The 46,146-nt window shown below is 66.5% G+C and carries 41 protein-coding genes; 28 read left to right on the top strand and 13 right to left on the bottom strand.

Annotated elements, in window-relative coordinates; translation table 11 throughout:
• Nucleotide 1 precedes the first annotated feature (1 nt).
• From LL06_RS11625 to truB, 18 genes are all read left to right on the top strand, one after another.
• Nucleotides 2–439, top strand: coding sequence for a GNAT family N-acetyltransferase (locus LL06_RS11625; RefSeq protein ID WP_035526550.1), 438 nt, complete (start codon nt 2–4; stop codon nt 437–439).
• Between the two features lie 66 nt (nt 440–505).
• Nucleotides 506–931 (top strand): Fur family transcriptional regulator, encoded by a 426-nt coding sequence (locus tag LL06_RS11620; protein WP_035526547.1) that lies wholly within the window; start codon nt 506–508, stop codon nt 929–931.
• Nucleotides 932–978: 47 nt separating this feature from the next.
• Nucleotides 979–1,776: a lysophospholipid acyltransferase family protein gene (locus tag LL06_RS11615; protein ID WP_035526544.1), complete on the top strand. Its 798-nt coding sequence runs from the start codon at nt 979–981 to the stop codon at nt 1,774–1,776.
• A 42-nt stretch (nt 1,777–1,818) separates the two neighbouring features.
• Nucleotides 1,819–3,252 (top strand): tRNA (N6-isopentenyl adenosine(37)-C2)-methylthiotransferase MiaB, encoded by a 1,434-nt coding sequence (gene miaB / locus LL06_RS11610; RefSeq protein WP_052161450.1) that lies wholly within the window; start codon nt 1,819–1,821, stop codon nt 3,250–3,252.
• Nucleotides 3,253–3,282: 30 nt separating this feature from the next.
• Nucleotides 3,283–4,329 (top strand): PhoH family protein, encoded by a 1,047-nt coding sequence (locus LL06_RS11605; protein ID WP_152599576.1) that lies wholly within the window; start codon nt 3,283–3,285, stop codon nt 4,327–4,329.
• Nucleotides 4,326–4,841: an rRNA maturation RNase YbeY gene (gene ybeY, locus LL06_RS11600; protein ID WP_035526541.1), complete on the top strand. Its 516-nt coding sequence runs from the start codon at nt 4,326–4,328 to the stop codon at nt 4,839–4,841. The genes LL06_RS11605 and ybeY overlap by 4 nt, the downstream gene beginning before the upstream one ends.
• A gap of 13 nt (nt 4,842–4,854) precedes the next feature.
• Nucleotides 4,855–5,997 (top strand): hemolysin family protein, encoded by a 1,143-nt coding sequence (locus tag LL06_RS11595; RefSeq protein ID WP_035526538.1) that lies wholly within the window; start codon nt 4,855–4,857, stop codon nt 5,995–5,997.
• A gap of 253 nt (nt 5,998–6,250) precedes the next feature.
• On the top strand, nt 6,251–7,846 hold the full coding sequence (gene lnt / locus LL06_RS11590; protein WP_035526535.1) for an apolipoprotein N-acyltransferase: 1,596 nt from the start codon (nt 6,251–6,253) through the stop codon (nt 7,844–7,846).
• A gap of 153 nt (nt 7,847–7,999) precedes the next feature.
• Nucleotides 8,000–8,419: a helix-turn-helix domain-containing protein gene (locus LL06_RS11585; protein WP_035526533.1), complete on the top strand. Its 420-nt coding sequence runs from the start codon at nt 8,000–8,002 to the stop codon at nt 8,417–8,419.
• Between the two features lie 254 nt (nt 8,420–8,673).
• Nucleotides 8,674–9,915, top strand: a complete 1,242-nt coding sequence (metK, locus tag LL06_RS11580; protein WP_035526531.1) for a methionine adenosyltransferase — start codon at nt 8,674–8,676, stop codon at nt 9,913–9,915.
• A 61-nt stretch (nt 9,916–9,976) separates the two neighbouring features.
• Entirely contained in the window at nt 9,977–10,681 is a 705-nt protein-coding gene (gene trmB / locus LL06_RS11575) for a tRNA (guanosine(46)-N7)-methyltransferase TrmB (RefSeq protein WP_035526567.1), read from the top strand.
• Nucleotides 10,682–10,909: 228 nt separating this feature from the next.
• Nucleotides 10,910–11,512: a ribosome maturation factor RimP gene (gene rimP / locus LL06_RS11570; protein ID WP_244447106.1), complete on the top strand. Its 603-nt coding sequence runs from the start codon at nt 10,910–10,912 to the stop codon at nt 11,510–11,512.
• Between the two features lie 160 nt (nt 11,513–11,672).
• Nucleotides 11,673–13,292, top strand: a complete 1,620-nt coding sequence (nusA, locus tag LL06_RS11565) for a transcription termination factor NusA (protein ID WP_035526525.1) — start codon at nt 11,673–11,675, stop codon at nt 13,290–13,292.
• Between the two features lie 47 nt (nt 13,293–13,339).
• Nucleotides 13,340–13,945, top strand: a complete 606-nt coding sequence (locus LL06_RS11560; protein ID WP_280114110.1) for an RNA-binding protein — start codon at nt 13,340–13,342, stop codon at nt 13,943–13,945.
• A 92-nt stretch (nt 13,946–14,037) separates the two neighbouring features.
• Nucleotides 14,038–16,626, top strand: a complete 2,589-nt coding sequence (gene infB, locus LL06_RS11555; protein ID WP_035526520.1) for a translation initiation factor IF-2 — start codon at nt 14,038–14,040, stop codon at nt 16,624–16,626.
• Between the two features lie 90 nt (nt 16,627–16,716).
• Nucleotides 16,717–17,151, top strand: a complete 435-nt coding sequence (gene rbfA / locus LL06_RS11550) for a 30S ribosome-binding factor RbfA (RefSeq protein WP_035526517.1) — start codon at nt 16,717–16,719, stop codon at nt 17,149–17,151.
• A gap of 1 nt (nt 17,152) precedes the next feature.
• A complete protein-coding gene (locus LL06_RS11545) occupies nt 17,153–17,611 on the top strand; it encodes a hypothetical protein (protein WP_035526513.1) in 459 nt (152 codons plus the stop codon).
• Nucleotide 17,612: 1 nt separating this feature from the next.
• Complete coding sequence (gene truB, locus LL06_RS11540) at nt 17,613–18,548, top strand: tRNA pseudouridine(55) synthase TruB (protein WP_035526511.1); 936 nt, start codon at nt 17,613–17,615, stop codon at nt 18,546–18,548.
• Here the strand turns inward: truB and LL06_RS11535 are convergent, their stop codons facing one another.
• Nucleotides 18,549–19,274: a gamma-glutamylcyclotransferase gene (locus LL06_RS11535; protein ID WP_035526509.1), complete on the bottom strand. Its 726-nt coding sequence runs from the start codon at nt 19,272–19,274 to the stop codon at nt 18,549–18,551. It lies immediately after the preceding gene.
• Between the two features lie 198 nt (nt 19,275–19,472).
• Here LL06_RS11535 and LL06_RS11530 point away from each other — a divergent pair, with 198 nt between their 5' ends.
• The 6 genes from LL06_RS11530 to LL06_RS11505 all read left to right on the top strand — a co-directional run bounded on the left by LL06_RS11530 (nt 19,473) and on the right by LL06_RS11505 (nt 27,450).
• On the top strand, nt 19,473–19,826 hold the full coding sequence (locus LL06_RS11530; RefSeq protein WP_035526506.1) for a hypothetical protein: 354 nt from the start codon (nt 19,473–19,475) through the stop codon (nt 19,824–19,826).
• A 210-nt stretch (nt 19,827–20,036) separates the two neighbouring features.
• Nucleotides 20,037–20,306, top strand: coding sequence for a 30S ribosomal protein S15 (gene rpsO, locus LL06_RS11525; protein WP_035526503.1), 270 nt, complete (start codon nt 20,037–20,039; stop codon nt 20,304–20,306).
• 337 nt (nt 20,307–20,643) lie between these two features.
• Nucleotides 20,644–22,764 carry a polyribonucleotide nucleotidyltransferase gene (gene pnp, locus LL06_RS11520; RefSeq protein ID WP_035526501.1) on the top strand — a complete coding sequence of 707 codons (2,121 nt, stop codon included), beginning with the start codon at nt 20,644–20,646 and terminating at the stop codon, nt 22,762–22,764.
• A 322-nt stretch (nt 22,765–23,086) separates the two neighbouring features.
• Nucleotides 23,087–24,598 (top strand): ATPase domain-containing protein, encoded by a 1,512-nt coding sequence (locus tag LL06_RS11515; RefSeq protein ID WP_035526498.1) that lies wholly within the window; start codon nt 23,087–23,089, stop codon nt 24,596–24,598.
• A complete protein-coding gene (locus tag LL06_RS11510) occupies nt 24,585–26,690 on the top strand; it encodes a hybrid sensor histidine kinase/response regulator (protein ID WP_052161449.1) in 2,106 nt (701 codons plus the stop codon). The genes LL06_RS11515 and LL06_RS11510 overlap by 14 nt, the downstream gene beginning before the upstream one ends.
• Before the next feature lie 94 nt (nt 26,691–26,784).
• The gene (locus LL06_RS11505) at nt 26,785–27,450 is read left to right on the top strand and encodes a flavodoxin reductase (RefSeq protein ID WP_035526495.1); all 666 of its coding nucleotides are present in this window, start codon (nt 26,785–26,787) and stop codon (nt 27,448–27,450) included.
• Nucleotides 27,451–27,615: 165 nt separating this feature from the next.
• Here the strand turns inward: LL06_RS11505 and fabI are convergent, their stop codons facing one another.
• The 3 genes from fabI to fabA all read right to left on the bottom strand — a co-directional run bounded on the left by fabI (nt 27,616) and on the right by fabA (nt 30,272).
• Nucleotides 27,616–28,425, bottom strand: a complete 810-nt coding sequence (fabI, locus tag LL06_RS11500; RefSeq protein WP_035526492.1) for an enoyl-ACP reductase FabI — start codon at nt 28,423–28,425, stop codon at nt 27,616–27,618.
• 35 nt (nt 28,426–28,460) lie between these two features.
• On the bottom strand, nt 28,461–29,681 hold the full coding sequence (gene fabB, locus LL06_RS11495) for a beta-ketoacyl-ACP synthase I (protein ID WP_035526489.1): 1,221 nt from the start codon (nt 29,679–29,681) through the stop codon (nt 28,461–28,463).
• Nucleotides 29,682–29,756: 75 nt separating this feature from the next.
• Nucleotides 29,757–30,272: a 3-hydroxyacyl-[acyl-carrier-protein] dehydratase FabA gene (gene fabA / locus LL06_RS11490; RefSeq protein WP_035526562.1), complete on the bottom strand. Its 516-nt coding sequence runs from the start codon at nt 30,270–30,272 to the stop codon at nt 29,757–29,759.
• Nucleotides 30,273–30,510: 238 nt separating this feature from the next.
• Between fabA and irrA the strand changes: the two genes are divergently transcribed.
• Both irrA and ilvD read left to right on the top strand, forming a co-directional pair.
• Nucleotides 30,511–30,942, top strand: a complete 432-nt coding sequence (irrA, locus tag LL06_RS11485; RefSeq protein ID WP_052161448.1) for an iron response transcriptional regulator IrrA — start codon at nt 30,511–30,513, stop codon at nt 30,940–30,942.
• Between the two features lie 222 nt (nt 30,943–31,164).
• Nucleotides 31,165–32,997: a dihydroxy-acid dehydratase gene (gene ilvD, locus LL06_RS11480; protein WP_035526486.1), complete on the top strand. Its 1,833-nt coding sequence runs from the start codon at nt 31,165–31,167 to the stop codon at nt 32,995–32,997.
• A gap of 75 nt (nt 32,998–33,072) precedes the next feature.
• Here the strand turns inward: ilvD and LL06_RS11475 are convergent, their stop codons facing one another.
• Together LL06_RS11475 and LL06_RS11470 are read right to left on the bottom strand one after the other, a co-directional pair.
• The gene (locus tag LL06_RS11475; protein ID WP_052161447.1) at nt 33,073–35,016 is read right to left on the bottom strand and encodes a 5'-nucleotidase C-terminal domain-containing protein; all 1,944 of its coding nucleotides are present in this window, start codon (nt 35,014–35,016) and stop codon (nt 33,073–33,075) included.
• Nucleotides 35,017–35,247: 231 nt separating this feature from the next.
• Nucleotides 35,248–35,748 carry an SH3 domain-containing protein gene (locus LL06_RS11470; RefSeq protein WP_052161451.1) on the bottom strand — a complete coding sequence of 167 codons (501 nt, stop codon included), beginning with the start codon at nt 35,746–35,748 and terminating at the stop codon, nt 35,248–35,250.
• Nucleotides 35,749–36,089: 341 nt separating this feature from the next.
• Here LL06_RS11470 and LL06_RS11465 point away from each other — a divergent pair, with 341 nt between their 5' ends.
• Entirely contained in the window at nt 36,090–37,094 is a 1,005-nt protein-coding gene (locus LL06_RS11465) for a D-glycerate dehydrogenase (protein WP_035526480.1), read from the top strand.
• Between the two features lie 99 nt (nt 37,095–37,193).
• Here LL06_RS11465 and LL06_RS11460 read toward each other — a convergent pair whose 3' ends face one another.
• From LL06_RS11460 to mutM, 7 genes are all read right to left on the bottom strand, one after another.
• Nucleotides 37,194–37,949 (bottom strand): molybdopterin-synthase adenylyltransferase MoeB, encoded by a 756-nt coding sequence (locus tag LL06_RS11460; protein WP_035526477.1) that lies wholly within the window; start codon nt 37,947–37,949, stop codon nt 37,194–37,196.
• A complete protein-coding gene (gene recF, locus LL06_RS11455; protein WP_035526474.1) occupies nt 37,942–39,093 on the bottom strand; it encodes a DNA replication/repair protein RecF in 1,152 nt (383 codons plus the stop codon). Before recF ends, LL06_RS11460 begins: the two co-directional genes overlap by 8 nt.
• Before the next feature lie 61 nt (nt 39,094–39,154).
• Nucleotides 39,155–40,273: a DNA polymerase III subunit beta gene (gene dnaN, locus LL06_RS11450; RefSeq protein WP_035526471.1), complete on the bottom strand. Its 1,119-nt coding sequence runs from the start codon at nt 40,271–40,273 to the stop codon at nt 39,155–39,157.
• A gap of 217 nt (nt 40,274–40,490) precedes the next feature.
• On the bottom strand, nt 40,491–41,942 hold the full coding sequence (dnaA, locus tag LL06_RS11445) for a chromosomal replication initiator protein DnaA (protein ID WP_035526469.1): 1,452 nt from the start codon (nt 41,940–41,942) through the stop codon (nt 40,491–40,493).
• 873 nt (nt 41,943–42,815) lie between these two features.
• A complete protein-coding gene (gene rpsT, locus LL06_RS11440; protein WP_035526466.1) occupies nt 42,816–43,082 on the bottom strand; it encodes a 30S ribosomal protein S20 in 267 nt (88 codons plus the stop codon).
• A gap of 194 nt (nt 43,083–43,276) precedes the next feature.
• On the bottom strand, nt 43,277–44,050 hold the full coding sequence (locus tag LL06_RS11435) for an enoyl-CoA hydratase (protein ID WP_035526464.1): 774 nt from the start codon (nt 44,048–44,050) through the stop codon (nt 43,277–43,279).
• 63 nt (nt 44,051–44,113) lie between these two features.
• On the bottom strand, nt 44,114–45,010 hold the full coding sequence (gene mutM, locus LL06_RS11430) for a bifunctional DNA-formamidopyrimidine glycosylase/DNA-(apurinic or apyrimidinic site) lyase (protein WP_035526462.1): 897 nt from the start codon (nt 45,008–45,010) through the stop codon (nt 44,114–44,116).
• A gap of 220 nt (nt 45,011–45,230) precedes the next feature.
• Here mutM and ubiE point away from each other — a divergent pair, with 220 nt between their 5' ends.
• Nucleotides 45,231–46,007 carry a bifunctional demethylmenaquinone methyltransferase/2-methoxy-6-polyprenyl-1,4-benzoquinol methylase UbiE gene (ubiE, locus tag LL06_RS11425; RefSeq protein ID WP_035526554.1) on the top strand — a complete coding sequence of 259 codons (777 nt, stop codon included), beginning with the start codon at nt 45,231–45,233 and terminating at the stop codon, nt 46,005–46,007.
• Nucleotides 46,008–46,146 lie beyond the last annotated feature (139 nt).

Raw genomic sequence — 46,146 nt, 5'->3', positions numbered from 1 at the left:
GATGAAGGACGCGCGCACGGCGTCGCGCATCCATGGCGAGGCCTTTTCCCGCGCCTGGGGGGACGGGGAGTTCGAAAGCCTCATCAGCCAGCAGTCGGTGTTCGGGTTCCTGGCCTGCCCGGAAGGCCGCTCCCGCGATGCGGCGGCGGGCTTCGTGCTGTGCCGCGAGGCTGCCGGCGAGGCCGAGATCCTGTCGATCGGCATCTCGCCCAAGCAGCGGCGCGCCGGGCTCGGCTGGCGGCTGATGCGCAGCGCCATGCAGGAGGCCAGGCGCCGCGGCGCCGAGGAAATGTTCCTCGAGGTCGACGAGACCAATCTGGCCGCCGTCCAGATGTACCGAAGGCTGGATTTCGTCCAGGTCGGAGAGCGGCGCGCCTATTATGCCCGCGAGGGCGCGCCGAGCACGACGGCGCTTGTCATGCGGCGCGATCTTCGCTAGTCCCGGGGGGATCGCCGGCGACGGATTCGCCGGCATTTCCGCTCCACGTATCCGGCTGGGCAGGCGATGGAAGAACCAAGACCCCTCGAAGACAGATGCGCCGAGCGCGGCATGCGCATGACCGAGCAGCGCCGCATCATCGCGAGGGTCCTCGATGGCGCCGACGACCATCCCGATGTCGAGGAATTGCACCGCCGCTCCGTGGTGGTCGATCCGCGCATCTCCATCTCCACAGTCTACCGCACGGTCAAGCTGTTCGAGGACATCGGCATCATCGAGCGGCATGATTTCCGCGATGGCCGCTCGCGCTACGAGACCGTGCCCGAGGAGCACCACGATCACCTCATCGACCTCAGGAACGGCCAGGTGATCGAGTTCCATTCGCCGGAGATCGAGGCGTTGCAGGAGCGCATCGCCCGCGAGCTGGGCTTCCGCCTGGTCGACCACCGGCTCGAGCTCTACGGCATTCCGCTCAAGACCGACAAGCAGTAGGCCGGCGTGATGGACGCCGCGCGCCATCCTGTTCCAGCGGCCGGACGATGATCGCGGGCTTGCGCATCGGCTTCGTCCTTCTGGCATTCCTGCTGCTGACGCTGGCGCTGCTGCCCGTCCAGCTCGTGGCGCTCGGGCTTGGGCATTCGCTGATGCGGCGGCTGCCGCGCTGGTGGCACGGGATCATGTGCCGCGTCATCGGCCTCAGGGTCCGCACCCATGGAAGCCTCGCCCGCGAGCGGCCGCTGCTGATCGTCTCCAATCACGTCTCGTGGAAGGACATCCTGGTGCTGGGCTCGGTCGCCGAACTGGTGTTCGTGGCCAAGTCCGAGGTCCGCACCTGGCCGCTTGTCGGCTGGCTGGCCCGGCTGCAGCGCTCGGTCTTCGTCGAGCGCCGGGAGCGGCGCAAGACCGGCGCGCAGGTCAGCGAAGTCTCGGCGCGGCTGGTGGCGGGCGAGGTCGTGGTGCTGTTTGCCGAAGGCACGACGTCCGACGGCAACCGGGTGATGCCGTTCAATGCCTCGCTGTTCGGCGCGGCGAGCGCGGCGCTGCCGCTGGCGCCCGGGGGAAAGGTGCATATCCAGCCGGTCTCCATCGCCTATGTCGGCCTGCACGGCATGCCGATGGGGCGCTACCACCGGCCGGTGGCGGGCTGGCCCGGCGACGTGGCGCTGGGGCCGCATCTCCTGCGCGTCATCCGCTACGGCGCGCTCGATGTCGACGTGGTCTTCGCCGACGCCATTCCCTTCGACGCCACGACCGATCGCAAGAAGACCGCCCGCCTGGTCGAGGCCCGCGTGCGCGAGGGCCTGATCAAGGCGCTCTCCGGCGGATTGAATGGCTAGTTCGCCATTTTCAAGCCGCGATTTTGTCGCTAAAAGCCCCCGATGACCCACGCCATCCTCACCGCCCCAGCCCGATCCGACACGCAGCCCGACAGGTTGCCTGAAACGGGTCTTGCCGTCAGACCCGGCAGCAACACCAAGAAGGTCTTCGTCAAGACCTATGGCTGCCAGATGAACGTCTATGACAGCGAGCGCATGGGCGACGCGCTCGGCCGCGACGGCTACGAGACGGTCGACACGGTCGAGGCGGCGGACCTGGTGCTGATCAACACCTGCCACATCCGCGAGAAGGCGGCCGAGAAGGTCTATTCGCAACTGGGCCGGCTGGCCAAGCTCAAGCGCCAGCGCAACGCCGAGGGCGGCGACCTGATGGTGGCCGTCGCCGGCTGCGTGGCCCAGGCCGAGGGCCGCGAGATCATCCGCCGCGCGCCCGTCGTCGACGTGGTGATCGGGCCGCAGACCTATCACCTCCTGCCCGAGGCCCTGGCCCGCGCCCGCAACGGCGAGGCGGTGGTCGAGACCGAATTCCCGGCCGAGGACAAGTTCGACGGCCTGCCCGACGCGCCCGAGAAATCCATCCGCGCCCGCGGCGTGGCGGCCTTCCTCACCGTTCAGGAAGGCTGCGACAAGTTCTGCACCTTCTGCGTGGTGCCCTACACCCGCGGCGCCGAGGTCTCGCGCCCGGTCGGCCGCATCGTCGCCGAGGCCGAGCGGCTGGCAGGCGCCGGCGTGCGCGAGATCACGCTTCTCGGCCAGAACGTCAACGCCTGGCACGGCCTGGGCGAGGGCGGCCGCGAATGGGGCCTGGGCGAGCTCATCCGCCGCCTGGCCAGGATCGACGGCATCGACCGCATCCGCTACACCACCAGCCATCCCCGCGACATGGACGAGGCGCTGATCGAGGCCCATCGCGACCTGCCCGAACTCATGCCCTATCTGCATCTTCCGGTGCAGTCGGGCTCGGACCGCATCCTCAAGGCCATGAACCGGCGCCACACGGCGGACGACTATCTGAGGCTCGTCGAGAAGATCCGCGCCGCCCGTCCCGACATCGCTCTCTCGGGCGATTTCATTGTCGGCTTTCCCGGCGAGACCGACGCCGACTTCGAGGACACGATGCGGCTGATCGGCGAGGTCGGCTACGCCGCCGCCTTCACCTTCAAATACTCGATCCGCCCCGGCACGCCCGGCGCCGAGATGGACGGCCAGGTCGACGAGGCGGTCAAGTCCGAGCGCCTGACGCGGCTTCAGGATCTCATCGCCCTTCAGACCCGGGCCTTCGGCAGGGAATGTGTCGGAAAAGTGGTGGATCTGCTCCTGGAGAAGCCCGGGCGCAACACCGGACAACTGATTGGCCGCTCGCCCTGGCTGCAGCCCGTAATAGTTGATGCAAAGCTGGGCGAAATCGGTGACATTGTGAGGGTGCGAATCACGCAACCCGGTACGAGCAGTCTTTTCGCGGAACCTGTGGAGTGACGGCCCAGTGCATTTTTGGAGCAAGATCGTTTGACAGTTGAGCACCTGTCTAAGACAGAAGCTGCGACGCCCGCCTCAGGCGCGTCCGACGCGACCCACCTCGCGCTCACCTTTGAAAACAACCGTCTCGCCAGCGAACTCTTCGGTCAGTTCGACCAGAATCTGGCGTTGCTCGAAAAGAAGCTGAAGATCGACGCCCGGGCCCGTGGCAACACGGTTACGCTGCGGGGCGAGGAGATCGCCACCAACCAGGCGCGCCGGGCGCTGGATTTCCTCTATGATCGCCTGCTCAAGGGCGCCAGCGTCGAGAGCTCCGACGTCGAGGGCGCCATCCGCATGGCGCTGGCCGCCGACGACCAGCTTGTGCTGCCGACGCTCGAGCGCAAGGGCAAGATGACGCTTGCGCAGATTTCCACCCGCAAGAAGACCGTCATCGCCCGCACGCCGACGCAGGACGCCTATATGCGCGCCATGGAGCGCTCGGAGCTGGTCTTCGGCGTCGGCCCCGCCGGCACCGGCAAGACCTATCTCGCCGTCGCCCATGCCGCGCAACTGCTCGAGCGCGGCTCGGTCGAACGCATCATCCTGTCGCGGCCGGCGGTGGAAGCCGGCGAGCGCCTGGGCTTCCTGCCCGGCGACATGAAGGAGAAGGTCGATCCCTATCTCAGGCCGCTCTATGACGCGCTCTACGACATGATGCCCGGCGACAGGGTCGAGCGCGCCATCACCGCCGGCGTCATCGAGATCGCGCCGCTGGCCTTCATGCGCGGCCGCACCCTGTCCAACGCCGCCGTCATCCTCGACGAGGCGCAGAACACCACGCAGATGCAGATGAAGATGTTCCTGACCCGCCTGGGCGAGAACTCCCGCATGATCATCACCGGCGACCCGAGCCAGATCGACCTTCCCCGCGGCGTCACCTCCGGCCTGGTCGAGGCGCTGTCCGTCGTCGACGGGGTCGAGGGCGTCGTCACCTGCCGCTTCCGCGGAGCCGATGTCGTCCGCCACCCGCTGGTCCAGCGCATCGTCGAGGCCTATGACAAGCGGATCCACCCGCACCCGACCGGCGGCGCATGACCGCCGCCCCGGCGATCAGTCTGGCGGTTGCGGTCGAGGCGGGGGAGTGGGGCGACGCGGGCGCGATCGAGGCCCTGGCGCAGGCGGCGCTCGAGGTCGCCGTGCGTGATCTTGCCGAGCGCGAGGCCCAGCCCTTTCCCGAGGATCCGCCGGAAGTCTCGCTGGTGCTCGCCGACGACGCGATGATGGCCGACATCAACGGCCAGTGGCGCGCCCAGCCCAAGCCCACCAATGTCCTGTCCTTCCCGGCGTTTCCGCTGGTGCCTGGCGGCCGGCCTGGCCCGATGCTGGGCGACATCATTCTGGCGCGCGAGACCATCGAGCGCGAAGCCGAGGACCTGGGCAAACCGGTCGAGCACCATATCACCCACCTGATCGTCCATGGATTTCTTCATCTTTTCGGATATGATCACATCGCAAACAACGATGCCGAGAAAATGGAAGCGATAGAGACTCGCATTTTGGCCTCGCTTGACCTATCTGACCCCTACGGCGACACAGAGCCGGTTTGATACCGAAGAGAAGATGACCGACAGCAATGCCCCGGCCGAGACCGGAGACGCCCAAAGCGCCTCGAGCGCGACATCCAGCGAGGAATCCCACAGTTATCTGCCCGTGCCCGTGCATGGTCAGGGAGCCGTCACGGTTCCTGACGAGCGCAACGGCATGGGCCTTTGGCAGCGCCTGGTGCGCGCCCTGTTCCCGCCCTCCGACCGCGAGACCATCCGCGAGGACCTGACCGATGCGCTGCAGTCGGGCGGCGAGCTGCATGAGGCCTTCTCGCCCGACGAGCGCGCCATGCTGCACAACATCCTGCGCCTGCGCGAGGTCCGCGTCGAGGACGTCATGGTGCCGCGCGCCGATGTCGAGGCGGTCGACCAGACCACCACGCTCGGCCGGCTGCTGGAGATCTTCGAGGAATCGGGGCGCTCGCGCATGCCGGTCTATTCGGAGAATCTCGACGATCCGCGCGGCATGGTGCATATCCGCGACCTGCTCGCCTGGATCACCAAGCAGGCCCGCGCCAAGCGCAGGTCCACGGCCAGAAGCCCCGCCGCGATCCAGAAGCGCAATGCGCTCAACGCGCTGGAGCTGTCGCGGGTCGACCTCGGCAAAACCCTCCAGGAATCGGGCATCACCCGCAAGGTGCTGTTCGTGCCCGCCTCGATGCTGGCCTCGGACCTGATGCAGCGCATGCAGGCCAACCGCATCCAGATGGCGCTGGTGATCGATGAATATGGCGGCACCGACGGGCTGGTCTCGCTCGAGGACATCGTCGAGATGGTGGTCGGCGACATCGCCGACGAGCATGACGACGAAGAGGAGACGCTGATCAGCCGGGCCGGCGAGGATGTCTGGGTCGTCGACGCCAAGGCGGAACTCATGGACCTGGCCGCGGAGATCGGCTCCGATTTCGACATTCGCGAGCAGAGCGAGGAAGTCGACACCATCGGCGGGCTGATCTTTTCCGAGCTGGGCCGCGTGCCGGCGCGCGGCGAGGTGGTGCAGGCCCTGCCGGGCTTCGAGTTCCATGTCACCGATGCCGATCCGCGCCGGGTCAAGCGCGTGCGCATCGTCCGCAAGCGGCAGCCGTCGCGCCGCCGTCCGCTGCGCGGCGAGAGCCCTCCCGCGAAGCAGCCGGAGCCGGACGACACCTCCGTAGCCTGAGCCGGCCGCCGCGAGGCGGGCCGCGCCGGGCGCGGAAAAAAGTCCCGGCCCGGACCGGACAATGCACCGGTTTTTTGAAAAGATGCCGCAAATGATTCGTCTGTCCGCGCAGGTCGGGCGGCCGGGCCGGCGCCTGCCGCCTTCGCGCCCGCTTAGGGTCTGAAGTCCGCGGCGCGGGCGAACAGGGAAATGTTGCAGCGTCCAGCGCGCCGGCTCCGGCGCGCGCCGGACAGCGTGCGGGGGGCGTTGGACTTTGGAACGGATCGCTGAATCCATCATGCTGAGCTGGGGCGGCAAGCGCATCCTGGTCGCGGTGCTCGCCGGGGCGCTCGCGGTTCTGGCATTGCCGCCGTTCAATTTCTTCGCCGTCCTGTTCGTCTCCTTTCCGGTTCTGGTGTGGCTGCTCGACGGCGCCAGCGGCCCGGCCGACGCCGGCGTGCTCGGCCGGTTGCGGCCGGCTTTCGCCACCGGCTGGTGGTTCGGCCTGGGCTACTTCGTCGCCGGGATCTGGTGGCTCGGCAATGCACTGCTGGTGGATGCCGAGGGCTTCGCCTGGGCGCTGCCCTTCGCCGTGCTCGGCCTGCCCGCCGTGCTGGCGCTGTTTTACGGCGCCGCCACGGCGCTGGCGCGGCTGCTCTGGTCGGACGGGCTGGGCCGGATCGCGGCGCTCGCGGCGGCCTTCGGGCTCGCCGAATGGGCGCGCGGCTTCGTGCTCACCGGCTTTCCCTGGAACGTCATCGGCACCGCCGCCATGCCGGCGCCGCTGATGATGCAGTCGGTCGAACTGACCGGCATTTTCGGCATGTCGGCGCTCGTCGTCTTCGTGTTTTCCGCGCCGGCGCTGGTGGGCACCCGGCGGGGCGCGGTTGCCGGCATGGGCGCGGCGCTGCTGCTGCTGGTCGCCCATGTCGGCTATGGCTGGTTCGCGCTCTCGCGCCTCGATGCCGCGCAACCGGTCGCGCCGGACGTTGTGGTGCGGATCGTCCAGCCGGCCATCGACCAGTCGGCCAAGTGGGACGTGGCGGAGCGCGAGCGGATTTTCTCGCAGCTTCTCGCGCTCAGCGCCCTGCCGCCACCTGAGGCGCGGCCGCGGCCCAGCCACATCGTCTGGCCGGAGACGGCGCTGCCGTTCCTCTTGACCGAAAACCCCGGCGCGCTGTCGCGCATCGCCGACATGCTGCAGGTCGGCCAGACGCTGGTCACTGGCGCGGTCCGGTTCGAGGATGGATCGGGCGGCGCGCCCGAGCGCTACTACAACACCATCTATGTCATCGACGACGAGGGGCAGATCATCGGCTCCGCCGACAAGGCGCACCTGGTTCCGTTCGGCGAATACCTGCCGTTCGAGGCCTGGATGCGAAGGTTCGGCCTGGCCCCCGTGGCCGAGACCTTCGGCGGCTTTTCGGCCGGCGACCGGCGCGGATTGCTGGCCCTGCCCGGCGGATTGAGCGCCGTGCCGCTGATCTGCTACGAGGTGATCTTTCCCGAGTTGTCGGAAGTTGCCGACGGTCGCGGCGCGCTTCTGCTCAACGTCACCAACGACGCCTGGTACGGGATGACCCCAGGGCCCTACCAGCATCTGCGGCAGGCGCAGCTCCGGGCGGTCGAAACCCGCCTGCCTCTCGTCAGGGCGGCCAACAACGGCATCTCGGCGGTGATCGATGCCGGCGGACGGATCGTCGGCAGCCTGCCTCTGGGCGAATCAGGCGTTTTCGACGTCGATCTGCCGGCCGGGGCGGACCGCTTCTGGAACATGGGAAATCGGCAATTTAACTTTGGATTGATTATCGCCATACTGGTAATTTCGGCGTTTTTTGCGCGTAAAGGTAAAAGGCAAGGGCTAGATTGACGCAAAACCCCTAAAATAGCATAGTCGTTTTCGTCAACCCAGTTCCCGTTCCCAAGTCAGTCTGTGCGGACCCACAGCTTTTGGAGTATGATTGGTGCAATCAAAGCGGGATAAACCAACCAGAGAGTCTCAGGCTCTTGTCAGGACCAGAATATGATTGAAAACAAGAAAAAGCCCAATCCGATCGACATCCACGTCGGAAGTCGCGTCCGCCTGAGGCGGACGATGCTCGGCATGAGCCAGGAGAAGCTCGGCGAGGCGTTAGGCATCACGTTCCAGCAGATCCAGAAGTATGAAAAGGGCACCAACCGCGTTGGCGCCAGCCGGCTGCAGAACATCTCCACCATTCTCAACGTGCCGGTCAGCTTCTTCTTCGAGGACGCTCCGGGCGATCCAGCCACGGGCCAGCCCGGGATGGCCGAAGCCAACAGCTCCAACTACGTGGTCGACTTCCTGTCGTCCTCGGAAGGCCTGCAGCTCAATCGCGCCTTCATCAAGATCCCTGATCCCAAGGTTCGGCGCAAGCTGGTCGATCTCGTCAAGTCCCTCGCCTCCGAGCCTGAAACCAACTAAGCGCCCGCCGTTCCGTCAAGCCTGCCGCGCTCGGGCGGCTTGCCCGTGGGTTGAGACGTTTGCATGCCGTTCCAGGCGGGAGCGCCCGGGACGGCATGCGTTTGCGTGCAGTGCCGATGCTTCGCGTTGCGCCGCCGGAGCGGCGGAGACTGCGCGCTTTCCATCATATCAAGATATATTTATGTCATTCTGACCTTGTCAGAGGGGCACGTTGTCACTAAGAAGCAGCATCTTGACCCTTGATGGAGCCCGCAATGGAGCGCTCGAGTTTTCTTTTCACCAGTGAATCCGTATCCGAAGGTCACCCCGACAAGGTGTGCGACCGCATTTCGGACGAGATCGTCGACCTGGTCTACCGCGAAGCGAAGAAGACCGGCGTCGATCCCTGGAGCGTGCGCGTTGCCTGCGAGACCCTTGCGACCACCAACCGCGTCGTCATCGCAGGCGAAGTGCGGGTGCCGCCGTCGCTGACCAAGAAGGACAAGAACGGCAAGGACGTCATCAATCCGGCCAAGTTCAAGTCCGCAGCGCGCAAGGCCATCAAGGCCATCGGCTATGAGCAGGAAGGCTTCCACTGGAAGACCGCCAAGGTCGAGGTGCTGCTGCACTTCCAGTCCGCCCATATCGCCCAGGGCGTCGACAACGCCTCCGACCAGCAGGGCTCGGAAGGCGCAGGCGACCAGGGCATCATGTTCGGCTACGCCTGCACCGAGACCCCGGAACTCATGCCGGCGCCGATCTACTACAGCCACAAGATCCTCGAACTTCTCGCCGCCGCCCGCCACAAGGGCGAGGGCGACGCCGGCAAGCTCGGCCCGGACGCCAAGAGCCAGATCACCGTGCGCTATGTCGATGGCAAGCCCTCGGAAATCGTCTCCATCGTGCTGTCCACCCAGCATCTCGACGGAAGCTGGGATTCGGCCAAGGTCCGCGAAGTCGTCGAACCCTATATCCGCCAGGCGCTCGAAGGCCTGCCGATCGCCGCCGACTGCAAATGGTACATCAATCCCACCGGCAAGTTCGAGATCGGCGGTCCCGACGGCGACGCCGGGCTGACCGGCCGCAAGATCATCGTCGACACCTATGGCGGCGCGGCGCCCCATGGCGGCGGCGCCTTCTCGGGCAAGGACACCACCAAGGTCGACCGCTCGGCCGCCTATGCCGCGCGCTACCTCGCCAAGAACGCGGTCGCCGCGGGCTTCGCCGAGCGCTGCACCATCCAGCTCTCCTACGCCATCGGCGTGGCGCAGCCGCTGTCGATCAACGTCAATTTCCACGACACCGGCAAGGTGTCGGAAGCAGCGCTCGAAGACGCGCTGCCCAAGGTGATGGACCTGACCCCGCGCGGCATCCGCAAGCATCTCGACCTGAACAAGCCGATCTACGCCCGCACCGCGGCCTACGGCCATTTCGGCCGCAAGGCCGGCCGCGACGGCTCGTTCTCCTGGGAGAAGCTCGATCTGGTCAAGCCGCTCAAGGACGCCCTCAAGGGCTGAATAGGCGCACCACGATCGTGAGATGCTGCCAGGCGGACCCCAGGCCGATGCGGAGAGCGTCATGACCCTTCCCCAGAGACGCTCGCGCTCCACCGAAGCCTTCTACGGCCGGCGCCGGGGCAAGACGATGAAGGCGCCGCAGGCCGCGGCGCTGTCCTCGCTTCTGCCCGCGCTGAAGCTCGACCTGTCGACGCTTCCGCCTGCGGAGCTTGCGAGCCTGTGGCCCAAGCCGGTCGGCGAGATCCGGCTCGAAATCGGCTTTGGCGGCGGCGAGCACCTGCTGCACTGGGCGGCGCAGTCGCCCGGCACCGGCTTCATCGGCGTCGAGCCCTTCGTCAATTCCATGGCCAAGATGCTGGGCCAGCTCGAAACCGCGGGCCTCGCCAACATCCGTGTCTATGACGACGACGCCACGCGCGTGCTCGACTGGCTGCCCGACGCCTGCCTCGATCGGATCGACCTGCTCTATCCCGACCCTTGGCCCAAGAAGAAGCACTGGAAGCGGCGCTTTGTCTCGAAAGCCAATCTCGACCGCTTCGCCCGCGTGCTCAGGCCCGGCGGCCGCTTCGGCTTCGCCTCCGACATCGACACCTATGTCAACTGGACGCTGACCCACATCGCCGCCCATCCCGATTTCGAGTGGACCGCCCGCACCGCCCGCGACTGGCGCGATCCGCCGGAAGGCTGGCCCGGCACCCGCTACGAGGCCAAAGCCGTGCGCGAGGGCCGCACCCCATGCTATCTCGAGTTCGTGCGCGCCGCCTGATCCGTCCTGGCCGGGCCAAGGCCGGCACTTGTAGTATGGCTGCGGTAGGGCGAGGGGGAATTGTCTTGCCCGCCGCGCCGATTCAGGCTATACACCGCTCAAATTCTTGATCGTTAGAGCAAGGGTGGGCCCGCAAGGACCCGCTCTTTTTTGTTGCCCATGCCCGGTGGCGGCAGGCGATCAGCCGAACCAGAGCGAGGATCCGGCCCTATGACAGACGAGCCAGCAATGCCCAACGATCAAAGACTGGTCACCGAGACCGGCGTTGACGCGCGCATTGCCGAAATCGTCGAGCCGGTGATCGAGGCCCTCGACATGCGGCTGGTGCGCGTGCGGATGTCAGGGCAGAACGGCAATACGCTGCAGATCATGGCCGAGCGCAATGACGGCACCATGAGCGTCGAGGACTGCGAGGCGGTGTCGCGCGCGGTTTCTCCGGTGCTGGATGTGGAAGATCCGGTGGAAAAGGCGTATCATCTGGAAATCTCGTCGCCCGGCATCGACAGGCCGCTGGTGCGCAAGTCCGATTTCGTCCGCTGGGAGGGTCACCTCGCCCGTTGCGACGCCTCGGTGCTGATCAATGGCCGCAAGCGGTTCCGCGGCTATATCCGGAATGTCACGGAGACCGGTTTCTCGATCGAGCGCGATCAGCCGGCCTATGGCGAAGACAATATTGCGGTCATCCCCTTCTCGGCGCTCGCCGAGGCCAAGCTGGTGCTGACCGACGACCTGATCCGCGAATCGCTTCGCGCCGACAAGGCCGCCAAGGCGGCTGCCGCCGCCAATGGCGCCGATACGGACGAGCCGGACGACGCCGGCGACAGCGCCTGAGCCAGCTTTGAGACGACGTCCGCCCTCCGGGGCATCGATCCGGCCCGGTTGACGGGCCAAACCAGACCCGGCCCGGGTGTCGGGCCAGAACCAGACCCGGGGTGCCGGGCCAGAACCAGACAAGGCCCGCACGGTCGCGGGCCGACACATGGAGACAGACATGGCAGTCAGTGCAAACAGGCTTGAGCTTCTTCAGATCGCCGACGCGGTCGCGCGCGAGAAGTCCATTGACCGCGAGATCGTCATCGCCGCCATGGCGGACGCGATCCAGAAGGCCGCGCGGTCGCGCTACGGATCGGAATCCAACATCCGCGCTGACATCAACGCCAAGACCGGCGAGATCCGCCTGCAGCGCCTGCTCGAAGTCGTCGAGCACGCCGAGGACTATGCCACCCAGATCCCGCTGCTGATCGCGCGCGACCGCAATCCCGATGCGCAGCTCGGCGACTTCATCGCCGATCCGCTGCCGCCGATGGATTTCGGTCGCATCGCCGCCCAGTCGGCCAAGCAGGTGATCGTGCAGAAGGTGCGCGAGGCCGAGCGCGACCGCCAGTATGACGAGTTCAAGGACCGCATCGGCGAGATCGTCAACGGCACCGTCAAGCGCGTCGAATACGGCAACGTCATCGTCGATCTCGGCCGCGGCGAAGGCATCATCCGCCGCGACGAGACCATCCCGCGCGAAGCCTTCCGCTACGGCGACCGCGTCCGCGCCTATGTCTACGACGTCCGCCGCGAGCAGCGCGGCCCGCAGATCTTCCTGTCGCGCACCCATCCGCAGTTCATGGTCAAGCTGTTCACGATGGAAGTGCCGGAAATCTACGACGGCATCATCGAGATCCGCTCGGTCGCCCGCGATCCGGGCAGCCGCGCCAAGATCGCCGTGATCTCCAACGATTCCTCGATCGATCCGGTCGGCGCCTGCGTCGGCATGCGCGGCAGCCGCGTCCAGGCGGTCGTCGGCGAATTGCAGGGCGAGAAGATCGACATCATTCCCTGGTCGCCGTCGCCGGCGAGCTTCATCGTCAACGCGCTGCAGCCGGCCGAGGTCTCCAAGGTCGTGCTCGACGAGGACGCCGAGCGCATCGAGGTGGTGGTGCCCGACGAACAGCTCTCGCTGGCCATCGGCCGCCGCGGGCAGAACGTCCGCCTGGCCTCGCAGCTCACCGGCTGGGACATCGACATCCTGACCGAGGAAGAGGAAAGCCAGCGCCGCCAGAAGGAATTCAACGAGCGCACCGCCCTGTTCATGGAAGCGCTGGATGTCGACGAGATGGTCGGCCAGGTGCTGGCCTCCGAAGGCTTCAGCCAGGTCGAGGAAGTGGCCTATGTCGACATCGGTGAAATCACCGCGATCGAGGGCTTCGACGAGGAGACCGCCAACGAGCTGCAGACCCGGGCGCGCGAATATCTCGACAAGCTCGAGGCCGAGCTCGACGCCAAGCGCAAGGAGCTGGGCGTCGAGGACGAACTCCGGACCGTGCCGGGCATGACCACGCCGATGATGGTGGCGCTGGGCAAGGACGGCATCAAGACCGTGGAAGATTTCGCCGGCTGCGCCGTTGACGACCTGACCGGCTGGTCGGAACGCAAGAACGGCGAGACCAAGCGCTTCGACGGCCTGTTCACCGGTCTCGATGTGTCCCGCACCGAAGCCGAGCAGATGATCCTCCAGGCGCGTCTCGCCGTCGGCTGGATCACCGAGGACGAGCTGGTGGTCGAAGAGGACGAAGGCGGCGCCGCGGAAGCGGACGCCGGGGCGGATGGCGAAGAGGCCTGAGGCCTGACGTCGCCGGAGGCTGTGCGGTGAAGGTCAGGATCGAGCCCGTGAACGACCGAATGTGCATTGTGACCCGGGACCGCGGCCAGCCCGATGGATTAATCCGGTTCGTGGCCGGGCCCGACGGTTCGGTGGTTCCGGATCTGCGCCAGGCTCTTCCCGGGCGCGGCTGCTGGGTGACGGCGGAGCGGACGATGGTGGACCTGGCGGTCAAGCGCAAGCTGTTCGGCAGGGCGCTCAAGACCGAGGTGACCACCGATCCGGAGCTGGGCGGCGTGGTCGACCGGCTCTTGTGCGACAGCCTTTTCGGCATGATGAACATGGCGCGCAAGTCGGGCCAGTTCATCACCGGATCGGGCAAGGTCGAGGACGCCGTGCGGTCGGGCTCGGCCATCGCGCTGATGCATGCGAGCGACGCCGCCGACGATGGCGTCCGCAAGCTCAGGCAGGCCAACACGGCCCGGGCGCTGGGTGTGACCGAGGCGGAGATACCCGTCTTTCGGCTGTTTTCAGCCGAAGAATTGGCGCTCGCCATGGGCGAAGGCGCTTTTATCCATGCCGCCGCGCTTGCAGGGCAGGCCGGTGAGGGTGTAGTGAAGCGCGCAAAGATGCTTGCGCGCTACAGGAACGGTCCCGAAGCGGGACCGGACTGAAGACGGGCTTCCGGGCGCTTCGCCCGGGTGCAAACGATCAAGAAGCCGGCGCGCACGGGCGCGATGCGGTTTCCCGCGGAAACGGATACGGAATGAGCGACAGCAACGACGACAAGACGATCAATGTGACCGGCAAGAAGACCTTCTCGCTGAAGCGCCCCTCGGTGGAACAGGGGATGGTTCGCCAGGAGATGGGTCGCGGCCGGACCAAGGCCGTGGTGGTGGAAACGCGCAAGCGCCGCATCACGCGTCCCGAGGATGAGAATCAGGCGCCGCCAGTCACCCTCAAGCCGCGCCCCGCACCCGTCGCTGAAAAGCCGGCCGAACCGGTGGCCCCGCCGCCGCGCGCCCCTGCGCCCACACCGCCACCGCGTGGCGCTGTGCTCAACCGGCTTTCCGCAAGTGAAGTCGAGGCGCGCCGCCGTGCGCTTCAGGACAGCCGCGTCCGTGATGTCGAAGACAAGAAGCGCGCCGAGGAACAGGCGGCCCGCAAGGCCGAGGAAGACGCCCGCCGCGCCATCGAGGAGGCCGAGGCCGCTCGCCTGAAGGCCGAAGAAGACAAGCTCGCCGCCAAGGAAGCCGCAAGCCAGCCTCCCGTCGAGGCGGAAGCGCCGGTCGAGGCGACGCCGGAGGCAATTGTCGCGGCGCAGGCCGAAGAGGTATCCCGTGGCCGTCGCCGCGAGACCGAGACCGAGGCTCCGGCCCGCACAGGCGGCCCGGCGCGTCCGGGCGCCAAGGTCGTGCGCCCCGAAACGCCCAAGCCCACCCGGCCCAAGGTCGAGGAAGACCGCCGCCGCGGCAAGCTGACCCTGAACGCCGCCCTGAGCGACGACGGCAACGCCCGCGGCCGCTCGCTGTCGGCCATGCGCCGCCGCCAGGAGAAGATGCGCCGCTCGATGATGCAGGAGCCGCGCGAGAAGATCGCCCGCGAGGTGACGCTGCCCGAGACCATCACCATCCAGGAACTGTCCCAGCGTATGGCCGAGCGGTCGGTCGACGTGATCAAGTACCTGATGAAGGAAGGCCAGATGATGAAGCCCGGCGACGTCATCGACGCCGACCTGGCTGAACTCATCGCCGGCGAATTCGGCCACACGGTCCGCCGCGTGTCGGAATCCGACGTCGAGCTCGGCATCTTCAATGTCGAGGACGAAGGCGGCGAGATGGTCTCGCGGCCTCCGGTGGTCACCATCATGGGCCATGTCGACCACGGCAAGACCTCGCTGCTCGACGCCATCCGCGACGCCAATGTCGTCTCCGGCGAGGCCGGCGGCATCACCCAGCACATCGGCGCCTACCAGGTCGAGAAGAACGGTCAGTTGATCACCTTCATCGACACGCCCGGCCACGCCGCCTTCACCGCCATGCGCGCCCGCGGCGCCCAGGCCACCGACATCGCCATCCTGGTGGTGGCGGCGGACGATGCCGTGATGCCGCAGACGATCGAATCGATCAATCACGCCAAGGCGGCCGGCGTGCCGATGATCGTGGCGATCAACAAGATCGACAAGCCGTCGGCCAACGCCCAGAAGGTCCGCACCGACCTGCTCCAGCACGAAGTCTTCGTCGAAAGCATGGGCGGCGAGGTGCTCGACGTCGAGGTCTCCGCCACCAAGCACATCAATCTCGACAAGCTGCTCGACGCCATCCTGCTGCAGGCCGAACTGCTCGACCTGAAGGCCAATCCCACGCGCACCGCCGAAGGCGTGGTGATCGAGGCCAAGCTCGATCGCGGCCGCGGCTCCGTCGCCACCGTGCTGGTGCAGGCCGGCACGCTCAGGCCCGGCGACATCCTCGTCGCCGGCGACCAGTGGGGCCGTGTGCGCGCCCTGGTCAATGACCGTGGCGAGCAGGTCAAGGAAGCTGCCCCCGCCTTCCCGGTCGAGATCCTCGGCCTTCAGGGCACGCCGCAGGCCGGCGACCGTTTCGCCGTCGTCGAGAACGAAAGCCGCGCCCGCGAGATCGCCGAATACCGCCAGCGGCTTGCCCGCGACAAGGCGGCGGCGCGCCAGAGCGGAACCCGCGGTTCGCTCGAGCAGATGATGACGCAGCTCCAGGACACCGGCAGCAAGGAATTCCCGCTGCTGGTCAAGGGCGACGTGCAGGGCTCGATCGAAGCCATCGCAGGCGCCATCGACAAGCTTGGCACCGACGAAGTCAGGGCCCGCATCATCCATTCGGGCGCAGGCGCCATCACCGAATCCGACATCAGCCTCGCCGAGGCCTCGGGTGCGGCGATCATCGGCTTCAACGTCCGCGCCAACAAGCAGGCGCGCGACGCGGCCGAGCGCGACGGCGTCGAGATCCGCTACTACAACATCATCTACGACCTGGTGGATGACGTGAAGGCGGCGATGTCGGGCATGCTCTCTCCGGAGCGCCGCGAGACCTTCCTCGGCAATGCCGAGATCCTCGAGGTGTTCAACATCACCAAGGTCGGCAAGGTCGCCGGTTGCCGCGTCACCGAAGGCAAGGTCGAACGCGGTGCGGGCGTCCGCCTGATCCGCGACAACGTCGTCATTCACGAAGGCAAGCTCAAGACATTGAAGCGCTTCAAGGACGAAGTCTCCGAAGTCAATGGCGGCCAGGAATGCGGCATGGCCTTCGAGAACTACGAAGACATCCGCGCGGGCGACGTCATCGAGTGCTTCCGCGTCGAGCACGTCACGCGCACGCTCTGATCGGACTACCCCTCCGGCGCACCCTGCGCCGGAGGGGTCTCCCTTCTTTGGCGACAGGGCTATAGCGCCCGCAATTTCGGTTGGAAATTCATGACCAAGTCATCCTCATCGGCTCCCTCCCAGCGCATGCTGCGCGTCGGTGAACAGGTGCGCGCCGCCATCACCCAGGCGCTGCAGCGCGGCGACATCCGCGATCCGGTGCTGTCCAACACGCTGATTTCCGTGACCGAGGTGCGCATGTCGCCCGACCTGACGGTCGCCACCGCCTATGTCACGCCCTTGGGCGTGGAGGATCACACGGAAACCATTGCGGCGCTCAACAAGAACGCCCGCTTCATCCGCGGCCGCGTCTCGCCGGATCTCAGGCAGATGCGCGTCATCCCGGAACTGCGCTTCCGCGACGACACCAGCTTCGCCAATTACCAGCATATCGACCGGTTGCTGAAATCGCCCGAAGTGGCCCGCGACCTCGGGCATGACGACGACGCCGATGCCGGCGACGCCGCCTCAGACGGTGAAAAGTAAGATGGCGACACTCGTGACGCCGGAAAAAATCGCCGCCATGTCCACCGACGCCCGGGCGACGCTCTATGCCAATTGCCTGCGGACGGTCGACAATGACGACGCCGTGTTCATCGTCGACCTGATCGTCGAAAGCGGCCTGCCCTACGCCCGCAAGAAGGAAATCTCCCATGGCGACCCGGAAATGCGCGCCATCGAGGTGATCGTCAACGCGCCGGAAAACGAAGCGGCGATGCTCGATGCGGTGGCGCATGGAATGCCGCCGCTCGGCGTCATCGAGCCGCTGATCGTCGCGAAGCTGGGCACTCTGTACCGCGCCGAGAACGGCGGAACGATCGCCGCCGGATACCTGGTCGCCAAGCGCCTCTATGCGCTCGACTACGAGAAACGCGCGCCCATGCCGATGCCGGCGGGCAGCGTCGCCAGGACGGCGGCAACCTTCCACAAGAAGCCGGGATACTGACATGGGCCGTCGCGGCAAGAAAAAGGGCCGGCCCGTCTCCGGCTGGCTGGTGCTCGACAAACCGTGGGATTTCGGCTCCACCGAGGCTGTCTCCAAGATCAAATGGCTGTTCAAGGCGGAAAAGGCCGGCCATGCCGGCACGCTCGACCCGCTGGCCTCGGGCATGCTGCCGATCGCGCTCGGCGACGCCACCAAGACCGTTCCCTATGTGATGGACGGCCGCAAGGTCTATGAATTCACCGTCGCCTGGGGCGAAGAACGCAACACCGACGATCTCGAGGGCGCGGTCACGCAAGCCTCCGACCTCCGCCCCGACAGCGCCGCGATCGAGGCGATCCTGCCGTCCTACACCGGCGTGATCGAACAGGTGCCGCCGGCCTTCTCCGCCGTCAAGATCGGCGGCGAACGCGCCTACGACATGGCGCGCGACGGCGAGGTGGTGGACATTCCGCCGCGCGAGGTCGAGATCCACCGCATCACGCTGCTGGGTTGCCCCGACGCCGACCATGCGGTGTTCGAGGTCGAATGCGGCAAGGGCACCTATGTCCGTGCGCTTGCGCGCGATTTCGGCCGGGAACTCGGCTGCTTCGGCCACATCTCCGGCCTGCGCCGCACCATGGTCGCGCCGTTCTCCGAGGACGCCATGGTTCCGCTCGCCGATCTGATCGCGCTCGAAGAGATCGAGGACGAGGCCGAGCGGCTGTCGGCGCTCGACACCTTCCTGGTGCCGACCGGCGAAGCGCTCGGCATGTTGCCGCGCATTGATCTGAGCGAGGACCAGGCGCAGCGGATCCGCATGGGCAATCCCGTCATCCTCCGGGGCCGCGACGCGCCGGTGGCCACCGACGACGCCTGCGCCTATGTCCGCGGCGCGCTGCTGTCGATCGGCGAGGTCGCCGGCGGCGAATTCCGCCCGCGCCGGGTGTTCAAGGCCTGATCAGCCGGCGTCGCCGGCCGCCACCGGTCCGCACTCGGCCTCGATCCGCTCCGCCACCAGGGCCTGCAGCCGCCACAGGTTGCGGTCGTGGATGCCGAGGCTTTCCAGCATGGTGACGGTCGAGTGCAGGTATTCCGCCATCGAGCCGCGGAAGCCGCAGGCGCCGGCGAGCACCGCCGCCACCTCCGAATCCGGCAATCCGGCGACATAGCGCGGGCTCCTGCGGTCCATGGCAAACGTCAGCGCGGTAAGCCGCTCCTGCCCGGATTTCACGCCGATCCAGCGCCAGGGAAAGGCCGAGGGCAACTGGCTCAGCTCGCGGCGGATCAGCCGGTGCAGCTCCTGCTCCAGTCCCGCCTCGGGCAGCCGGTAGAGCATGCCGGTGCACTGGCCGCCGCGGTCGAGCGCCATCATCAGCCCCGGACGGTCATGGCTGCCGCGATAGCGGTAGTCCGGTCCCAGGCAGAAGCGCCGGTGCCAGCCGATGGCCCGCCCCAGCCGCTTTTCCTCATAGGCCGTTTCCGGATTCCAGATCAGCGAGCCGTAGCCGAACAGCCAGAAATCGCCCGGCGGCCGCGTCGCCAGCATGGACCCGACGGCCTCGGCGTAATCCGCGTCCGTCGCCGCCCGGAACCCCGGCAAGAGCTTGGGTCCCGGATCCTCGACCGCCCGGTGGACGAGATCGACATGACTGCGGGTGAGCCGCATGCGTCTGCTGTGTGCCATGGCCAGCGTTCCCTTCCGCGCGTCGCGCCTGCCGTCGAAGCTCTGGGAACTGGCCTCGTGCCTTGGCCCGCGCTTCGCCGTTCCGAAGGTCGGCCGGCCGCGCCCGCGCTGTCAAGCGCCGCGTCGCCCGGGTCCGCGAAAGCGGCTTGATCCCGCCCGCGCGCTGATGCACTGTTCGGCGAAGGGGAGGAAACAGTCATGAAAAACATCGGTTTCGCGGCCGTCCTGCTGGCCCTCGCATCCGCGTCGACGGCCGCTCTCGTCGCGCCCGCCCGGGCGCAGACCCCGGGCTATGACAGCCAGGGATGCGGCTGGTACATCATTCTCGGCTGCTCGAAGAACCAGGCCGCCGCCCGCCGCACGCTGCAGCAGCTCGGCGGTCCGGGCGTCGGCGGCGGCGCCGGCGCGCAGGTGCTCGATACGTCGAATATGGGCGGTTTCCGGCCCGGCTTTTTCTGCGTCGCCGACGGTCCCTACATCTCCTCCGACGACGCGGGTTCGGTTGCCTGGGTCGAGGCCGTGCCCGACGCCTATGTCAAGCGCGGCTGCTGAAAGGCTGAGCCCGGCGCTGCGCAATGGCCGCGCGCCCCGCCCGCCAGGGGCGCCCCAGGCGCCGTTCTCCAAAAATTCCTTTCATTTCGGGCGGAATTGGCCTATAGCCCAGCCGTCATCGCCGGTCTTGCCGGCTTGACATTCGAGGCCCCTGCTGGACGACATCCCGGCGGCGGGCGCCATATCCATCCAGATCGAAAGGATTTCACGATGTCGATCACTGCCGAGCGCAAGGCTGCGCTGCTGAAGGAATACGCCACCACGGAAAACGACACCGGCTCGCCGGAAGTCCAGGTCGCCATTCTGACCGAGCGGATCAACAATCTGACCGGCCACTTCAAGGACCACAAGAAGGACAACCATTCACGCCGCGGGCTGTTGAAGATGGTGTCCACGCGCCGTTCGCTGCTTGACTATGTCAAGCGCAAGGACGAGGCGCGCTACGCCGCACTGATCGCCCGTCTGGGCATCCGCCGCTAATCTGCTGCCGGCGGGCGGAGCCTGGTGCTTCGCCCGCCGCACCTTTGCCAAGGTCCCCGCACCACCCGAACCGGGGACATGGCGTTCAGGCGCACGCCGCGGGCCGCAAAACGGCCTGATATTCGCGCCAAAACCGTCCGATGGACCGGGTCATCCGGTTCCGGATATTTGAATGGCCCGTCATGGGGCAGGATTGCCGGATGCTTTTGCTGCCCCGACCGGGCGGCCCCGACCGAAGCCTCCCGCTGTCTTGCCCGAGATGCGCTCTAAACAACGAGGACATCCCGCGCGCGGCCGAAACCGGCCGGGCCCGATGTCCGCATACGAAGGACAAGACATGTTCGATACCCACAAGGTCGAGATTGAATGGGGCGGCCGTCCGCTCATCCTGGAAACCGGCAAGGTCGCCCGCCAGGCAGACGGCGCCGTCGTCGCCACCTATGGCGAGACCGTGGTGCTGGCCACCGTCGTCTCCGCCAAGTCGCCCAAGCCCGGCCAGGATTTCTTTCCGCTGACCGTCAACTACCAGGAAAAGACCTACGCGGCCGGCAAGATCCCCGGCGGCTATTTCAAGCGCGAAGGCCGTCCGAGCGAGAACGAGACGCTGGTCTCGCGCCTCATCGACCGCCCGCTGCGCCCGCTGTTCCCGGACGGCTACAAGAACGACACCCAGGTGATCGTCACCGTCCTGCAGCATGATCTCGAAAACAACCCCGACATCCTGTCGCTGGTCGCCGCCTCCGCTGCGCTGACGCTGTCGGGCATTCCCTTCATGGGCCCGATCGCCGGCGCCCGTGTCGGTTACATCAACGGACAGTACGTGCTCAACCCGCATGTCGACGAAATGCCCGAATCCTCGCTCGACCTCGTCGTCGCCGGCACCTCGGACGCCGTGCTGATGGTGGAATCGGAAGCCAAGGAACTGGCCGAAGACGTCATGCTCGGCGCCGTCATGTTCGGCCACAAGGGCTTCCAGCCGGTGATCGACGCGATCATCCAGTTGGCCGAAGCCGCCGCCAAGGAGCCGCGCGACTTCACCGCTCCCGACCATGCCGAGCTTGAAGCCGAAATGCTGGCGATGTGCGAAGCGGGCCTCCGCGACGCCTACACCAACACCGACAAGGCTGCCCGCTACACCGCCATCGACGCGGTCAAGGCCAAGGTCAAGGAACACTTCGCTCCGGCTGACGGCGAAGAAGCCCGCTTCTCGTCGGAAGTGATCGGCGCCGTGTTCAAGTCGCTGCAGGCCAAGGTCGTCCGCAACGCCATTCTCGACACCAAGAGCCGCATCGACGGCCGCGATCTCTCGACGGTCCGTCCGATCGTCTCGGAAGTCGGCCTGCTGCCGCGCACCCACGGCTCGGCGCTGTTCACCCGCGGCGAGACCCAGGCCATCGTCGTCGCCACGCTTGGCACCGGCGAGGACGAGCAGTATGTCGACAGCCTGACGGGGACCTACAAGGCCACCTTCATGCTGCATTACAACTTCCCGCCCTATTCGGTGGGTGAAACCGGCCGCACCGGCTCGCCCGGCCGCCGCGAAATCGGCCACGGCAAGCTCGCCTGGCGCGCCATCCACCCGATGATGCCCGCCGCCGACCAGTTCCCCTACACCGTGCGCGTGGTCTCGGAAATCACCGAATCCAACGGCTCCTCGTCGATGGCCACCGTCTGCGGCACCTCGCTGGCGCTGATGGATGCGGGCGTGCCGCTCGCCAAGCCGGTCGCCGGCATCGCCATGGGCCTGATCAAGGAAGGCGAGAAGTTCGCCGTCCTGTCCGACATCCTCGGCGACGAGGATCACCTGGGCGACATGGACTTCAAGGTCGCCGGCACCGCCGACGGCATTACCGCGCTGCAGATGGACATCAAGATCGACGGAATCACCGAGGAAATCATGCAGATCGCGCTCGGCCAGGCCAAGGACGGCCGCCTGCACATCCTGCACGAGATGGGCAACGCGCTCACCGAAAGTCGCGGCCAGCTGGGCGAGTTCGCCCCGCGCATCGAGGTCATGACCATCCCGGTCGACAAGATCCGCGACGTCATCGGCACCGGCGGCAAGATCATCCGCGAGATCGTCGAGAAGACCGGCGCCAAGATCAACATCGACGATGACGGCACCATCAAGATCGCCTCGTCCTCGGGCAAGGAGATCGAGGCCGCCAAGAAGTGGATCCACTCGATCGTCGCCGAGCCGGAAGTGGGCATGATCTACGAAGGCACCGTCGTCAAGGTCGCCGATTTCGGCGCCTTCGTGAACTTCTTCGGCCCCAAGGACGGCCTGGTCCACATCTCCCAGCTCGCCTCCGAGCGCGTCTCCAAGACCTCGGACGTGGTCAAGGAAGGCCAGAAGGTCTGGGTCAAGCTCCTGGGCTTCGATGAACGCGGCAAGGTCCGCCTGTCGATGAAGGTCGTCGACCAGGAAACCGGCCAGGAAGTCTCCGGCGGCGAATAAGCCCCAGGCTTCAGCCTTCGGTGGAGACACCGTCGCACCCGATGCCAGAACAAGGCCCCCGGATCGCAGGATCCGGGGGCTTTTCGCTGTGCCGCGCCGCCTGCCCGACGCGCGCCCAAATTCAATTTTTCGGCTCGGGTCGCCTGGCGATCCGCCTCCCGGCGTGGAACGAAATCGCGATATCCGCATTGTCTCATCAACCCCGGTTATCACGCCGGCGCCAAGGGATAAGGGTGTCCGATGACCAGCCGATGCAGTGGCGTTTCGCCGACTGCCTGATGACATGACTGCGCCGCAGGGCGCTGCTGAACAAGGATGACCGATGCCCGACAGTCTCGGAGAAAAAGCCAAAACCGGCGTTAAAGGTCTTGATGACATTCTGTCCGGCGGCCTGTCGCGCCGCCATGTCTTCCTGCTGGAAGGCACCCCCGGCACCGGCAAGACCACGATCGCGCTCCAGTTCCTTCTCGAGGGCGCGGCACGGAGCGAGCGGTGCCTCTATATCACCCTGTCGGAAACCGAGGAGGAGCTGCGCGACGGCGCCAGCTCCCACGGCATGGAGATCGGCGAGCAGATCGAGATCTACGAACTGGTGCCGCCCGAAAGCCTGCTCGATTCCGACCAGCAGCAGAGCCTGCTCTATTCCTCCGATCTCGAACTGGGCGAAACCACCAAGATGATCTTCGAGGTCTTGGAGCGGGTGCAGCCGACGCGCGTCGTGCTCGACAGCCTCTCGGAAATCCGGCTTCTGGCCCAGAGTTCGCTGCGCTACCGAAGGCAGATTCTCGCGCTCAAGCATTTCTTCGCCAAGTCCGGCGCCACCGTGCTGCTGCTCGACGACATGACCACCGACGTGCTCGACAAGACCGTCCACAGCGTGGTCCATGGCGTGATCCATCTCGAGGAACTCGCCCCCAATTACGGCTCCGAACGGCGACGGCTGCGGGTGGTCAAATATCGCGGCCAGTCCTTTCGCGGCGGTTATCATGATTTCGTCATCCGCACCGGCGGCGTCCAGGTCTTCCCGCGGCTGCGCGCGCTCGAGCACCGCACCGCCTTTCCGCGCACCCTGCTCGGCAGCGGCGTGCCCGAGCTCGATGGCCTGCTCGGCGGCGGCGTCAGCCGCGGCTCCAGCACCCTGCTGATCGGGCCCGCCGGCACCGGCAAGAGCCTGTTCGCGCTGCAGTTCGTCATCGCCGCCGTGGAACGGGGCGAACACGCGGCGATCTTCGTCTTCGACGAGGAACTCGGCCTGCTGTTCGACCGCACCCGGGCGATGGGCATCGAGCTCGAAAAGCTCCGCGACGACGGCGTCATCCACATCGAGCAGCTCGACGCGGCCGAGCTGTCGCCGGGCGAGTTCGCCCAGCGCGTCCGCCATATCGTCTCCGACTTCAAGGCCAAGACCGTGGTCATCGATTCCATCAACGGCTACCAGGCGTCGATGCCCGAGGAGAACGCGCTGGTGCTGCACATGCACGAGCTGCTGCAATACCTCAACCGTCAGGGCGCCAACACCTTTCTCACCGTCGCCCAGCACGGCCTGGTCGGCGACATGAAATCGCCGGTCGACGTCACCTACCTCGCCGACACCGTGATCCTGCTGCGCTATTTCGAGGCCGCGGGCAGGGTGCGGCGCGCCGTCTCCGTTATCAAGAAGCGCACCGGCCGGCACGAGGAAAGCATCCGCGAGTTCAAGATCGGGTCGAACGGCCTGACGGTAGGCAAGCCGTTGACCGGCTTCCAGGGCGTGCTCAAGGGCGTTCCGACCATGGTCGGCAGCGACGCGGAGCTGCTCGAAATCGCCGCCGACGGGAGGGATGGCCATTCCTGATCGTCGAGCGCCCGCGCTGATTTTCGCGCCTGTCGGCCGGGATGCCCAGATTGCCGCCTCGCTTCTCGAGGAAGCCGGCGTCCCGTCGCACACCGTCCCCGATCTCGCCGCGCTGCTGCGCATGCTGGGCGAGGACGTGTCCCTGGCGGTTGTCACCGAGGAGGCCCTGCGCTTTGCCGATCTGCGCGAGCTGTCGGCCTGGGTGACCGCGCAGCCGAGCTGGTCCGACCTGCCCTTCATCCTGCTGACCCAGCGCGGGGGCGGCCCGGAACGCAATCCCGCCGCCGCGCGCCTGTCGGGCATCCTCGGCAATGTGAGCTTTCTCGAACGTCCCTTCCACGCCACCACCTTCATCTCGATGGCCCGCAGCGCCCTGCGCGGCCGCCGTCGCCAGTACCAGGCGCGCCTGCAGATCGAGGCGCTCGATGAAAGCGAACGCCGGTTGCAGACGGCGCTGCAGGCGGGCCATCTCGGCGCCTGGGAGCTGGACATGGGCAGCCTGGAGCTGACCGCGTCGGAAACATTCCGGCGGATCTTCGGCCGCGGCCCGGATGCGGGCTTCGGCTATCACGACATGATCGATGCGATCGCTCCCGACGACAGTCCGGGCGTGCGCAGGGCGCTCGAGGCGACCATCGAGACCGGCGCCGATCTGGCGATCGAGGTCCGCCTGCCGTCCCCCGGCGGCGCGGTCCGCTGGGTCGAGATGCGTGCCCAGATCTACCGCGAGCTCAACGGCCTCCGCATACGCATCATCGGCGTCTGCGCCGACGTCACCGAGCGCCGCCGCAACGAGGAGTCCCAGCGCCAGATCAACGAGATGCTGGAGGAACGGGTTGCCGCCCGCACCGCCGAGCTGGAGACGGCCCATGCCGACACCATGGCCGAGATCGCCCAGCGCCAGCGCGCCGAGGAGCAGTTGCGCCAGGCCCAGAAGATGGAGGCCATCGGCCAGCTCACCGGCGGCGTGGCCCATGATTTCAACAATCTGCTGATGGCGGTGCTCGGCAATCTCGAACTCCTGCACAAGCATGCCGGCGACGATCCCAAGGCGATCCGTCTGATTGACGGGGCCATCCAGGGCGCGCGCCGCGGCGCATCGCTCACCCAGCGGCTCCTGGCCTTCGCCCGCCGCCAGGACCTGCATGTGACCCCCATCGACATCAAGAAGCTGGTGGGCGGCATGGAGGAGCTGCTGCAGCGGTCGGTCGGCACCGCGATCAACATGGAGATCGATCTGCCCGACGGGCTGCCCCCGGCCATGGCCGACGCCAACCAGCTCGAACTGGCCCTGCTCAACCTTGCCGTCAACGCCCGGGACGCCATGGCCGAAGGCGGCACGCTCCGCATCGGCCTGCGCCGGGACGAAGGCTGCGATCATCCGGAAGATCTGGACGAGGGCAGCTATGTGGTGCTCTCCGTCACCGACAACGGCAAGGGCATGGACGAGGACACGCTGAAAAAGGCCATCGATCCGTTCTTCTCCACCAAGGAGCTCGGCAAGGGGACGGGTCTCGGCCTGTCGATGATCCACGGCCTGGCGATCCAGATGAAGGGCATGCTGAAGCTCGAGAGCCGCGTCGGGCAAGGCACCACCGCGGAGCTCTGGATCCCCTCCGCCGGCCAGGACCTCCAAAGCGAAGTCCCAGCAGCGGAGGCCGCGGTGCCGGCGCCGGACGCCAAGGCAGCTCGCGCCGAGCCCCTGGTGCGCCGCATCCTGATGGTCGACGACGACGTCCTCATCGCCATGAGTTCGGTCGACATGCTGGAGGATCTGGGCCACCAGGTGGTCGAGGCCAATTCCGGCGAGCAGGCCCTCGATATCCTCGCCAGCGGTCAGCCGTTCGACCTGATCATCACCGATTACTCGATGCCGCGGATGACCGGCGCCGAGCTCGCCCGCGAGGCGCGGCGGATGCGTCCGGAAATCCCGATCCTGATCGCGACCGGCTATGCCGAACTGCCCGCCGGCACGGAACTCAACCTGCCGCGGTTGAGCAAGCCCTATTCGCAGGACCAGTTGTCGGCCGAAATCGACCGGGCGCTGGCTTCCAGCCCGGAGGCCGCGGCCGCGGCATCGCCGCGCCAATAGCAGGCCGGCGCCGGATCAGGCCGGCGCTTCGGATTCCCGGAACCATCTCCCGTGCCCGTGCATTGGCCCTGCACCATCAACAGGGAGCACATCCATGGCCCATAGGCTTGCCATCTCGAAAATCGAGGACATCACCCACGATGTCCGCCAGTTCACCTTCGAAAAACCCGCGGGCTTCGCCTTCACGCCGGGGCAGGCGGCGGAGGTGGGGGTCGATCGGGACGGCTGGCGCGATGCGGGCCATCCGTTCACCTTCACGTCCCTGCCCGAGTGGGACGAACTGCAGTTCACCATCAAGATCTATCCCGAGCACGACGGGCTCACTGAGCAGATCGGCACGCTCGGGGTGGGCGACAGCTTCATCGTCGGCGATCCCTGGGGCACCATCGAGTACAAGGGGCGCGGCACCTTCATCGCCGCCGGCGCGGGCGTCACCCCCTTCATTGCCATCCTGCGCATGCTCAGGGACCGGGGCGAGCTCTCCGGCCACCGGCTGATCTTCGCCAACAAGACCGAGGCCGACATCATCCTGCGCGACGAGTTCGACGCCATGCCCGGACTTGAGGTCGTCTATGTGCTCAGCCAGCAAGACCGCGGCGGCTTCGAGCACGGCCGCATCGACAAGGCCATGCTCGAACGCCTCATCGGCAATACCAATCAGCATTTCTACGTCTGCGGCCCCGACGGCATGGTCGAGAGCATCAACGATGCGCTCAAGCAGATGGGCGCCGATCCTGACGGACTGGTGTTCGAGGAGTAGTGGCCGCGGTAGCGGAGAAACCAGTCCAGTGGACTGGTTTCAGCGACGAAGGACCGGAGCGGTCCGCCTTGGCAGAGGGCGCGGCGCGGGCTGGTTCCCCAACGAAAAACCCCGGATCAGGCGATCCGGGGTTTTCTTTTCCGCATGGACAGGGATGGGAGATGCCTACCCCTCGTCGGCCTTGTTGAGTTCCGAGACGATCGGCATCGAGGTGATGTTGAAGCCCGAATCCACGTAGTGGATCTCGCCGGTCACGCCCGAGGAGAGGTCCGAGAGCAGGTAGAGCGCGGACTTGCCGACGTCGTCGATGTCGACGGTGCGGCGGAGCGGCGCGTTCTTCTTCTGGTAGGAGAACATGGCGCGTGCGTCGCCGATGCCGGCGCCGGCGAGCGTCCGCACCGGGCCCGCCGAGATGGCGTTGACGCGGATGCCGTCCGGACCGTAGTCGGCGGCGAGATAGCGCACCATGGCTTCGAGCGCCGCCTTGGCCACGCCCATGACGTTGTAATTGGGCATCACCCGCACCGAGCCGCCATAGGTCAATGTCAGGATCGAGCCGCCGGCCGCCATCAGCGGCGCCGCGCGCTGCGCCACTTCCGTGAAGGAAAAGGCCGAGATCACCATTGTGCGGGAGAAATTGGCCCGCGTGGTCACGTCCGCGTAGCGGCCCTTGAGCTCGTTGCGGTCGGAGAAGCCGATGGCGTGGACCACGAAGTCGATCGAACCCCATTCCGATTTGAGCGTCTCGAACACCGCGTCGACGGTCGCCACGTCCTCGACGTCGCAGGGCAGCACCAGCGTCGAGCCGAGCTTCTGGGCCAGCGGCCGCACCCGCTTGCCGAAGCCCTCGCCCTGGTAGGTGAAGGCGAGCTCGGCGCCCGCTTCCGCGAGCTTGGTGGCGATCCCCCAGGCGATCGAGTGGTCGTTGGCGACTCCCATGATCAGCCCGCGCTTGCCCTTCATCAGTCCGTCCATGCCGCTTCCCCCGCCTGTGCCCGTTGCCACGCCGCTCACCGGTCGTGCCGCTGGAAGACCAGCGTCGCGTTGGTTCCGCCGAAGCCGAAGGAGTTGGACAGCACCGTGTCGATCTTGGCGTTGTCGATGCGCGCGCGCACGATCGGCACGCCCGCGAATTCCGGGTCGAGCTCGGTGATGTGCGCGCTTTCGCCGATGAAGCCTTCCTTCATCATCAGCAGCGAATAGATCGCCTCCTGCACGCCGGTGGCGCCCAGCGAGTGCCCGGTCAGCGACTTGGTCGACTGCACATGCGGCATGTCTGTGCCGAACACCTCGCGGATCGCGCCGATTTCCTTGGAATCGCCCACCGGTGTCGAGGTGCCGTGGGTGTTGATGTAGTCGACCCGGCCTTCGACGTTGGCCAGCGCCTGGCGCATGCAGCGGATCGCGCCTTCGCCCGACGGCGCCACCATGTCGTAGCCGTCCGAGGTGGCGCCATAGCCGGTGAGCTCGCCATAGATCTTGGCGCCGCGGGCCTTCGCGTGCTCGAGCTCTTCCATCACCAGCACGCCCGCGCCGCCGGCGATGACGAAGCCGTCGCGGCTCACGTCATAGGCGCGGGATGCGGTCGCCGCCTGGTCGTTGTATTTCGAGCTCATCGCCCCCATCGCGTCGAACAGGTTGGACATCGACCAGTCGAGGTCCTCGTGGCCGCCGGCGAACACCATGTCCTGCTTGCCCCACTGGATCAGTTCCGCCGCATTGCCGATGCAGTGCGCCGAGGTCGAGCAGGCCGACGAGATCGAATAGTTGACGCCGTGGATCTTGAACCAGGTCGCAAGCGTCGCCGACGCCGTCGACGACATGGCCTTCGGCACCGCGAAGGGGCCGATGCGCTTGGGGCTGCCGTTCTTGCGGGTGATGTCGGCGGCCTCGATCAGCGTGCGCGTCGAGGGACCGCCCGAGCCCATGACGATGCCGGTGCGCTCGTCGCTGATTTCGGCCTCGGTCAGGCCGGCGTCGGCGATCGCCTGCTGCATGGCGACATGGTTCCAGGCGCCGCCGCGCGACAGGAAGCGCATGGCGCGGCGGTCGACCAGTTCGGTCGGGTCCAGCGTCGGCGCGCCCCAGACCTGGCTGCGGAAGCCGTGATCGGCGAAGTCCTGGCTGAAGCTGATGCCGGATTTGGCCTGGCGCAGCGATTCGGTCACTTCGTTCGTGGTGTTGCCGATCGAGGATACGATCCCCATTCCCGTCACAACGACTCGTCTCATGCTATTGCCCTTTCTCGTGGAGGGTCCTGATCTGTCATGGCGCGAGCAACCCGCGCCCTGTCCCGAAAGGGTGTGTCAGGCGGTTTTGTCCTTGGCAAGGCCGACCTTCAGGTCTGTGGCGTTGTAGATCGTCTCGCCATCGGCCTTGAGCCAGCCATTGGCGATGCCGAGCACCAGCCTTCCGCGCATCACGCGCTTGAAATCGATGCCGTATTCGAGGAGCTTCACGTCCGGCGTCACCATGCCCTTGAACTTCACCTCGCCGGTCGACAGCGCCATGCCGCGGCCCTGTTCGCCGAGCCAGCCGAGATAGAAGCCGGTGAGCTGCCACATGCCGTCGAGGCCGAGGCATCCGGGCATCACCGGATTGCCCTTGAAATGGCAGGGAAAGAACCAGAGATCCGGGGTGATGTCGAATTCGGCGCGCAGGTAGCCCTTGTCGAACTCTCCGCCGGTTTCGGAAATGTCGGTGATCCGGTGCACCATCAGCATCGGCGGCAGCGGCAATTGCGCGTTGCCGGGGCCGAACAGCTCGCCTTCCGCGCATGTGAGAAGTTCGTCGTAGCTGTAGCTCGATTGCCTGTCGACCATGTAGAATGCGTCTCCCGTTTCGCCGTCTTTCCGCGCGGCGTCCATTGCTTTCGCCGTGCACGCTAGCACAGCCCCGCGCATGAGCGAAACCGGCCGGCGCGGCATCCTCGAATACCGGATGAGGCCTGCGAGCGAAAGAGGCGACGTTACGGAAAGTAGGTTCGGGGGGTCTATTGAAAGCTATCCCCACAAAAGTTATATGGAATGAACACAATTTGCAGTTTGGACCCTTCTGATCATGCCCCGTGCGCACACATCAAGATCCGCGGACCGCGATTCGGCCCTGCGCCTCAGGGGCGCCGGCCTTCGCCCGACGCGCCAGCGTGTGGCGCTCGCCGACCTGCTGTTTGCCAAGGGCGACCGGCACCTGACCGCCGAGGAACTGCATGAAGAGGCCGTCGGCGTCGGCGTCCCCTGTTCGCTGGCGACCGTCTACAACACGCTGCACCAGTTCACCGAGGCCGGCCTGCTCCGGGTGCTGTCGCTCGAAACCGCGAAGACCTATTTCGACACCAATGTCTCCGACCACCATCATTTCGTGGTCGAGGGCGCCAACGAGGTGCTCGACATCCCGGTGGGCAACATTTCCGTGGCCAATCTTCCCGAACCCCCCGAAGGCATGGAAATCACCCATGTCGACGTGGTCATCCGCGTCCGCCGCAAGCGCTGAGCCGTCCCGGCTTTTTCTGAATCCATCCGACATGATGGCGCCGGCCCGCGCCCGAGAGGCGCAGTTTTGGTGACGCCGGAACGCGCTGCGGCCGCCGCTTCTGCCTGTTCTGCCCTGATCGCTCTGGAAATGGCATGGATTTCCGATTACTAGCGGTGCAGTGCCGTCCGGCGCCCGCGCCGCGGGGGACGGTCTTTGTTTCGGGAGCCGAGAGGAAATCACATGCCGCCCTATCGTTCGAGAACATCCACCCATGGCCGCAACATGGCGGGCGCCCGCGGCCTCTGGCGGGCCACCGGCATGCGGGACGGCGATTTCGGCAAGCCGATCATCGCGGTGGTCAACTCCTTCACCCAGTTCGTCCCCGGCCATGTCCACCTCAAGGACCTGGGCCAGCTCGTGGCGGGCGAGATCGAGAAGGCCGGCGGCGTCGCCAAGGAATTCAACACCATCGCGGTGGATGACGGCATCGCCATGGGCCATGACGGCATGCTCTATTCGCTGCCCTCGCGCGAACTCATCGCCGATTCCGTCGAATACATGGTCAACGCCCACTGCGCCGACGCCATGGTCTGCATCTCCAACTGCGACAAGATCACGCCCGGCATGCTGATGGCGGCCATGCGGCTCAACATTCCGGTCATCTTCGTCTCCGGCGGCCCGATGGAAGCCGGCAAGGTGATCCTCGAGAACGGCACCGAGAAGGCGCTGGACCTGGTCGACGCCATGGTCGCCGCCGCCGATGACAGCGTCAGCGACGCAGACGTCGCCTCGATCGAGCGCTCGGCCTGCCCCACCTGCGGCTCCTGCTCGGGCATGTTCACCGCCAATTCGATGAACTGCCTGGCCGAAGCCATGGGCCTGGCGCTGCCCGGCAACGGCTCGACGCTCGCCACCCACGCCGACCGCGAGCGGCTGTTCCGCGAAGCCGGGCGCACCATCGTCGGGCTCGCCAAGCGCCATTACGAGGGCGACGACATGAGCGTGCTGCCGCGCTCGATCGCCTCCTTCGAAGCCTTCGAGAACGCCATGACGCTCGACATCGCCATGGGCGGCTCGACCAATACGGTGCTGCATCTGCTGGCCATCGCCCATGAGGGCGAGGTCGATTTCACCATGGCCGACATCGACCGGCTGTCGCGCAAGGTTCCGGTGCTGTGCAAGGTCGCGCCGGCCAAGAGCGACGTGCACATGGAGGACGTCCATCGTGCCGGCGGCATCATGGCGATCCTGGGCGAACTCGACCGTGCGGGCCTGCTCGAGACCTCTGTGGGCACGATCCACGAGAAGACCATGAAGCACGCGCTGGCGAAATGGGACGTGGTCCAGTCCAACGACCCGGCGGTGCATGATTTCTACCGCGCCGCGCCCGGCGGCGTGCCCACCCAGACCGCCTTCTCGCAGTCGCGCCGCTATGACAGCGTCGATCTCGACCGCACCGACGGCGTGATCCGCAATGTCGAGAACGCCTTCTCCAGGGATGGCGGCCTTGCCGTGCTGTTCGGCAACCTGGCCGAGGACGGCTGCATCGTCAAAACCGCCGGCGTCGACGAGTCGATCCTGAAATTCTCCGGTCCCGCGAAGATCTTCGAGAGCCAGGACGACGCCGTCTCCGACATCCTCACCGGCAAGGTCAAGCCCGGCCAGGTGGTGCTGATCCGCTACGAGGGCCCGCGCGGCGGCCCCGGCATGCAGGAAATGCTCTATCCGACCAGCTATTTGAAATCCAAGGGCCTGGGCAAGGCCTGCGCGCTGGTCACCGACGGCCGCTTCTCGGGCGGGTCCTCGGGCCTGTCGATCGGCCATGTCTCGCCCGAAGCGGCCGAAGGCGGCACCATCGGCCTGGTCGAGGACGGCGACATGATCGAGATCGATATCCCAAATCGCAGCATTCACCTCGCCGTCGACGAGGCGGTTCTGGCCGAACGCCGGGCAAGGCGCGAAGCCGAGGGCTGGCAGCCATCCAAGCCGCGCAAACGCGCCGTCTCCACCGCGCTCAAGGCCTATGCCGCCATGACCAGCAGCGCCTCGAAGGGTGCCGTGCGCATTCTCTGAGGGGGCGGGCAGCCGAAAGAATCAACTCGAACTCCCATGGGCTGGCCGGATAAGGCCAGCCCATGATGTTTGGCGTCAGGCGTTGGCCGTCTGCAGCCGGCCGTCCAGCACCACCCCGGTCCTGGGCGACACGACGCCGGCATCGCGGATGAAGGCGATGATCTCGTTGCGGTAGACGAGCCCTGTGTGCAGATAGTCGAGCTGGCGCAGATCCATGCTGGCGATCTCGCCCGCCACGCCGCCGCCGATCGGCTTGCCGTTCCAGGCCTCGCCGAAGCCGCCCAGCGCGATATAGGTGTTGAAGGCGATGGTGAAGCTCTCCTCCATCTGCTCGGCGAGCGGCCTGCCGTTGATTTCCACCTCGACCGCCCGCGCTTCCTGGGCGGAACTGCCGTGGTCGATGCGGTAGCGCAGGCCCTTGGAGAAATGCAGGAAGCCGCGCGACACGAAGCTGTCGAGCTTGATGTCCCCATTGTCGAGCTCTTCCGGCCGCAGGATGCGCTTGGCGTTGTTGTCGAGCATCTGCTGGATCTGGGCGCCGGTCATGGTCGCCACATGCACATTGTCGGCATAGGGCATGACGTCGAACCACTGCCTGAAGCTGAGCGGCCCCTCGCTCACGCCCGACGACAGGCCGGTGGCGTTGAAGATGGCGAGGTCGATCCGGCCGTTGGCGAAGGTCGCCGAGCGCTCGACCAGCGAGTCGTTCATGAAATTGGCCATGGCGCATTCGCGGATGTAGCGGTCGGCGATGGTGCGTTCGGTCGACACCAGCTCGCCGTCCTCGACGGTGCCGATCACCTCCGAGAGCTTCTCGTCGAGCGCCGCCAGCAGCGGCGCGATGTGCTCCGCCTCGAACGCCGCGTCATAGTCGCCGTCATGCTCGAGATCGTTGTATTTCGGATCGTCGGCGGCGACGCGGTCGTCGCGGGTCTTCACCGGATGCAGGCTGACCGAGGAGAACCAGGCCTTGCGGCCATTGTCGGCGGCGATCGACATGGCGATCTCGCCCAGATGCGAGCCGTTGGCCTCGGCCTGGGTGATCAGCACGCCCTCGATCATGTTGTCGGGATCGATGCCCTCGGCATTCAGCCGCGTGTGCGAATGGCCGCCGATCAGCACCACCGGCTTGTCGGTCAGCGGGCCGGCCGCGGCGGCGATGTCGAAGTCGCCTTCGCCGATCATCCGGTTGGTGCCGGCCTTGCCGCTCCTGTGGCTGCCCGAGCCGTAGCCGCAATGGGACAGGATGACGACGACGTCGGACACCGAGGCCACCGCCGGCATCAGGTTGCGGATCGCCTCGACCGGGCTCGTGACCGCCAGGTCCGGGTCGGCGGCCTGGCCGACGCGGGTGTCGACCGCGGTGGTCAGCCCGATGAAGCCGATGCGCAGGCCCTTGACTTCGGCGATCGCCGCGCAGGCGTAGTCCTCGTTCATCGCCATGAATTTCGAGCCGCGGACATTGGCCGACAGCACCGGGAACCTCGCGTCGGCGTCGAGGCCGGTCTTGAGCAGTTCGCAGCCGCGGTCGAATTCATGGTTGCCGAGAACCGCGATGTCGACCCCTGCAGCCGAATAGCTGCGATAGGCCGGATCGGCGACGAAACCCTCAGGCGACCAGCCCAGCAGTTCGTCGAACACGGAGCCCGTGTGGTCGTCTCCCCCGGAGATGAACAGCACCGCCTCGTCTTCGGCGGCAGACGCCCTGGCGTCGCGGACCTTCTTGACGATCTGCGAAAGGCGGTGCGTGTCGCCCTTCTTGGCGTGGGTGTCGGTGATGTGGTTGTGCAGGTCGTTGAAATGCAACAGCCGCAGAACGCGGCGCTCGCCCGCCGCCAGGGACGGCTCCGGCACCGGGTTGCCCTCGGCCGTCACGATCGCGCTGACGGGTCCGGAGAACGGGTCGCCCTTGAGCAGGAACAGCCGCTCGAACGCGCCCTTGGGGTTCGGGGTTGCGGCAACCAGTTGCAATTCGCCCTGGGCGGCGGCGCCGGCGCGGAACGTCAGAAACGGCGACATGGTTGTCAGCCCGACGACGGCGCTCGACTTGAGAAAATGACGACGTGAAAAAGGAAACGCGGCACCAGTCACAATGACCTCCTATGGCAGCGGAGAGGAAACATATCCCCGCGGGAGGCCTTGCCATGCGTTCATGAAGCTCCGATGACGCGGCGCCGGGCCGCGCGGGGCCATTTCGCCGCACCCCCGCTGCGCGTCCGTCGGGCGCCGGATCGGCCGGTCCTGGGCGTGTTACTTGAAGGCTTCGCCCGGATAGGCGCCCCAGATTTCGTCCTGGGCCACCCATCCGTCGACGCCGTCGGCGCGGGCCTCGCACCAGTCGCCGTCGCAGGCCTTGACCTCGACCACCACGCCCGGCTCGAGCCGCGCCACCACATTGGCGCTGGTGCGGGCCTCTCGGTGCATGTTGATGAATTCCTGCTCGCCGGTGCCGCGCATCCACGGCGCGGTCATGGCAGTGCGCTCGCCCGAGAGCAGCGACTGGTAGACCCAGCCCTCGGTGCCCTCGGCGTCGCGCACCCGGCGCCAGTTGTCATATTCCTGGATCACCTCCATCGGCACGCCGGAGCGTGTGTAGAGCCAGGCCACGGCGTAGTCGCGGCCGGGGCCGATCCTGAGATTGACCCGCTTGGCCTTGAGGCTGACGAAGCGCGGCAGCGGCAGGCCGCTCGGGCCCTTGGTTGCGGCCTGGGCCAGGGCGGCCGTTCCCACGTCTGGTCCGGCGCCCAGCATCGGGCTCAGCGCCAGGCCCGCGACGGCCAGGCAGAGGGCTGGAAAAAGGGAAAGGCGACGCATGACTCACACCTTTTCGGTTGGACGCCAACCCGGTCGGCGCCGTTGAAACCTGTTGCACGACCCTGGTTTTTCGCCGTTTTACCGGGCGGAACCGGGTCGGGCGCGTTGCCTGCGACAGGCGCAGCCGGAAGGGGCGCGCGCGGCGTCGCGGGCTTTTTTAAACATCAATCCGGACGCATTGGATTGTCATCGCCGGAGGGTCTGTTAGAAAAAGCATAACGCACCCGCCATAGTCGGCGAGTTTGGTTAAAGAGCTATCAACGCCGGACCTCAACACGATGCAAAACCGAAAAAAACCCAAGGTCTACATTACCCGCCGCCTGCCGGACGCGGTGGAGACCCGCATGCGTGAGCTGTTTGACGCCGAACTCAACATCACCGACGAACCCCGCACCCAGCCCGAACTCGTCGCCGCCATGCGCACCGTCGATGTGCTGGTGCCGACCGTGACCGACAGGATCGACGCCGCGCTGATCGAGCAGGCCGGCCCGCAGATGAAGCTGATCGCCAATTTCGGCAATGGCGTCGACAACATCGATGTCGAGGCGGCGCAGAAGAAGGGCATCACCGTCACCAACACCCCGAACGTGCTCTCCGACGACACCGCCGACATGACCATGGCGCTGATGCTGGCCGTGCCGCGGCGGCTCACCGAGGGCGCCAACATCATCGTCGGCTCCGGCGGCGTCTGGAAGGGCTGGTCGCCGACCTGGATGCTGGGCCACCGCATCGGCGGCAAGCGGCTCGGCATCATCGGCATGGGCCGCATCGGCACCGCGGTCGCCCGCCGCGCCAAGGCCTTCGGCCTGTCGATCCATTACCACAACCGCCGCCGCGTCGATCCGGCCACCGAGGACCGGCTCGAGGCGACCTACTGGGACAGTCTCGACCAGATGCTGGCCCGCGTCGACATCGTCTCGGTGCATTGCCCGTCGACGCCGGCGACCTTCCACCTGCTGTCGGCCCGCCGGCTCGAGCTGATGAAGCCGGGCGCCTACATCGTCAATTCGGCCCGCGGCGGCATCATCGACGAGGACGCGCTGATCAAGGCGCTGCGCGACGGCCGCCTGTCGGGCGCAGGCCTCGACGTGTTCGAGCATGAGCCGGCGGTGGACAAGCGCCTGGTCAAGCTCGCCGCCGAAGGCAAGGTGGTGCTGCTGCCGCATATGGGCTCGGCCACCATCGAGGGCCGCATCGACATGGGCGACAAGGTGATCATCAACATCCGCACCTTCTTCGACGGCCACCGCCCGCCCGACCGCGTGCTGCCGCTCAGGAACTGAGGTTGGAGTTCGGGGACAGTTTACTTTTTCGCATTAAAGCTGAACAATTATCACAAGCAATTTAAACGCGAAAAAGTAAACTGTCCCCGAGCTTCGAACTCACCCCTTCCGCTTGTAGCGCACCGTCTGGAAACTCGCCGCCAGCCCGTCATAGAGCAGCAGGCGCCCGACCAGCGGCTCGCCCGCGCCGGTGATGAGCTTGATCACCTCCATCGCTTCCAGCGTACCAATCACGCCCGTGAGCGCGCCGACGACGCCGGCTTCGGCGCAGGAGGGCACCAGCCCGGGCGGCGGCGCTTCGGGAAACAGGTCGCGGAAGCGCGGGCAGGGCCGTCCCCGGGCGTCGGTCTCATAGGGCGTCAGCACCGTCACCGATCCGTCGAAACGGCCCACCGCGGCGGTGACCAGCGGAATCTCGAGCCGCTCGCAGGTGTCGGCCAGGAGGTAGCGGGTCTCGAAACTGTCCGACCCGTCCACCACCAGGTCATAGGCGGTGAGGATGTCGACGGCGTTCTCGGCCGTCAGCCGCATCTCGTGGGTCACCACATGCGTGTGCGGATTGAGCCTCTTGAGCGCACGCGCGGCGCTCTCGGTCTTGGCGAGCCCGATATGGGCGGTGTCGTGCAGGATCTGCCGCTGCAAATTGGACAGCGAGACGTGATCGTCGTCGACGACGCCCAGCAGCCCGATACCGGCGGCGGCGAGATAGCTCAGCACCGGCGAGCCGAGCCCGCCCGCGCCGACCACCAGCACCCGCGCCGCCTTCAGCTTCTGCTGGCCGCTGCCGCCGATCTCGGCAAGCACGATATGGCGGGCGTAGCGCGCCACCTCGTCGGGGCTCAGGGGGTCAGTCATGGTCCGTCTCCCGGTGCGGGCTCACCCGGCCATCCGCCACCATCAGTATGCGGCCGCGCGATCCCAGGCTTGAAAACATCTGCGCGTCCGTGCCGGTCATGAAGGCCTGGCAGTCGAGCGCCTCGATCAGGTCAAACAACGCCCCCCGCCGGCCTTCGTCAAGATGCGCGGCGATCTCGTCGAGCAGCAGGATCGGCGCATGCCCGGTCATGCCGCGCACCAGTTGCGCGTGGCCGAGCACGATGCCGATCAGAAGCGCCTTCTGCTCGCCGGTCGACGACAGCGCCGCCGGCATCGCCTTGGCGCGGTGATGCACGATCAGGTCCGAGCGGTGCGGTCCGGTGAGCGTCCGCCCGGCCGCCGCGTCGCGCCCCCGGCCGGACCTGAGCTCGGCGGCGAAGGCCGTTTCCATGTCGCCGGCCGAGGTGAGGCCCGGATCTTCCAGGAATCCCTCCAGCCGCACCGTGGCGGCCGGAAACACGCTGTGCGCCTGGCTGTCGTCGATCAGCCCCGACAGCAGGCTCACCACCTCGGTGCGGGCCATCGCCATCGCCACGCCGAGCTCGACCATCTGCGCCTCCAGCCCGTCGAGCCAGGCCGGATCCGCCCGGCCTTCCGACAGCAGCCGGTTGCGGCTGCGCATGGCGCGCTCGTAATTGAGCGCCCGGCCGCCATGGGCCGGATCCACCGACAGCACCAGCCGGTCGAGAAACCGCCGCCGGTCGCCCGCGGGCCCGGTGAACAGCCCGTCCATCGCCGGCGTCAGCCACAACAGCCTGAGGTGCTCGAGCAGCGCGTCGGTCGAGCGCGCCGGCGCCCCGTTGATCCGCACCCGGCGCGCGCCCGTCTCCTCGCCGCCGTCGACGCCGGTGCCGATGTCGACCGGCCCGGCCATGCCCTCGAGGCTCGCAAACACGCTGAAGCCAGCCTCCGGCGCCGAGCCGGCCTTGATCAGGTCGCCATAGGCGGCGCGCCTGAGGCCGCGGCCGGGCGTGAGCAGCGACAGGGCCTCCATCAGATTGGTCTTGCCCGCGCCGTTGTCGCCCGCCAGCACCACGTGGCGCTGGTCGAGTTCGAGCGACAGGCTTGCATAGTTGCGAAAGCCCGCAAGCTTCAGTCGTTGAATATGCACCCTTGGGGCCATGCAGGTCTCCGCACGGCCGCGCCGCGGCCGGCAGTCCTTTGCGGGAAGGAGAAGATCAGCCCTACACCCGCATCGGCATCAGCACATAGAGCGCGTCGTCGCCGGCGGTGTCGCGCACCAGCGTCGGCGAGCCGGGATCGGCCAGCATGAACACCGCGTCCGTGCCCGAGAGCTGGTTGGTGATGTCGAGCAGGTACTTGGCGTTGAAGCCGATCTCCAGCGGATCGCGGTCGTAGCCGACCGCCAGTTCTTCCGTGGCGCTGCCGGAATCGGGGTTGTTGACGGTGAGCGTGAGCTGCCCGTCGGCGATGGCGAGCTTGACCGCCCGGCCGCGCTCCGACGAGATCGTCGACACCCGGTCCACGGCCTGCGCGAAGGTCTGGCAGTCGACGGTGAGTTCCTTGTCGTTGCCGGTCGGGATCACCCGCTGGTAATCGGGGAAGGTGCCGTCGATCAGCTTCGAGGTCAGCACCACCGAGCCGATGGTGAAGCGGATCTTGGCGTCCGACACTTCCACGGTGACGACGATGTCCGGATTGTCGACCAGCTTCTGCAGCTCGCCCACGGTCTTGCGCGGAATGATGATGCCCGGCATGCCCTCGGAGCCGGCCGGGGCGTTGACGTCGGCGCGGGCCAGGCGGTGGCCGTCGGTGGCCACCGCGCGCAGCTTGAGCGCGCCTTCGCTTTCGATCGAATGCATGAAGATGCCGTTGAGGTAGTAGCGCGTCTCCTCGGTGGAGATGGCGAACTGGGTCCGGTCGATCAGCATCTTGAGCTGGGTCGAGGGCAGGCGGAAGGTGTGGGTGAAGGCGCCGGCGGTCAGGTCCGGAAAGTCCGATTCCGGCAGGCACTGCAGCGAGAACTTCGACCGGCCGGAGGCGACCGTCATCGATCCGCCGTCGGGATTGGTCGACAGCAGCACTTCCGAGCCGTCGGAGAGCTTGCGGACGATGTCGTAGAGCAGATGCGCCGGCACCGTGGTGGCGCCCGCCTGCTCGACCATCGCCGGTGTGGCCTCTGTGATCTCGAGATCGAGGTCGGTCGCCTTCATGTCGAGCGTCGCGCCTTCGGCCTTGAGCAGCACATTCGACAGGATCGGGATCGTGTTGCGGCGCTCGACCACGCGGTGCACATGGTTCAGCGACTTGAGGAGATTGGAACGCTCGAGGGTGACACGCATGATCTGGCTACCGCTTGGCTGGGGCCCGCGCGGGCGCGCGAGGGCCTTTCAAATTCTGTTTGTCAGGCTTTTGCCCTGCCCGGGCCAGGATGCGGCGCAGGTGCGCCGCGCCCGGGCGTGCAAAATGGCAGATTATACCCCTGATATGCAACAAAAACCGGCCCGGACCTTTCGGGCCGGACCGGGATTCTGGGGATAATCGGCAGCAGACGGGCCGCTACTCGATGATCAGCCGCTTGAGCAATTCGATCTCGTGGCCGAGTTTGGTGTCCGAACCGATCAGACCCTCGATCTTGCGCACCGCATGCAGCACTGTGGTGTGGTCGCGCCCGCCGAAGCGGCGGCCGATTTCCGGGAACGAGCGCGGCGTCATGGTCTTGGCCAGGTACATGGCGATCTGCCTGGGCTTGACGATGACGCGGGTGCGCCGGTCCGACACCAGTTCCTGCCGCGAGACATTGTAGTGCCGCGAGACGACCCGCTGGATGTCCTCGATGCGCACCCTTTTGGGCTCCCCCGCATTGACGAGGTGGCCCAGCAACTGGTCCACCCGCTCGAGCGTCAGGTTGGGCTCGAAGCTGCGCCGGAACAGGAGCTGGTTGAAGGCGCCTTCGAGCTCGCGCCCGCTGGCGGTGATGTTCTGCGCCACATGGGCAAGGATGTCCTCGCCGATGTCGAGCGAGCCGTCCTCGATCTGGGCGACTGCCAGCCGCTGCCTGAGCATCTCCAGCCGCATCTCGTAGTCGGGCGCCTCGATCTCGATGGCGACGCCGCCCTGCAGCCGCGAGCGCACCCGCGGATCGAGCGATTCCAGCTCCCACGGCGCGCGGTCGGCGGCGACAACCACCTGGCGGGCCGAGTCGAGCAGCATGTTGAGCAGATGGCAGAATTCGTGCTGGATCGACTTGCCCTGCAGGAACTGCATGTCATCGATCACCAGAAGGTCGATGTTGCGCAGCGATTCCTTGAACGACAGCGCGTCGTTGTCGCGGATCGCGGTGGCGAAGCGCCACATGAAATATTCCGCCGTCAGATAGACCACGCGCGGGTTGCGCGCGTGCCGGCTCGCCGCCGCGGCGATCGCCTGCAGCAGGTGGGGCTTGCCCAGTCCGACATTGGAATGGATGAACAGCGGATTGAAGCGGACCGATCCGGTTCCTGCCTCGGCGATGGTCTTGGCCGCGGCCAGCGCCACCCGGTTGGACGAGCCCTCGACATAGCTCTCGAACGTGTAGCGCGGATCGAGCGGCGAGCCGATCACCGCATTGGCGGCCTGGTGGCCCTTGGTGAAGGCCGAGACATGCGCGCCCACGCCTTTGACCGAAAGCTGCTGCTCCTTGCGCGCCGGGACCGGAGCCTGGCTGACGATGGCCGGGCCCGAGGGTTCCGCCGCCGCCTCGCCGGAATTGCCGGCCCGCGTCGCCGACCGCACCACGATCTCGACCTTGAGGATATCCGGATCCTCCTCGCGGAACAGCGCGCTGATCTGCTCGAGATATTTGTTGTTGATCCAGGATTTGAGGAAGGCGGTCGGCACCGACAGGCGCACCACGCTCTTTGACGCCGATTGCAGTTTGAGCCGCCCGAACCAGCTCGTGAAGACCTCCGGTCCGACCTGCGCCTTCAGCCGCGCCGTCACCCGATCGAAGATCAGATTGTTCTTGTTCATGTCCGCCCCTTTGTCCGCCGGCGGGCAAGCATCGCCGCTGAGCGGTCGGGCGGCGCCCTGCACGCCCCATTCTGCCGCTTTACGCGCTGTTGTCATTATTGTTTGCATCGCCGCTGGTCATCCCTTTTGGCCGCATTCAGGCCATCGTCATGATGGCCGCCCCGTGATGCGGAATGTTCCGCATGCCGTATTCTTCGTCGCGGTCGTCCCCGCCGCCTCTCGTTCCTTTCGCCCGGTTCCGCCGGCGACCTCGTATCGCCCTTGGAACACATCTTCACCGTTCCGCCGGAACATCAGTTCAGACGGTCAAAGCCCCACCGCAGGGCGCAAAGCGCCCTTGCAACCGAAGGTTTATTTCAGAGTTTGCCTGACAGAAGCGTCACGCACCAAGTTGCGGATGGGAAACTGCCGCCAAAATCAGCAGAAGGTGTCCCTGGAACCGTCCGGCTCCGTGCCCCTTGTCGAGGGTTATTTAGGCAGGATGGGAGGGTCAGATCAAGCAGCTTATTTACGAAAAAGTAACGTTTGAGGGCTTGACTCTCAATGGTTGAAAAAGCCCGTCGGGGTGGCGCGGAAACAGGCAATTGGATTCATTACCTTTTCGCGGCTTTACGTTTTTTTAAGGCTTGAGGAAGGCTTGGATATTATATTTCGGGCCTTGACAGCCTGCCCGGGAATCCGCGTCGCTCTGCGTGGCGCGGAATCGCGGACCTCCGGCAAATAATTGAAATTATTGGATTTTCTGTGCGAACGTGACGGAACCGTGACAATTCGGTTGCCGGCTTTCAATCGGTTCGGCGCAAGCTATTGGCACACAACGAAAAAGGCCCGGTCAAGCCGGGCCCTTAGCCGTCAAACGATATTTTCGGGTGCTCAGGCGTTCAGCGCCTTGACCCGATTTGATAGCCGGGAAATCTTCCGCGACGCCGTGTTGGCGTGAACCACGCCCTTGGAGGCGGCGCGCATCAGTTCGGGCTGCGCGGCCCTCAATGCGGCGGCTGCGGCGGTCTGGTCGCCGGAGCTGATGGCTTCCTCGACCAGGCGGAGGAAGCTGCGCACGCGCGACCGGCGTGCCTTGTTGACGTCAGTGCGGCGAGCAATCTTGCGGGTCGCTTTTTTCGCCGAAGTTGTATTGGCCATGAATGCCTCTCAAGTGTCACATGCTCTGTTCCGACCGGAAAGCGCCTCTTGCGAGGGTCGTCGCTTCGACAGCCGGAATGCGAGAAAACCATGGCGAGCCCGGAAGCTGCCATTCGATGGCGGGCCTATACCGGGTATCGCGGCGTGCGTCAACGCGAAAATCCGCTTTGGCGCCGGCCCGCAGGCGCATTTCCTCAGCGATGCTTGAACTGCGCCTTGCGCTTCTCGACGAAGGCGCCCATGCCTTCCTTCTGGTCTTCCGTCGCAAACAGCGAGTGGAACAGCCGCCGTTCGAAGCGCAGGCCTTCGTTGAGCGTCATCTCGTCGGCGCGGTTGACCGATTCCTTGGCCATCATCGTCGCCGGCAGCGAGAAGCCGGCGATCTTCTCGGCCACCTTGGTGGCTGTCGCCAGCAGTTCGCCGGCCGGCACCACGCGGGCCACCAGCCCGGAGCGCTCAGCCTCTTCGGCATCCATCATCCTTCCGGTCAGGCACAGGTCCATGGCCTTGGCCTTGCCGATCGCGCGCGTCAGCCGCTGCGTGCCGCCCATGCCGGGAATGACGCCGAGCGTGATCTCCGGCTGGCCGAACTTGGCCGTGTCGGCGGCGATGATGAAGTCGCACATCATGGCGAGCTCGCAGCCGCCGCCCAGCGCATAGCCCGCCACCGCGGCGATCACCGGCTTGCGCGTCCCCGCCACCGCGCTCCAGCCCTCGAAGAAATCCTCGAGATAGGCGCCGACATAGTCCTTGTTCTGCATTTCCTTGATGTCGGCGCCGGCGGCGAAGGCCTTTTCCGATCCGGTCAGCACGATCGCGCCGATCTTGTCGTCCGCGTCGTATCCGGCGAGCGTCTTGCGCAACTCGGCCAGCAGCGCGGAATTGAGCGCATTGAGCGCATCGGGCCGGTTGAGCGTGATGATGGCCACCCGGCCGTGTGTCTCCGTCTTCAGCGTCTTGAGCGCCATCGCCTCTCTCCTCGTTGGGGGCCTGGGGGAACTCATCCAGGGCGAATGGGTTCCAGGACCGGATCAGTTCTTCTGGCAGCTTGGGCAATAAAAGGTCGAGCGCCCGCCCTGCACGATGCGGCGGACCGTATCGCCACAGCCCGGCCGGGGGCAAGCCTTTCCCTCGCGGTCATAGACCGAAAAACCGTGCTGGAAATAACCGAGCGTGCCGTCCGTGCGGATGTGGTCCCTGAGCGACGAGCCGCCCGCCGCGATCGCCTCGTCGATCACCGCGCTGATCGCCGCGGTGAGCTCCGCCAGCGGCGCCTTCGGCCTCCCGGTCGGTGTCACCAGCCGTCCCGCCGGCTTGAGCGGAGACAGCCGCGCCCGCCACATCGCCTCGCAGACATAGATGTTGCCTAGCCCGGCGATGTTGCGCTGGTCGAGCAGCGCCGCCTTGAGCGGCGCGGTCTTGCCCGCGAACCGGCGCGCGAGTTCGCTCGCATCCAGGCTGTTGCCGGTCGGCTCCACGCCCAGGCCCCGGAACCAGGGATGCTCGTCAAGCGCCGCCCGCGCGACCAGGTCCATGTAGCCGAAGCGCCGCGGGTCGTTGTAGATCACCCGGGCGCGGCCGGCCGGGCCCTCCATGGCGAAGACCACATGGTCGTGCCGGTCGTCCTTGGAGCGGGCCAGGTGGAAGATACCGGGCACGAGCGAGCCTTCCCCTTGCGCTTCGATCCGGAACGAACCCGACATGCCGAGATGGCAGACCAGCACCATGCCGTCGTCGAGGTCGCCCAGCAGGTATTTGGCCCGCCGACCGAGCGAGACCACCTGCCGGCCTTCGAGCCGGCCGGCGAAGCCTTCCGGAAAGGCGAAGCGCAGGTCGCCGCGGCGCTGCTCGACGCTGAGGAAGCGCGCGCCCTGCATCACCGGCTCCAGGCCGCGGCGGACGGTTTCGACTTCGGGCAATTCGGGCACGCGCGGCCTCCTGGCGGTGTCTGGCGCGCTGCAATCGGCGCCGGTGGCAATCTCTTCAAGCCTGGCCTATAAGGCGATGCGCTATGCCGCAGGCTGCTCGGTTTTGCCTAGATAGCGCGCCGGGACCCGATCCGCTATGGTCGCGACCGAAGATGCCGGAATTCCGGGCCGGGATCCGGGAATGGCTTGAAATCGTCTGGACGAAATGCAGGAAAACAAGATGTCACAACAGCGCGTATCCACCGAGGGCGGAATGCAGACCAGCTACGGCTTCCGCACCGTGGCCGATGGCGAGAAACAGGTCCTGGTCAACGACGTCTTCCACAAGGTCGCCAAGCGCTACGACATCATGAACGACGTGATGTCGGCGGGCATGCACCGGATCTGGAAGGACGCCATGGTGGCAAGCCTCAATCCGCCGCGGCGCGCCGGGTTCCGCTTCCTCGACGTGGCCGGCGGCACCGGCGACATCGCCTTCCGCATCGTCGCCGCCTCCGATCGCCAGGCCACCGGCACCGTGCTCGACATCAACGGTTCGATGCTCGGCGTCGGCGCCGAGCGCGCGGCCAAGAAGGGCTACAGCGACAACCTCGACTTCGTCGAGGCCAATGCCGAGGAGCTGCCGTTCGAGGACAACAGCTTCGACGCCTACACCATCGCCTTCGGCATCCGCAACGTGCCCGACATCGACAAGGCATTGAGGGAGGCCTACCGCGTGCTCAGGCGCGGCGGACGCTTTCTCTGCCTGGAATTCTCCGAGGTCGAGATGCCGATCCTCGACCGTATCTACGACGCCTGGTCGTTCAACGGCATCCCGCGCATGGGCAAGGCCATCGCCGGCGAGGCCGAGCCCTACCAGTATCTGGTCGAATCGATCCGCAAGTTCCCGCGCCAGCGCGATTTCGCCGCGATGATCGAGCGCGCCGGCTTCGCCCGCGTCATCTACACCAATTACACCGGCGGCATCGCGGCGCTGCATTCGGCCTGGAAGATCTGAGCGGCATGGCAAGTCTCGGCACTTATCTGCGCCTCGCGCGGGCGGGCTTCATCCTTGTGCGCGAGGGCGTGATCGCCTCGCTGCCCGCCGACGAGCTGACCGGCGGGGCCCTGTTCGGCCACCGGCTCGCCACCCTGCT

Source organism: Hoeflea sp. BAL378 (assembly GCF_000759435.1).
In the GTDB taxonomy this organism is placed as follows: Bacteria; Pseudomonadota; Alphaproteobacteria; order Rhizobiales; family Rhizobiaceae; genus Hoeflea.
Note: the sequence above shows the minus strand (reverse complement) of the source record. Positions and strands in the feature narration are given on the sequence as shown.

What these genes read in the sequence shown, in the direction of transcription:
- fabA (WP_035526562.1), bottom strand. Translation starts at nt 30,272, where the DNA reads ATGGTCGACAGGCAATCGAGCTACAGCTACGACGAACTTCTCACATGC.
- nusA (WP_035526525.1), top strand. Translation starts at nt 11,673, where the DNA reads ATGGCAGTCAGTGCAAACAGGCTTGAGCTTCTTCAGATCGCCGACGCG.
- fabB (WP_035526489.1), bottom strand. Translation starts at nt 29,681, where the DNA reads ATGAGACGAGTCGTTGTGACGGGAATGGGGATCGTATCCTCGATCGGC.
- LL06_RS11595 (WP_035526538.1), top strand. Translation starts at nt 4,855, where the DNA reads ATGACCGACAGCAATGCCCCGGCCGAGACCGGAGACGCCCAAAGCGCC.
- LL06_RS11585 (WP_035526533.1), top strand. Translation starts at nt 8,000, where the DNA reads ATGATTGAAAACAAGAAAAAGCCCAATCCGATCGACATCCACGTCGGA.
- LL06_RS11510 (WP_052161449.1), top strand. Translation starts at nt 24,585, where the DNA reads ATGGCCATTCCTGATCGTCGAGCGCCCGCGCTGATTTTCGCGCCTGTC.
- dnaA (WP_035526469.1), bottom strand. Translation starts at nt 41,942, where the DNA reads ATGAACAAGAACAATCTGATCTTCGATCGGGTGACGGCGCGGCTGAAG.
- rbfA (WP_035526517.1), top strand. Translation starts at nt 16,717, where the DNA reads ATGACCAAGTCATCCTCATCGGCTCCCTCCCAGCGCATGCTGCGCGTC.
- infB (WP_035526520.1), top strand. Translation starts at nt 14,038, where the DNA reads ATGAGCGACAGCAACGACGACAAGACGATCAATGTGACCGGCAAGAAG.
- LL06_RS11460 (WP_035526477.1), bottom strand. Translation starts at nt 37,949, where the DNA reads ATGACTGACCCCCTGAGCCCCGACGAGGTGGCGCGCTACGCCCGCCAT.
- ubiE (WP_035526554.1), top strand. Translation starts at nt 45,231, where the DNA reads ATGTCACAACAGCGCGTATCCACCGAGGGCGGAATGCAGACCAGCTAC.
- trmB (WP_035526567.1), top strand. Translation starts at nt 9,977, where the DNA reads ATGACCCTTCCCCAGAGACGCTCGCGCTCCACCGAAGCCTTCTACGGC.
- LL06_RS11505 (WP_035526495.1), top strand. Translation starts at nt 26,785, where the DNA reads ATGGCCCATAGGCTTGCCATCTCGAAAATCGAGGACATCACCCACGAT.
- LL06_RS11470 (WP_052161451.1), bottom strand. Translation starts at nt 35,748, where the DNA reads ATGCTGGGCGCCGGACCAGACGTGGGAACGGCCGCCCTGGCCCAGGCC.
- truB (WP_035526511.1), top strand. Translation starts at nt 17,613, where the DNA reads ATGGGCCGTCGCGGCAAGAAAAAGGGCCGGCCCGTCTCCGGCTGGCTG.
- rpsO (WP_035526503.1), top strand. Translation starts at nt 20,037, where the DNA reads ATGTCGATCACTGCCGAGCGCAAGGCTGCGCTGCTGAAGGAATACGCC.
- ybeY (WP_035526541.1), top strand. Translation starts at nt 4,326, where the DNA reads ATGACCGCCGCCCCGGCGATCAGTCTGGCGGTTGCGGTCGAGGCGGGG.
- miaB (WP_052161450.1), top strand. Translation starts at nt 1,819, where the DNA reads ATGACCCACGCCATCCTCACCGCCCCAGCCCGATCCGACACGCAGCCC.
- LL06_RS11475 (WP_052161447.1), bottom strand. Translation starts at nt 35,016, where the DNA reads ATGTCGCCGTTTCTGACGTTCCGCGCCGGCGCCGCCGCCCAGGGCGAA.
- fabI (WP_035526492.1), bottom strand. Translation starts at nt 28,425, where the DNA reads ATGGACGGACTGATGAAGGGCAAGCGCGGGCTGATCATGGGAGTCGCC.
- rimP (WP_244447106.1), top strand. Translation starts at nt 10,910, where the DNA reads ATGCCCAACGATCAAAGACTGGTCACCGAGACCGGCGTTGACGCGCGC.
- irrA (WP_052161448.1), top strand. Translation starts at nt 30,511, where the DNA reads ATGCCCCGTGCGCACACATCAAGATCCGCGGACCGCGATTCGGCCCTG.
- LL06_RS11615 (WP_035526544.1), top strand. Translation starts at nt 979, where the DNA reads ATGATCGCGGGCTTGCGCATCGGCTTCGTCCTTCTGGCATTCCTGCTG.
- LL06_RS11515 (WP_035526498.1), top strand. Translation starts at nt 23,087, where the DNA reads ATGCCCGACAGTCTCGGAGAAAAAGCCAAAACCGGCGTTAAAGGTCTT.
- LL06_RS11620 (WP_035526547.1), top strand. Translation starts at nt 506, where the DNA reads ATGGAAGAACCAAGACCCCTCGAAGACAGATGCGCCGAGCGCGGCATG.
- dnaN (WP_035526471.1), bottom strand. Translation starts at nt 40,273, where the DNA reads ATGCGTGTCACCCTCGAGCGTTCCAATCTCCTCAAGTCGCTGAACCAT.
- LL06_RS11530 (WP_035526506.1), top strand. Translation starts at nt 19,473, where the DNA reads ATGAAAAACATCGGTTTCGCGGCCGTCCTGCTGGCCCTCGCATCCGCG.
- LL06_RS11625 (WP_035526550.1), top strand. Translation starts at nt 2, where the DNA reads ATGAAGGACGCGCGCACGGCGTCGCGCATCCATGGCGAGGCCTTTTCC.
- recF (WP_035526474.1), bottom strand. Translation starts at nt 39,093, where the DNA reads ATGGCCCCAAGGGTGCATATTCAACGACTGAAGCTTGCGGGCTTTCGC.
- LL06_RS11465 (WP_035526480.1), top strand. Translation starts at nt 36,090, where the DNA reads ATGCAAAACCGAAAAAAACCCAAGGTCTACATTACCCGCCGCCTGCCG.
- rpsT (WP_035526466.1), bottom strand. Translation starts at nt 43,082, where the DNA reads ATGGCCAATACAACTTCGGCGAAAAAAGCGACCCGCAAGATTGCTCGC.
- pnp (WP_035526501.1), top strand. Translation starts at nt 20,644, where the DNA reads ATGTTCGATACCCACAAGGTCGAGATTGAATGGGGCGGCCGTCCGCTC.
- LL06_RS11535 (WP_035526509.1), bottom strand. Translation starts at nt 19,274, where the DNA reads ATGGCACACAGCAGACGCATGCGGCTCACCCGCAGTCATGTCGATCTC.
- ilvD (WP_035526486.1), top strand. Translation starts at nt 31,165, where the DNA reads ATGCCGCCCTATCGTTCGAGAACATCCACCCATGGCCGCAACATGGCG.
- LL06_RS11545 (WP_035526513.1), top strand. Translation starts at nt 17,153, where the DNA reads ATGGCGACACTCGTGACGCCGGAAAAAATCGCCGCCATGTCCACCGAC.
- LL06_RS11435 (WP_035526464.1), bottom strand. Translation starts at nt 44,050, where the DNA reads ATGGCGCTCAAGACGCTGAAGACGGAGACACACGGCCGGGTGGCCATC.
- metK (WP_035526531.1), top strand. Translation starts at nt 8,674, where the DNA reads ATGGAGCGCTCGAGTTTTCTTTTCACCAGTGAATCCGTATCCGAAGGT.